The 49,592-nt window shown below is 52.7% G+C and carries 47 protein-coding genes; 14 read left to right on the top strand and 33 right to left on the bottom strand.

The genetic code is table 11. The annotated features are described in order from the left end of the window. From OGY33_RS08675 to OGY33_RS08685, 3 genes are all read left to right on the top strand, one after another. Positions 1-697: T6SS immunity protein Tli3 family protein (locus tag OGY33_RS08675; RefSeq protein WP_286571482.1), on the top strand; the 697-nt coding region annotated here is incomplete at its 5' end. 1 nt (position 698) lies between these two features. Next, entirely contained in the window at positions 699-959 is a 261-nt protein-coding gene (locus tag OGY33_RS08680; RefSeq protein WP_003826683.1) for a PAAR domain-containing protein, read from the top strand. Further along, positions 956-2,362: a KPHS_23130 family T6SS system protein gene (locus OGY33_RS08685; protein WP_191238929.1), complete on the top strand. Its 1,407-nt coding sequence runs from the start codon at positions 956-958 to the stop codon at positions 2,360-2,362. Before OGY33_RS08680 ends, OGY33_RS08685 begins: the two co-directional genes overlap by 4 nt. A 73-nt stretch (positions 2,363-2,435) precedes the next feature. Here the strand turns inward: OGY33_RS08685 and OGY33_RS08690 are convergent, their stop codons facing one another. From OGY33_RS08690 to OGY33_RS08700, 3 genes are all read right to left on the bottom strand, one after another. After that, on the bottom strand, positions 2,436-3,377 hold the full coding sequence (locus OGY33_RS08690) for an ABC transporter substrate-binding protein (protein ID WP_003826688.1): 942 nt from the start codon (positions 3,375-3,377) through the stop codon (positions 2,436-2,438). Positions 3,378-3,465: 88 nt separating this feature from the next. Further along, positions 3,466-4,461: an ABC transporter permease subunit gene (locus tag OGY33_RS08695; protein ID WP_008786947.1), complete on the bottom strand. Its 996-nt coding sequence runs from the start codon at positions 4,459-4,461 to the stop codon at positions 3,466-3,468. Continuing rightward, a complete protein-coding gene (locus tag OGY33_RS08700) occupies positions 4,454-5,977 on the bottom strand; it encodes a sugar ABC transporter ATP-binding protein (protein WP_003844755.1) in 1,524 nt (507 codons plus the stop codon). The genes OGY33_RS08695 and OGY33_RS08700 overlap by 8 nt, the downstream gene beginning before the upstream one ends. Positions 5,978-6,091: 114 nt before the next feature. On the opposite strand from OGY33_RS08700, the gene OGY33_RS08705 reads away from it, so the two are divergent. The 4 genes from OGY33_RS08705 to OGY33_RS08720 all read left to right on the top strand — a co-directional run bounded on the left by OGY33_RS08705 (position 6,092) and on the right by OGY33_RS08720 (position 9,575). Further along, complete coding sequence (locus tag OGY33_RS08705) at positions 6,092-8,356, top strand: hybrid sensor histidine kinase/response regulator (protein WP_191238928.1); 2,265 nt, start codon at positions 6,092-6,094, stop codon at positions 8,354-8,356. 69 nt (positions 8,357-8,425) lie between these two features. After that, entirely contained in the window at positions 8,426-8,755 is a 330-nt protein-coding gene (yjdP, locus tag OGY33_RS08710) for a DDRRRQL repeat protein YjdP (RefSeq protein ID WP_003031807.1), read from the top strand. A 155-nt stretch (positions 8,756-8,910) separates the two neighbouring features. Beyond that, positions 8,911-9,213 (top strand): type II toxin-antitoxin system RelE/ParE family toxin, encoded by a 303-nt coding sequence (locus OGY33_RS08715; protein WP_032942116.1) that lies wholly within the window; start codon positions 8,911-8,913, stop codon positions 9,211-9,213. A 20-nt stretch (positions 9,214-9,233) separates the two neighbouring features. Beyond that, positions 9,234-9,575: a HigA family addiction module antitoxin gene (locus OGY33_RS08720; RefSeq protein ID WP_008786950.1), complete on the top strand. Its 342-nt coding sequence runs from the start codon at positions 9,234-9,236 to the stop codon at positions 9,573-9,575. 52 nt (positions 9,576-9,627) lie between these two features. On the opposite strand, the gene phnP is transcribed toward OGY33_RS08720, so the two are convergent. The 17 genes from phnP to OGY33_RS08805 all read right to left on the bottom strand — a co-directional run bounded on the left by phnP (position 9,628) and on the right by OGY33_RS08805 (position 22,054). Then, positions 9,628-10,386, bottom strand: a complete 759-nt coding sequence (phnP, locus tag OGY33_RS08725) for a phosphonate metabolism protein PhnP (RefSeq protein ID WP_191238927.1) — start codon at positions 10,384-10,386, stop codon at positions 9,628-9,630. A gap of 8 nt (positions 10,387-10,394) precedes the next feature. Then, the gene (gene phnO / locus OGY33_RS08730) at positions 10,395-10,829 is read right to left on the bottom strand and encodes an aminoalkylphosphonate N-acetyltransferase (RefSeq protein WP_048215113.1); all 435 of its coding nucleotides are present in this window, start codon (positions 10,827-10,829) and stop codon (positions 10,395-10,397) included. After that, a complete protein-coding gene (phnN, locus tag OGY33_RS08735; RefSeq protein ID WP_008786953.1) occupies positions 10,816-11,370 on the bottom strand; it encodes a ribose 1,5-bisphosphokinase in 555 nt (184 codons plus the stop codon). The genes phnO and phnN overlap by 14 nt, the downstream gene beginning before the upstream one ends. Positions 11,371-11,372: 2 nt before the next feature. Beyond that, complete coding sequence (gene phnM / locus OGY33_RS08740) at positions 11,373-12,509, bottom strand: alpha-D-ribose 1-methylphosphonate 5-triphosphate diphosphatase (protein WP_103015272.1); 1,137 nt, start codon at positions 12,507-12,509, stop codon at positions 11,373-11,375. Then, on the bottom strand, positions 12,506-13,192 hold the full coding sequence (phnL, locus tag OGY33_RS08745; protein ID WP_003826708.1) for a phosphonate C-P lyase system protein PhnL: 687 nt from the start codon (positions 13,190-13,192) through the stop codon (positions 12,506-12,508). The genes phnM and phnL overlap by 4 nt, the downstream gene beginning before the upstream one ends. Beyond that, a complete protein-coding gene (locus OGY33_RS08750) occupies positions 13,173-13,787 on the bottom strand; it encodes a hypothetical protein (protein WP_191238926.1) in 615 nt (204 codons plus the stop codon). The genes phnL and OGY33_RS08750 overlap by 20 nt, the downstream gene beginning before the upstream one ends. 16 nt (positions 13,788-13,803) lie before the next feature. Continuing rightward, positions 13,804-14,562, bottom strand: coding sequence for a phosphonate C-P lyase system protein PhnK (gene phnK, locus OGY33_RS08755; RefSeq protein ID WP_038636380.1), 759 nt, complete (start codon positions 14,560-14,562; stop codon positions 13,804-13,806). Then, positions 14,559-15,350 carry an alpha-D-ribose 1-methylphosphonate 5-phosphate C-P-lyase PhnJ gene (phnJ, locus tag OGY33_RS08760; protein ID WP_049259807.1) on the bottom strand — a complete coding sequence of 264 codons (792 nt, stop codon included), beginning with the start codon at positions 15,348-15,350 and terminating at the stop codon, positions 14,559-14,561. The genes phnK and phnJ overlap by 4 nt, the downstream gene beginning before the upstream one ends. A 46-nt stretch (positions 15,351-15,396) precedes the next feature. After that, complete coding sequence (locus tag OGY33_RS08765; protein WP_191238925.1) at positions 15,397-16,464, bottom strand: carbon-phosphorus lyase complex subunit; 1,068 nt, start codon at positions 16,462-16,464, stop codon at positions 15,397-15,399. Beyond that, entirely contained in the window at positions 16,464-17,060 is a 597-nt protein-coding gene (gene phnH, locus OGY33_RS08770) for a phosphonate C-P lyase system protein PhnH (RefSeq protein WP_008786957.1), read from the bottom strand. The genes OGY33_RS08765 and phnH overlap by 1 nt, the downstream gene beginning before the upstream one ends. Then, complete coding sequence (phnG, locus tag OGY33_RS08775) at positions 17,057-17,509, bottom strand: phosphonate C-P lyase system protein PhnG (protein WP_008786958.1); 453 nt, start codon at positions 17,507-17,509, stop codon at positions 17,057-17,059. The genes phnH and phnG overlap by 4 nt, the downstream gene beginning before the upstream one ends. Continuing rightward, positions 17,510-18,235: a phosphonate metabolism transcriptional regulator PhnF gene (gene phnF, locus OGY33_RS08780; RefSeq protein ID WP_020996086.1), complete on the bottom strand. Its 726-nt coding sequence runs from the start codon at positions 18,233-18,235 to the stop codon at positions 17,510-17,512. It lies immediately after the preceding gene. A 20-nt stretch (positions 18,236-18,255) separates the two neighbouring features. Continuing rightward, positions 18,256-19,035, bottom strand: a complete 780-nt coding sequence (phnE, locus tag OGY33_RS08785) for a phosphonate ABC transporter, permease protein PhnE (protein WP_016155398.1) — start codon at positions 19,033-19,035, stop codon at positions 18,256-18,258. Between the two features lie 133 nt (positions 19,036-19,168). Beyond that, on the bottom strand, positions 19,169-20,185 hold the full coding sequence (phnD, locus tag OGY33_RS08790) for a phosphonate ABC transporter substrate-binding protein (RefSeq protein WP_008786961.1): 1,017 nt from the start codon (positions 20,183-20,185) through the stop codon (positions 19,169-19,171). Positions 20,186-20,208: 23 nt separating this feature from the next. Further along, positions 20,209-20,997 carry a phosphonate ABC transporter ATP-binding protein gene (gene phnC, locus OGY33_RS08795; RefSeq protein ID WP_048215106.1) on the bottom strand — a complete coding sequence of 263 codons (789 nt, stop codon included), beginning with the start codon at positions 20,995-20,997 and terminating at the stop codon, positions 20,209-20,211. Positions 20,998-21,129: 132 nt separating this feature from the next. Continuing rightward, positions 21,130-21,579 (bottom strand): VOC family metalloprotein YjdN, encoded by a 450-nt coding sequence (gene yjdN / locus OGY33_RS08800; protein WP_048215105.1) that lies wholly within the window; start codon positions 21,577-21,579, stop codon positions 21,130-21,132. Between the two features lie 139 nt (positions 21,580-21,718). Continuing rightward, positions 21,719-22,054: a zinc ribbon domain-containing protein YjdM gene (locus OGY33_RS08805; RefSeq protein ID WP_003031835.1), complete on the bottom strand. Its 336-nt coding sequence runs from the start codon at positions 22,052-22,054 to the stop codon at positions 21,719-21,721. A gap of 541 nt (positions 22,055-22,595) precedes the next feature. Here OGY33_RS08805 and crfC point away from each other — a divergent pair. Next, entirely contained in the window at positions 22,596-24,953 is a 2,358-nt protein-coding gene (crfC, locus tag OGY33_RS08810) for a clamp-binding protein CrfC (RefSeq protein WP_103015276.1), read from the top strand. Then, complete coding sequence (locus tag OGY33_RS08815; RefSeq protein WP_048227455.1) at positions 24,950-25,843, top strand: diguanylate cyclase regulator RdcB family protein; 894 nt, start codon at positions 24,950-24,952, stop codon at positions 25,841-25,843. The genes crfC and OGY33_RS08815 overlap by 4 nt, the downstream gene beginning before the upstream one ends. Before the next feature lie 30 nt (positions 25,844-25,873). On the opposite strand, the gene kdgT is transcribed toward OGY33_RS08815, so the two are convergent. Next, a complete protein-coding gene (gene kdgT, locus OGY33_RS08820) occupies positions 25,874-26,872 on the bottom strand; it encodes a 2-keto-3-deoxygluconate transporter (RefSeq protein WP_003826735.1) in 999 nt (332 codons plus the stop codon). Positions 26,873-27,571: 699 nt separating this feature from the next. Here kdgT and proP point away from each other — a divergent pair. Together proP and pmrR are read left to right on the top strand one after the other, a co-directional pair. Continuing rightward, entirely contained in the window at positions 27,572-29,074 is a 1,503-nt protein-coding gene (proP, locus tag OGY33_RS08825; RefSeq protein WP_003826737.1) for a glycine betaine/L-proline transporter ProP, read from the top strand. A 254-nt stretch (positions 29,075-29,328) separates the two neighbouring features. After that, the gene (pmrR, locus tag OGY33_RS08830) at positions 29,329-29,418 is read left to right on the top strand and encodes an LpxT activity modulator PmrR (RefSeq protein WP_003826741.1); all 90 of its coding nucleotides are present in this window, start codon (positions 29,329-29,331) and stop codon (positions 29,416-29,418) included. On the opposite strand, the gene pmrB is transcribed toward pmrR, so the two are convergent. From pmrB to melR, 7 genes are all read right to left on the bottom strand, one after another. Continuing rightward, positions 29,412-30,485, bottom strand: coding sequence for a two-component system sensor histidine kinase PmrB (gene pmrB / locus OGY33_RS08835; protein WP_103015279.1), 1,074 nt, complete (start codon positions 30,483-30,485; stop codon positions 29,412-29,414). The two genes, pmrR and pmrB, sit on opposite strands and share 7 nt — an antisense overlap. Positions 30,486-30,494: 9 nt before the next feature. Further along, positions 30,495-31,163 carry a two-component system response regulator PmrA gene (gene pmrA, locus OGY33_RS08840; RefSeq protein ID WP_008786966.1) on the bottom strand — a complete coding sequence of 223 codons (669 nt, stop codon included), beginning with the start codon at positions 31,161-31,163 and terminating at the stop codon, positions 30,495-30,497. A 4-nt stretch (positions 31,164-31,167) separates the two neighbouring features. After that, positions 31,168-32,805 (bottom strand): phosphoethanolamine transferase EptA, encoded by a 1,638-nt coding sequence (eptA, locus tag OGY33_RS08845; RefSeq protein WP_048215101.1) that lies wholly within the window; start codon positions 32,803-32,805, stop codon positions 31,168-31,170. Positions 32,806-32,951: 146 nt separating this feature from the next. After that, a complete protein-coding gene (gene adiC / locus OGY33_RS08850; RefSeq protein WP_003031853.1) occupies positions 32,952-34,289 on the bottom strand; it encodes an arginine/agmatine antiporter in 1,338 nt (445 codons plus the stop codon). Positions 34,290-34,416: 127 nt separating this feature from the next. Then, on the bottom strand, positions 34,417-35,178 hold the full coding sequence (locus OGY33_RS08855) for an AraC family transcriptional regulator (RefSeq protein ID WP_008786968.1): 762 nt from the start codon (positions 35,176-35,178) through the stop codon (positions 34,417-34,419). A 314-nt stretch (positions 35,179-35,492) separates the two neighbouring features. Further along, positions 35,493-37,760: an arginine decarboxylase gene (adiA, locus tag OGY33_RS08860; protein ID WP_191239035.1), complete on the bottom strand. Its 2,268-nt coding sequence runs from the start codon at positions 37,758-37,760 to the stop codon at positions 35,493-35,495. A 237-nt stretch (positions 37,761-37,997) separates the two neighbouring features. Next, the gene (gene melR / locus OGY33_RS08865) at positions 37,998-38,930 is read right to left on the bottom strand and encodes a transcriptional regulator MelR (RefSeq protein ID WP_003826756.1); all 933 of its coding nucleotides are present in this window, start codon (positions 38,928-38,930) and stop codon (positions 37,998-38,000) included. 269 nt (positions 38,931-39,199) lie between these two features. Here melR and melA point away from each other — a divergent pair, with 269 nt between their 5' ends. From melA to OGY33_RS08880, 3 genes are all read left to right on the top strand, one after another. Continuing rightward, a complete protein-coding gene (gene melA, locus OGY33_RS08870) occupies positions 39,200-40,555 on the top strand; it encodes an alpha-galactosidase (protein ID WP_008786970.1) in 1,356 nt (451 codons plus the stop codon). A gap of 92 nt (positions 40,556-40,647) precedes the next feature. After that, complete coding sequence (gene melB / locus OGY33_RS08875; RefSeq protein ID WP_032942138.1) at positions 40,648-42,078, top strand: melibiose:sodium transporter MelB; 1,431 nt, start codon at positions 40,648-40,650, stop codon at positions 42,076-42,078. 2 nt (positions 42,079-42,080) lie between these two features. After that, positions 42,081-42,335, top strand: coding sequence for a SemiSWEET transporter (locus tag OGY33_RS08880; RefSeq protein ID WP_032942140.1), 255 nt, complete (start codon positions 42,081-42,083; stop codon positions 42,333-42,335). 20 nt (positions 42,336-42,355) lie between these two features. On the opposite strand, the gene OGY33_RS08885 is transcribed toward OGY33_RS08880, so the two are convergent. The 5 genes from OGY33_RS08885 to OGY33_RS08905 all read right to left on the bottom strand — a co-directional run bounded on the left by OGY33_RS08885 (position 42,356) and on the right by OGY33_RS08905 (position 49,275). Next, on the bottom strand, positions 42,356-42,979 hold the full coding sequence (locus OGY33_RS08885; protein WP_191238924.1) for a DUF2238 domain-containing protein: 624 nt from the start codon (positions 42,977-42,979) through the stop codon (positions 42,356-42,358). 147 nt (positions 42,980-43,126) lie between these two features. Next, the gene (gene fumA, locus OGY33_RS08890; protein WP_008786974.1) at positions 43,127-44,773 is read right to left on the bottom strand and encodes a class I fumarate hydratase FumA; all 1,647 of its coding nucleotides are present in this window, start codon (positions 44,771-44,773) and stop codon (positions 43,127-43,129) included. Between the two features lie 96 nt (positions 44,774-44,869). Continuing rightward, the gene (gene dcuB / locus OGY33_RS08895) at positions 44,870-46,210 is read right to left on the bottom strand and encodes an anaerobic C4-dicarboxylate transporter DcuB (RefSeq protein ID WP_003031873.1); all 1,341 of its coding nucleotides are present in this window, start codon (positions 46,208-46,210) and stop codon (positions 44,870-44,872) included. Positions 46,211-46,927: 717 nt separating this feature from the next. Then, positions 46,928-47,647, bottom strand: a complete 720-nt coding sequence (gene dcuR, locus OGY33_RS08900) for a two-component system response regulator DcuR (RefSeq protein ID WP_008786975.1) — start codon at positions 47,645-47,647, stop codon at positions 46,928-46,930. Further along, positions 47,644-49,275: a sensor histidine kinase gene (locus OGY33_RS08905; protein WP_003826772.1), complete on the bottom strand. Its 1,632-nt coding sequence runs from the start codon at positions 49,273-49,275 to the stop codon at positions 47,644-47,646. Before OGY33_RS08905 ends, dcuR begins: the two co-directional genes overlap by 4 nt. Between the last annotated feature and the right edge of the window lie 317 nt (positions 49,276-49,592).

Consider the following 49,592-nt stretch of genomic DNA (forward strand, 5'->3'; position numbering starts at 1 on the left):
ACCCTCACAGGTAATTTACCGGTTTGATGATAATCGCTACCTGGAGTTGATCGGTTATGATTGTGAAGGATATGTTGTTTACCATGACATAAAAAGAAAGATCCACAAATCAATTTATGGCAATCCAATCTATAGGGTATTCTCGGGTGAGTTTATCCATCCCTCAGAACAGTACATACTTGTGCCTGAGTGGGAGCCAGGGGCATATAAAATATCTAAAGATTACGGACAAACGTGGCAGGTCGCAAAATATATGGCCTCTTTCCCGGCGCTGGAGAGAAACTCAGATGGTATTATGCGCGACTATCCTGAAGGAAAAGAAATAAAAAGAGTGGTGGTGGTCAATAACCAGGCGTTTATTTCCACTGCACAAGGACATTTATATATGAGTTCATACCCTTTTGACGACCCGCGTCTGGCGCCGGGTGGTCCGGGTATAGATTATCAATACTTTGATGACACCTATTATCTCTACAGACCAGGCAAGCATAAATCCGGTGGCAAGTATGTGGACGGTCATACCAGTCCTGAGTTTCCAGGGCGCGCCTGGGGAACGGTGGTGTTTATGAAAGCATCTTTAGCCCATTTAACGGAAGGTTATAAGGCTAACTATCAAAACCTGCCGGACAAAGAGCCGGAGGTGGTGGGCTATAAGGGCTGGACCCGGATGCACTGCGATATGGATGCAGGGAAATAATATGAAAGGTGTAATCAGGCTAAACGATCCGCTGGAAAATGGCGGATATGTCAATAAAGCTTCTGGTAGCAAGTTTATGGGAATTCCTGTCGCTTTACAGGGGGATACTGTGGTTTGTATTCTGCACAAAGGTACCTTCCCAATACTTGATTTTGAGCCAACCTGGACAATGGACGGCAAAGGCGTCGTTGTGGATGGCTGTAGGGCCGCATGTGGTTGTGCAATTAAAACCACACTGCCAACGGCGGGGACAAGCAAATGAGGAAATGGAAGATACCAAGCAAGAATCCCTATGAAGAACCAGAAAAATTCCCGCTTAATATTATGCTGATCATTAGCTGTGCTATCTTTCTGTTTTTTATAACGTACAATATATTCAGCTGGTTGCAGGACAAGAAAGTCCCTGATGATCTGATATGGAATGCAATAGGTATCCCGTCGCTAATAGTGTTAGCAATCTGGTGTGTGGTGGTAATCACTTACGGTGTTATATCTTTTCCATGTTACTATGCGGGTTATCTTGAGAAGTATGGTATGAACCAGTGGAAAAACTGGGCAATACGGGCATTGCCTCTTTTAGACTATTCATCCATTCTCCCGGTGCCTGAACTGGCATTAAAAATTCAGAAACTAGAGGGTGAAGCGCCAGCAGGTTCTGCAACGCCGTTACGCATTGATATTGAAGTTGACTCAATGGATGACACCAGAGTTGATAAAGTACTAAGGCAGTTGATAGAGCCCCTCAAATGTTCTCTTGTCAGGGATTATCGGCCTTTTACTACCTGGCTGTACGTTAAGGGAGCGGATGACACTATCGGCAATAGTTTCAAGGCGGTGCTGGCAAGTCTGAGCATCCCCAAAGATAAGGTCGGAAAAATTAATATTCTTCACAAATGTCCTGATTATTTTTTAATAAATGAGTGGGTTGATTTAAATATTTCTGAAAATAACCTGATTATTACCGTTGAATTGCATGATGAAAATAATGCTGATTTTTTTGAAAGTGCTAACGCCTTTATTTTTACCAATACACAACTGCTTAAAGATAAAGACACACCTTTATATTTATTACGCATGATGGACAGTACCCCTTACTATCTTGATGAAATCGTAAGTACATATCTTTCTGCACAGCAAGTTGATGTTAGTAAAATTAAAAAACTATGGTTCAACTCACTGGATAAGCAGTCAAAATTCGTATTGTTTAGTGGGATAGAAAACGCAAAAACGAGCATTTTGGCCGATAGTCGATATGAACTGGAGGCCGTCACTGGGCGAAGCACAGAGGTTCAGCGCTGGGTTGTATTAGCGTTGGCTGCGGATGCTGCAAAATATGGTCAAGGCCATCAGTTATTCGCCAGTACATCCGCAGATACTATTCAATCCGGCATAATAGCTGCTAAATATCCAGGATCGTGTCCGGCACTTGATAAGCTGGATTTCCATGATTATTGGAGAGTCATAAAATTGTGCGCAATTATTTTATGGTGTATGGGATTTGTAAGTCTCGTACCACTGGAACTGTTCCAAAGTCACCCCTGGTATACGTTTACACCTTTAGTTATTGGTATTCCGGTTATTTACACGGCGGTTATGATTTTTTCTTTTATGTTGAGTCATAATATAGAGGAGGAAATGGATATTTATTACTCTCAGTTTTTATGAGGTAAGCGCCCTGACGGGCGCTCTTGCTTCTTTGACTCTCTTTGTGACAGGAGAGCATTAGTCGGTTCAGGATTTATTTAACTGTCCAACCCTTATAACTGCCGACGTTGTTTTTATCGATCATCGTCACCGGGATCAGCACGGGTTCTTTCGGAGCGGGTTTCCCCTGCAATATGTCATAGCCGATTTCGACCGCTTTGGCAGCCATCACCTGCGGATCTTGTGCCGGAGTCGCCACAAATAGTGAGTTTTCGCGCTTCAGCGCTTCTTCACCGTCCGGGGATCCATCTACGCCGACAATAAAGAATTCGCTACGCTGCGCCTGTTTTGCCGCCAGATCGGCACCGATCGCCGTCGGATCGTTAATGGCGAATACGCCGTCGATCTTCGGATTCGCCGCCAGCAGCGCGGTCATGATCTCCAGCCCGCCTTCACGACTGCCTTTGGCGTTTTGGTTATGCGACAGCACCTTGATGTCAGGGTGGCGTTTAAACTCAGTCTGGCAGCCTTCCACGCGGTTCTGGACGGCGGAAACTGGCGGCCCGTTGATGATGACGACGTTGCCTTTGCCTTTCAGGCGGTCGGTAATGTATTTACAGGCCATTTCACCTGCCTGGGTGTTATCGGAGGTAATGGTCGCGTCTGCGCCTTCCGCCGCCACGTCAACGGCAACCACCACGATCCCGGCGTCTTTCGCGCGTTTTACCGCCGGGCCGATGCCTTTGGAGTCGGCAGCGTTAAGGATAATCATGTCGACTTTGGCGGCAATAAAGTTGTCGATCTGCGACACCTGTTGCCCCAGATCGTAGCCGCTGGAAACCAGCGTTACTTTAACGCTATCACCTGCCAGCTTGCGTGCTTCCAGCTCCGCGCCTTTGGTGATCTGCACGAAGAACGGGTTGGCCAGATCGCCCACCGTAACGCCGATCGATTTCAGTTCTTTTGCCTGCACAAACGGAGCTGCAGCAAGCAGGGCGCCAGCACAGAGCGCGGTTACTAATGGCTTCAAACGCATACTCGTTTCCTCACGTAGGGTATTGTTGTTATACGCCTGATGGCGCTGCGCTTATCAGGCCTACGAATGAGCAGGCCAGTAAGCTTGTCTATGCACTTTGATGGTGTCGGGTACGGTATTTGTCGATCAGCACCGCTATGATGATCACCGCCCCTTTGATCACCAGTTGCCAGAAATAGGAGACGCCCATCAGCGTCATGCCGTTATTGAGCGTGGCGATTATCAACGCCCCCACCAGCGTGCCGGTGATGGTGCCGATCCCGCCAACAAAGCTGGTGCCGCCGAGGATCACCGCCGCGATGGCGTCCAGCTCGTAACCCATACCTAAGTTGCCGTTGGCGCTATACAGCCGCGAGGCGCTCATCACCCCGCCAAGACCTGAGAGCAAACCGCTCATGCCGTAGACGAACAGCAGCACCAGCCACACTTTGATCCCGGTTAAACGTGCGGCCTGCATATTGCCGCCGACCGCGTAGATATGAACGCCGAGCGTGGTGCGGCGCAGAATGAACCAGCACACCACCACCACCGCCAGCGCAATGACCACCAGCCACGGAACCGGGCCGAGATAGTTGTTACCGATCCACTCAAAGCTGATATTGGAGTTAATCACCGTTGTACCGTCGGCCAGCAGATAGGCCGCACCGCGCAGCGCCGTATAGGTTCCAAGCGTGACGATAAACGGCGGTAGTCCGGCAAAAGCGACCAGCGCGCCGTTAAACAATCCCAGCACCAGACCGAGCATCAGCGCCGCCGGAATCGATAGCATGGCAAGCTCAGGAATAAGAGAAACGACCATGGCTGCGACAGCGGTGGTACCGAGAATCGAGCCAACCGAGAGGTCGATCCCGCCGGTCAAAATAATGAAGGTCATGCCAGCCGCCAGCACGATGTTGATCGAGGCCTGACGGGTAATATTCAGCAGGTTACTTTCGGTAAAAAAGTTAGGCGCGATAAAGCCAAATACCGCCACAATCAGGATAAGAATCGGTAAGATGCCGACCGTTTGCATCAGATCGCTCATCAGCATTTTTTTTGCGGAGGCGGATTTCGCCACCTGCTGGGGAGTGGTTGGATTATTCATGGGGCACCGCCTGATGGTGGGAGTCGTTCACGCCGGTTGCCAGCGTCATAATATTTTCCTGGGTAATACTTTGTCCGTTCAGCTCGCCGGCAATGCTGCCTTCCCGCATGACGTACACGCGATCGCTCATACCGACGACTTCCGGCAGTTCGCTGGAGATCATCAGGATCGCTACGCCTTTGCGCGCCATATCGTTCATGATCCGGTAGATCTCGCTTTTGGCACCGACGTCCACGCCGCGCGTGGGTTCATCGAGGATCAAAATACGTGGGCCGATCGCGACCCAGCGTGAAATCAGCAGTTTTTGCTGATTACCGCCGGACAGCCCGCCCGCGCGTACCTGTGCGTGCGGCACGCGGATGTTGAGCAGCTTGATGGCGTCATCGGAAATAGCCTGCGCCTTTTTGCGATCGAGCATGCCCCAGTTGGCGTCACGCTCCAGCGTTGCCATGGTGATGTTTTCTGCCGCTGCCAGCTCTAAAAATAATCCCTGTTCTTTGCGGTTTTCCGTCAGAAAGCCAATGCCGTGGTCAATCGCCTCGCGGGGGGAGTGGATCACTACCGGTTCACCGTCTACTTCAATCATGCCGCCGATGGCTTTACGCACGCCAAAAATAAGCTGAGCCAGTTCAGAACGCCCGGCACCGACTAACCCGGCCAGGCCGACGATCTCCCCGGAGCGCACCAGCAAGCTGCACGGCTGGACTTTATGGCCGTCGGTCAGGTGATGAACATTGAGGCGTGCTTTACCTAAGGGAATGTCGCGCTCTTTGTTGAACAGATCGCTCAACGGACGGCCCACCATCATGCGTACCAGCTCCGAGGCGTTGAGCTTGTCGCGGGTCAGGCTGCCAACATATTGCCCGTCACGCAGGACGCTGACGCGGTCCGAAAGTTCGTACACTTCCGCCATGCGATGGCTGATGTAGATAATCGCCATCCCCTCATCGCGCAGGCGCATGATCAGTTCAAACAGGCGGTGGGTTTCACGTGAGGAGAGGGCGGCGGTGGGTTCATCCATTACCAGAATGCGGCTGTTACGGTGCAGGGCGCGGGCAATTTCCACCTGCTGCTGTTCGGCGATGGTCAACGTCATCACACGGTCGCTGGCCTTAAACTGGGCGCCGAGTCGGTCGATGACTTTCTGCGACTGCATCACCATCTCTTTACGCTGGACCAGCCCGCCGCGCGACAGCTCGCTGCCAAGAAAGATATTTTCCGCTACCGTCAGGTTCGGCGCGAGCTGCATCTCCTGATAAATCAGCGTGATGCCTGCGCTAAGCGCATCTTTAGGACCGCGAATATGGAACGGCTGACCGTCAATCAGGATCTCACCGCTGGTGGCGGTATAGGCGCCCGCGAGGATCTTCATCAGGGTGCTCTTCCCCGCGCCATTCTCGCCCATCAGGGCATGAATCTCGCCCGGCCAGACCGTTAAATCGACCCCTTTCAGCGCGTAAAATTTGCCAAACGCTTTAGCAATGTTGCGCATCTCCAGAACTGGTGTCCTGCTCATGGCGGATCTCCTGTGGGGTGGCCGATATCAGCAGTCCATCACAGGAATGTAAATGCAAAATGTCAGAAGCCGTTCATATTTGTCATATTGCGATTTTTCTTCACGGAGCGTGATATGCCGCAACCGGGACGTCACTTTTTCGCCAGTGCGCGCGGACGATTGCTGTTCTTCAATCTGCTGGTGGTGGCTGTCACGCTGATGGTGAGCGGCGTGGCGGTGCTGGGTTTTCAGCATGCCAGTCAGATTCAGGAGCAGGTGCAGCAGCAAACCGTTGACGACATGACCGGCAGCATGAACCTGGCGCGGGATACGGCGAATGTGGCGACAGCGGCGGTGCGGCTGTCGCAGGTGGTCGGGGCGCTGGAATACAAAGGGGAAGCGGAGCGGCTGCAGGAGACGCAAAGGGCGCTGAAGCAGTCGCTGGAACAACTGGCTACCGCGCCGCTGGCACAGCAAGATCCGGTGCTGGTCGAGCGTATTATCCAGCGCAGTAATGAACTACAAAGAAGCGTAGAAGGGATGTTGCAGCGCGGGCAGCGGCGACACCTGGAGCGTAACGCGTTGCTCAGTTCGCTGTATCAAAATCAAAGCTATTTACGTCATCTGCAAAAGTTGACCGGCGCGCAGGATGATGCGCTGCTGGGGCAGATGGACCGCTTAATTGTTGCTGCCATCGACACGCCCACGCCGCGTTCGGTGGTGAAACAACTGGATGCGGTGATGCCTGCGCTTCCCTTGCGCCATGCTAGTCCGCTGATTAGCGGTATCCTCAACGACTTCAACCAGGAGCTGCATAAGCTGGAGCCGCTCTCTTACGCGCTGGAGCAGAGCGATTTGGCCATCAACTGGTATATGTTTCATATCAAAGCGCTGGTGGCGATCCTCAACAGCGATATCAATCAGTATGCCTCGCAGGTGGCGCTGATCTCAGAGCAGCGGGTGGCGCAAAGCCATCAGGAACTGCAATCCGGCGCGTTGTTTATTTTAGTGTTTGCGCTGCTGGCGGTGGTGATCACCGGTTTTGCCGGGTGGTATATCTACCGTAATCTCGGTTCCAACCTGACGGCCATTTCACGGGCGATGACCCGGCTGGCGCACGGTGAATCAGACGTCAGCGTCCCGGCCCTGCAGCGTCGCGATGAGCTGGGCGAGCTGGCCCGCGCTTTTAGCGTCTTTGCCCGTAACACCGCGTCGCTGGAGCACACAACCCGACTGCTAAAAGAAAAAACCAGCCAGATGGAAATCGATCGCACCGAACGTCAGGGGCTGGAAGAAGCGCTGTTGCACAGCCAAAAGCTGAAGGCGGTGGGGCAACTGACGGGTGGATTAGCACATGATTTCAATAACCTGCTGGCGGTTATTATTGGCAGTCTGGATCTGGTGAATCCGGAGTCGCCCGATGCGCCACGGGTCAATCGGGCGCTAAAAGCCGCCGAGCGTGGGGCGTTGCTTACCCAGCGACTGCTGGCCTTTTCGCGCAAACAGTCGTTGCACCCTCATGCGGTGGAGCTGAAAACGCTGCTGGAAAATCTGGGCGAACTGATGCGCCACTCTCTTCCGGCCACGTTGACGCTGGAGATTGAAGCCCAGTCTCCCGCCTGGCCCGCGTGGATTGACGTCAGCCAACTGGAAAACGCTATTATCAATCTGGTGATGAACGCCCGTGACGCCATGGACGGGCAGGCGGGCACGATTAAAATCCGTACCTGGAATCAGCGGGTCACGCGCAGCGATGGGCGCAAGCAGGATATGGTGATGCTGGAGGTTGCCGACCAGGGGAGCGGGATGTCACAGGAGGTGAAAGCCCAGGTCTTCGAGCCGTTTTTCACCACCAAACAGACCGGTAGCGGCAGCGGACTGGGGCTGTCGATGGTTTACGGTTTTGTGCGCCAGTCCGGAGGTCGGGTGGAGATTGAAAGCGCTCCCGGGCAGGGAACGACGGTCAGGCTACAACTGCCTCGCGCCGTTGTGCCGGTGCAGGCTCAGGCAGAACCGGTGGCGGTACATGCGGCGAACAGCGGTGAAAAACTGGTGTTGGTGCTTGAAGATGAAGCCGATGTACGCCAGACGTTGTGCGAGCAGTTACACCTGCTGGGCTACCTGACGTTAGAGGCCGCCAACGGCGAACAGGCGATGCATATGCTGGCGGCTTCATCCGAGATTGATATTTTAATCAGCGACTTAATGCTACCAGGAGGGTTGAGCGGCGTGGATGTGGTGAATCATGCGCTGGCACATTATCCGCAGTTGTCCATCCTGCTGATTAGCGGTCAGGATTTACGTCCGGCGCATAACCCAGCGTTGCCGGATGTGGCGCTATTGCGTAAGCCTTTTACTCGGGGAGAGCTGGCGCAGGCGCTGCGGCATTCGCGTAATTGAGATTCCTCCGCTACCCGCGCAAATACGCTTTGATTACCGTGGGGCGAGTTTCTTGATGAGGCTGGTTTTATGCAACGCTCCGCGACATTCCTTCTTTTTAGTTTGCTAATGCTGACCACCGTATCGGCACAGGCGGATATTATCGATGACGCCATTGGTAATATTCAGCAGGCGATTAACGACGCATACAAACCGGACAACGGGCGGGATTATGATGACTCCCGTGATGAAAGCTGGCAGCGCCAGATGAGTGACGACCGGCGCAGGCAATATGACAATCGCCGCCGCCAGTTTGAAGATCGACGTCGCCAACTGGATGACCGCCAGCGCCAGCTCGATCAAGAACGGCGTCAGTTAGAAGACGAAGAACGCAGAATGGAAGAAGATTACGATCGTTAGCGGTAACGATTAAATTTATGGGTATTTTATCTTTCTGGCAGGGATTTACCTGCTCGCCCAACAGCTCACCATTTTATGTTAATGAATGCACTTGAGCACAGTGCATGCATGCACTACAATCTCTCTATGCTTATGGAAAAGGTGCTGGCAATGGAATGTCTAAATCATTAAATATCAGAAATTTTCGGGATACATGGCTTGAAGATTTTTTTGAACGGGCGACATCGCACAGAAAAATACCTGCGGATATTCACACTGCATTAGCCAGAAAGCTGGATATCATTAATGCGGCTGTTTCGCATCGGGATTTGCGCTCGCCACCCGGTAACAGATATGAAGAGTTAACCGGAAAATTACAGGAATATTCTTCAATCAGAGTAAACAAGCAGTACCGATTAATATTTAAATGGATTAATGGTAAGGCCGAAGATGTGTACTTAGATCCACACATCTATTAGAGAAAACGTAAGGTAACGATATGAAACAGGCATCCAGAAAACCAACGACTGTGGGTGATATCCTGCAATATGAATACCTGGAACCGCTTGATCTGAAAATCAACGATCTGGCTGAAATTCTGCATGTTCACCGCAATACAGTGAGCGCACTGGTCAACAATAATCGCAAATTAACAACGGATATGGCGTTTCGTTTGGCAAAAGCGTTCGATACCTCCGTTGATTTCTGGCGTAACCTACAGGCGGCGGTTGACCTGTGGGAAGTTGAAAATGACATGCGGGCGCAAGAAGAACTGAACCGGATTGTTTCAGTTAAAGATTTTATTGCGCAGCGAGATGTCGGCGCAAAAAAAGTCGCTTAATCATCTGTTTGTAGGCCGGATAAGATGTTTTCATCGCATCCGGCAAATTTCCTTACTCCAGCACAATCTCCATTCCGTCATATCCTGCCTCAAACCCTACTGGTAGCGGATGTTCCATCATCCACAGATCAAACTGATGGCTGATATGCGTCAGGATCACCCGTGGGCAGCGGATAACTTCGTTTAAGGCGATAACGGTGTTTAAATCACAATGATTGCGCGGTGGCTCGGCGCGCGGGGCATGGCTGCAGTCGATGATAATCACCTGAGGCTGGTTATTGTGGAGAAACTTCAACGTCTTGTCGGGAAGTACGGCGGTATCGGAGAGCCACGCCACGCGGCTATGTGCGGTCTCCAGCAGATAACCAAACGTCAGCTTTGAATGGTTGAGCGGTAGCGGCGTTACCTGCAATCCTTGCAGGTCGAACACCACGAACGGTGCCACGGTATGGCTAAAATCGAGGATGCCGGGATGCTTAAACAGATCGTCGCAACCCTGTTCATCCGGCGGACCGTACACCGGGATAGTCGCCCCCACACCCCAGCGCAACGGAAACAGCCCTTGCACATGATCCATATGATAGTGGGTCAGTAGAAACTGCTGGAAGCTGCCCGCCGGCCAGTCGTCCATCAGATGTGGGAGCCCCGCGTCCAGCAGCGTCACCGTATTATTGAACTTGACCACCCCGCTACAAGGGCGTCGACGGTATTGTGCCTGTAAGCGTGCTCGTTGGCAGGCCGCACAGTCGCAGCCATATGTCGGCACCAGCTGCGCGCCGCCCGTTCCCGTCAGCGTAATGGTCAGACCCATGGCTCCCCCTACAACGGTTTAGTGAAGCGAAAATGGCTCTGGGTATAGCCTTCGCGCTGATAAAAACGGTGAGCGTTAAGGCGTTGAGTGCTGGTGGAAAGCTCGGTCATCTCTGCACCCGCTTCGCGCGCGGTGGCTTCGGCCCAGGCCAGTAACTGACTGCCTACCGTTAATCCTCGCGCCTGCGGCATCACCACCAGTTCCTGTATTTCGCCAATCCAGTTAGCGTGGTGCAGATGAAACTGCAGGTGCAGACCGATCAAGCCGACGACCTGTCCGTCGAGCAGCGCCAGTTGGTAGTGCATATTGGGATCTTGCAGATTTGCGGCGTATCCGGCACTAAAGGCCTGCAGGTCGAATTGACCCTGTTTCAACTCACAGATGAGCGCATAAACCGCATCGGTATCGTATAGCGTTGCGCGGCGTAATTCACAGACAGACATGTTTCTTCTCCTTGCGTCCCATCAGTGTGAGTAGTGTATCGACAGACTGTAGCAAACTTCCATCGTTGTTCAGGACGTGGCAGTCATACGGGGCGTAGCGGGCTGCGCGCTCAAGACGGGCGGCGATTTCCGTTTCGCTCTCCCGTCCACGAGCCTGCAAGCGCTGGCGTAAAATCGCCGGAGAAACCTGTAAGCAAATGGGGAGTAAAGATGTGCCGTAACGGGCCTGCGCCTGGGGCAGATGCGCCCGTGAGCCGTTGACCACCACATCAAAACCGGCGTGTAGCCAGAGGTCAATCTCCACACCAACGCCGTAGTAGAAGCCATTGGCGTGCCAGCTCAGTGCCAGCAGGTTCTGCCCGGCGCGGGTAAAAAATTCTTGTTCGCTCAGCGCAATATGATTTTCATTCCCGGCGTTGGCGGCGCGGGTGATGTAACGGTGCGCCACCAGCAGTTGCGCCGGTTCCTGCTGGCGGAGTTCGGCCAGCAGACTGTCCTTACCGGAGCCGGATGGCCCCATCAGCCAGATCAGTTTACCCATAGTCAGAATACCCTTTTGCCCTGACGCCAGACGTGGTCGATATGGATGTTGCCGCCTTTGCGGTGTGCCAGCACCAGATCCGCGCGTTTGCCTTCGGCTACAACGCCACGATCGTCGAGATTTAATGCCCGCGCCGGATTGCGGGTCACCATGTGAATGGCCTGCGGCAGGGTAAAGCGGTTGGCGTCGTCATCCGCCACGCGAAATGCCGCGTCGAGCAGGCTGGCGGGGTAGTAATCGGAAGAAAGAATATCCAGTAGCCCCAGCTCAGCCAGCTTATGCGCCGCCACATTGCCGGAATGAGATCCTCCGCGCACGATGTTCGGCGCGCCCATCAGCACGTTCATACCATGCTGGCGCGAGGCTTCAGCCGCTTCGAAGGTGGTGGGAAATTCGGCGATCACGCTGCCAAGCTGGTGCGATTCCAGCACATGATCATGGGTGGCATCATCATGGCTCGCCAGCGCAATCTGGCGCTCACGACACATCTGGGCAATCGCCGCGCGATTGGGCTGTGACCAACGCGCCGCCAGCGCTAACTGTTCTTCTTCATAGCGGGCCATCTGCTCGTCGGTGAGCGAATACTTGCCTTGATAATACTCGCGGTACTTCTCGCGATTGGCGAACTGACGCTGGCCTGGCGAGTGATCCATCAGCGACACCAGCGTTACCGGCTCGCGGCTGACCAGTTTTTCAAACAGCGGCAGGGTAGTGTGATGCGGCAGCTCACAGCGCAGGTGCAGGCGATGCTCGGCGCGATTGACCCCGCGCTTTTGCGTCTCTTCGACTGCATTGATCATCTTCTCCAGATTTTCCAGACGGTCGCCGCCGTCGCGTACATCGCCAATTGCCACCGCGTCCAGCACGGTGGTAATGCCGCTGGCGACCATTAGCGCGTCGTGACTGCTCATCGCCGAGTGGGCAGGCCAGTCTACCTTCGGGCGCGGGGTGAAAAATTTGTCGAGATTATCGGTATGCAGCTCGATAAGCCCTGGTAACAACCAGCCGCCTTCGCCGTCCAGCGCCTCAGGTAGGCTGCTCGGACTTTCTGCAAAGGTGCGAATGACCCCGCCCTCGATTTCCAGCGATCCTTGCACCACTTCATCTTCCAGTACCAGCTTTACATTATTGATAATCATGCTGTTGTTCCCATCAGATGCAGACGATCCGCTACGCGGTCGCGCACGGTTTGATCGTGAAAAATGCCGACAATGGCTGCGCCGCGGGCTTTCGCTTCTTCAATCAATGCAACGACGGCGGCGCTGTTTTTGGCGTCCAGCGAGGCGGTAGGCTCATCGAGCAGCAGAATTGGGTAATCGACGATAAACCCGCGGGCGATGTTGACGCGCTGCTGTTCGCCGCCGGAAAAGGTCGACGGCGCCAGGTGCCACAATCGCTCCGGCACGTTCAGGCGGGTAAGCAGGTTAGCTGCTTTGGCTGCACACTCCTCACGGGAGACCCCCAGATCCAGCAGCGGTTGCATCACCACGTCCAGCGCGGAAATCCTCGGGATCACGCGCAGGAACTGGCTCACCCAGCCGATGGTTGAACGGCGAACCTCCAGTACTTTGCGCGCCGGGGCCTGCACCAGATCGACCCATTCATCGCTGTGGCGGATGTGGATGTGTCCTTCATCCGGCAGGTAGTTGGCGTACAGCGAACGCAGCAATGTGGATTTGCCGCTGCCCGAGTGACCGTGCAGCACCACGCATTCGCCGCTTTTAACGTCCAGAGTGGCGTTTTGCAACACCGGCAGACGCACACCGTTTTGCTGATGCAGGACAAAGGTTTTACTGACATTTTCAACGCGGATCGCGTTCATTTTTAGCCTCTTTAGACATTTTTGCGTTCAATTGCCTGATGGCGCTTCGCTTATCAGGCCTACAACCAATGCCGCTCCGTAGGCCGGATAAGGCGCAGCCGCCATCCGGCACAAGCGATGCCGCCCCGTAGGCCGGATAAGGCATAGCCGCCATCCGGCACAAGCGATGCCACTCCGTAGGCCGGATAAGGCATAGCCACCATCCGGCACAAGCGATGCCGCTCCGTAGGCCGGATAAGACGTAGCCGCCATCCGGCACAAGCGATGCCGCTCCGTAGGCCGGATAAGGCGTAGCCGCCATCCGGCACAAGCGATGCCACTCCGTAGGCCGGATAAGGCATAGCCACCATCCGGCAGAAGCGATACCGCTCCGTAGGCTGGATAAGGCGCAGCCGCCATCCGGCACAAGCGATACCGCTCCGTAGGCCGGATAAGGCGCAGCCGCCATCCGGCACAAGCGATGCCGCTCCGTAGGCCGGATAAGGCATAGCCGCCATCCGGCACAAGCGATACCGCTCCGTAGGTCGGATAAGGCATAGCCGCCATCCGGCACAAGCGATGCCGCTCCGTAGGCCGGATAAGGCGCAGCCGCCATCCGGCACAACAAAAAATCAGTTCTGCAACACCGACGACACCAGAAGCTGGGTATACGGATGATGCGGATCGTCGAGCACGCGGTCGGTTAACCCACTTTCCACCACCTGACCTTGCTTCATCACCAGCAAACGGTCGGCCAACAGGCGCGCGACGCCCAAATCGTGGGTGACAATCACTACCGCCAGATCCAGTTCCACCACCAGGCCGCGCAGCAGGTCCAGCAGTTTGGCCTGTACGGAAACGTCCAGCCCGCCGGTAGGTTCGTCCATAAACACCAGTTTGGGATGGGTGACGAGGTTGCGGGCAATCTGCAGGCGTTGCTGCATGCCGCCAGAAAAGGTGGTGGGCAGATCGTCGATACGCGAGGCAGGGATCTCCACCTCCTCCAGCCAACGCTGCGCGGTGGCGCGAATGTCGCCATAGTGGCGCGCGCCGGTGGCCATCAGGCGTTCGCCGATGTTGCCGCCTGCGGAAACCTGACGGCGCAGGCCATCCAGCGGATGCTGATGCACCACGCCCCACTCGGTGCGCAGCAGACGGCGGCGGTCGGCTTCGTTCATGTCGTACAACGAACGGTTCTGATACAAAATTTCACCGTTCTGTGGCGTCAGACGTGAAGAGATTGATTTCAGCAGCGTGGTTTTGCCGGAACCGGACTCGCCGACGATGCCCAGCACTTCGCCTGGCCACAGGTCAAAAGAGACATCGCTGAAGCCTTTGCCCGGCGCGTAGAGATGGGTCAGGTTGTTGACTGAAAGCAGCGGTTGCGTCATTTGCTGAGGGCCTCGCTCTGTTGGCGGCAGTAGTCGGTGTCGGAGCAGACAAACATGCGTTTGCCGGTGTCATCGAGCACCACTTCATCGAGATAGCTGTGGGTTGAGCCGCAGATGGCGCAAGGCTCATCCCAGCTCTGCACGGTAAACGGGTGATCGTCGAAATCGAGGCTTTCCACGCGGGTGTAAGGTGGAACGGCATAGATACGCTTTTCGCGGCCAGCGCCAAACAGTTGCAGGGCCGGCATCATGTCCATCTTTGGATTGTCGAATTTCGGGATGGGCGACGGGTCCATGACGTAGCGGTCATTGACCTTCACCGGATAGGCGTAAGTGGTGGCGATATGGCCGAAGCGGGCGATATCTTCATACAGTTTCACCTGCATGATGCCGTACTCTTCCAGCGCGTGCATGGTGCGAGTTTCCGTTTCACGCGGTTCGATAAAGCGCAGCGGCTCAGGGATCGGTACCTGGAAGATGATTATCTGATCTTCCACCAGCGGCGTTTCCGGGATGCGGTGGCGGGTCTGGATCAGCGTCGCATCTTCCGTACGCTCAGTGGTATTCACCCCGGTCACACGCTTGAAGAAATTACGAATCGACACGGCGTTAGTGGTGTCGTCTGCGCCCTGGTCAATCACCTTCAGTACGTCCGGCTCGCCAATCACGCTGGCGGTAAGCTGAATACCGCCGGTTCCCCAGCCGTAGGGCATCGGCATTTCACGTCCGCCAAACGGGACCTGGTAACCGGGGATTGCCACCGCTTTCAGAATTGCGCGGCGGATCATGCGTTTGGTCTGCTCATCAAGATAGGCAAAGTTGTAGCCGGAGAGGTTAGTGGTCACGGGTGGCCTCCTGTTGCAGGCGTTTGAGCAGTTCCAATTCGGCCTGGAAATCGACGTAATGGGGAAGTTTGAGGTGTGAAACAAAACCCGCCGCCTCGACGTTATCCGCATGCGCCAGCACGAACTCTTCGTCCTGCGCCGGTCCTGTGACCGTTTCATCGTATTCGGCTGCCTGTAGGGCGCGGTCCACCAGCGCCATCGCCATCGCTTTACGTTCGCTCATACCGAACACCAGCCCGTAGCCGCGGGTAAAATGGGGAGATTCGTTTTCTGGTGCGACAAACCCGTTCACCATTTCGCATTCGGTCATCAGCAGTTCGCCGACGTTCACCGCAAATCCCAGCTCTTCCGGTACGGTTTCCAGTGCCACATAGCCGCTGCGGATTTCGGCGGCAAACGGGTGGTTGCGCCCGTAGCCGCGCTGGGTGGAGTAGGCCAGCGCCAGCAGATAGCCCTCATCACCGCGCATCAGCTGTTGCAGACGTGAAGCACGTGAGCAGGGGTAAACCGGCGGTGTGCGGGTGATGTCGTCGGGTGCGTCGCCATTGTCTTCTTCGCGTTTTGCCAGCCCCTGCTTTGCCAGCAGGGAAAAGACGTGCGGGGAGGCATCCTGCGTGCTATCCGCGCTGCGCAGAGGCGGCGTTTCGCCATTGGCCAGCAAGGTAAAATCCAGCAGGCGATGGGTGTAGTCATAGGTTGGACCCAACAGTTGCCCGCCGGGAATATCTTTGTAGACCGCCGAGATTCGGCGCTCAAGGCGCATTTCTGCGCTGTTAACCGGTTCACTGACCGCCACTTTTGCCAGCGTAGTGCGGTAGGCGCGGAGCAAGAAGATGGCTTCGACGTTATCGCCGCTGGCCTGCTTCAGCGCCAGTGCCGCCAGTTCGCGGTCGGCGATGCCGCCTTCGGTCATCACCCGGTCAACGGCCAGGTTCATCTGCTGTTCGATTTGCGCCACGCTCAGTTCAGCAATGGTTTCATCGCCCCGGCGTCGGTTTTCCTGTAGGGCGTGGGCGTTGGCTATCGCCTTTTCGCCCCCTTTGACGGCGACGTACATCAGCACACCTCCACATGGGTGGTTCGCGGAATAGCCAGCAGGCGTTCGCCGCAGGTGAGGATCAAATCGACCCCCAGTGGGAACGGGTGCGGGCGTTCGGTGAGTTCGTGAATCAGGCATTCCGGCAGCTGTGGCGCGATCATGCGCTCTTCGGCGATGCCCGCGCCGGTCAGACGCAGCATGCGTCCGCCGCTTAAGCCAGAGACCTGCACAATCAGCGTGGCGCTGGTCTCTGGCGCGACGGCTGAACCGGCGGAGAGGGCGTTAAGCTGTTCGCTGCTGATGCGCTCGTCGGCGACGGCAAAGGCCGCCAGCTGCGGCTGATCCACCAGCGGCGCGTTGGTATGAAAACGCAGGTTCTGGCGGGCAATATCGTTATCCATCGACGGTGCCAGCCAGACCGGCGTGTCGCCATCGACCAGGGTCAGCAGCACGCTGGTGGTCGCCAGACCCAGCGGCTGCCAGCCGTGTTTCAGTTGATGCAGGGCGACGATTACGCCCGGCTCGCTCATGGCTTTCAGCAGGCGACGAAAGCTCTGCTGAGCATCCTGAACGGGTAAATTAAAAGCGGTCAGAAGTGCTGTAGATCGTGTCATGCGTTATCTCCGCGTACCAGCGTGAAGAAGTCGACCCGGCTGGCGTTGACTTCGGCACGGCGTGCGTTAATCAGCGCATCGCGTTCCGCTTCCAGCGGGGCAATTAAGGTTTCCATTAGGTTCTGGAAATGCGTTTGTTCCTGCAGCAGTGCGTCAATCACCGCGCACTGCTCGGCATGTTGTTTATTGCGTCCCAGCAGGTAGCTGTAACCCAGCGTGCCGCTCTTCAGGCGTACCACTGCGCGGGTAAGCGTGGTGTCGCCAGCAAAGAAGCGGTTGCCGGTACCGCCCATACGGGCCTGGATCTGCATCAGTCCGCTTTCCGGAGCGCGGATAAGTTCATAGTCCGGCGTTAGTTTGAGCGCGGTGATGCGGGCGTTCAGGGCATCGGCATTGCTGTAAGCCAGCGCGCGCATCCAGCGCTGGCGGGTGGCGGTATCGAAATGCATTCAGTGCTCCATAGTGAATTCGATCATGTCGGCGCGGGTCAGGCTGACGGAGTATTCCGCCGCGTGTTCTTCGCCTTCACGGTGGTTCAGGGTGCGCACGCACAGCAGCGGCGCCATATTGGGGATTTCCAGTACCTTGCTCTCTTTGGCCTGCGCGCGGCGGGCGCTGATGCGCGTTTGCGTGCGTAGCAGCGTCAGACCGGACTGTTCGCGCAGGTAGTCATGCAGTGAACCGCTGTTGAAGCCTTGCAGCAGCGGCCACAGCGAGAGGTCGGAAAAATAGTGGTCGATCTGGCACAGTGCGATGCCGTTAACCCGGCGCAGGGTGCGCAGGTGAATCACGTTATCGCCCTCGTTTATGCTGAGCGCATCGGCAATGTGGCTGGAGGCCGGACGCAGCACCGCCAGCAGTTTTTCGCTGGTGGGATGGCTGCCCTGGTCCAGCAGATTCTGACTAAAGCGCGCCTGGGCATTAAGCGGGTAATCGAACGGGCGCATCAGCACCAGCACGCCGACGCCCTGCCGACGCTGAACCCAACCGCGTTCAACCAACTGGTCAATGGCGCGGCGCAGGGTGTGGCGGTTTACCTCGTAGCGCGCGGCAAGCTGATGCTCGGCGGGCAGATAGTCACCGCAGCGATAATGTTGACGTAGCTCCTGCTCAAGTCTCGCGGCAATTTCCTGATAACGCGTTGGATAACTGGTCGGATGTGTAGACAAGTGCATAGCAATCAATGCCTCGCTAATCAGATAAAGTGCTTACGCAAACGCTGGGAAAGGAAATCCAACAGGCTGACGGTGACGATGATTAACACCATCAGGGCGCAGGTTTGCTGGAACTGAAAGCCGCGAATCGCTTCCCATAAGGTCACGCCAATACCGCCTGCACCCACCATTCCGACCACCGTGGCCGAGCGAACGTTGGATTCAAAGCGATACAGCGAGTAAGAGATAAGCAGCGGCATGACCTGTGGCAGAACGCCGTACAGAATCTCTTCAATTTTGTTGGCACCGGTGGCGCGAATGCCTTCTACCGGACCTGGCTCAATAGCTTCTACCGCTTCGGAAAGCAGCTTGGAGAGCACCCCGGTAGTGTGGATAAACAGCGCCATCACCCCGGCGAATGGGCCTAACCCGACGGCGACCACGAACAGCATGGCGAAGACCATTTCATTGATGGCGCGGCAGGCGTCCATCAGGCGACGCATCGGCTGGTAAATCCACCACGGCACGAGGTTATCGGCGCACATCAGGCCGAAGGGAATTGATAGCACAACGGCAAGGGCAGTCCCCCAGACGGCAATTTGCAGGGTGACGGCCATTTCACCGAGATAGTCCTGCCACTGGCTGAAGTCCGGCGGGAAGAAGTCGGCGGCGAAGGTCGCCATATTGCCGGAATCCTGGATCAGCGTGAGCGGGGCCATTTCGGCACCTTTCCACGAGACCACCAGCACGGCGAGAAGAATGGCCCAGCTCAGCAGCGAGAACCAGCTACGTTTGGGCGGGGCGACGGTGATGGTTTGCATGTTTAGCTCCTGGGTGTCGATGTTTCGGGTCTGTTGTAGGCCGGATAAGGTGCTGGCACCGCCATCCGGCATGGAATCCCTTGCATTGCCTGATGGCGCTGCGCTTATCAGGCCTACAATTTGGTCACCAGGTTTACTGCACCGCTTTGGTGACGCTGGTCATAGCGCCCAGTGCGGCGGTCAGACGGTCAAGGTCATCGAGCTGCGCTTTCAATGCCGAGGTTTTGCTGGTTTTCTCTTCCTCGTTCAGCCCTTTGTTGTCCTTCACACCCTGCATCTCTTTAAACAGTGCCAGCTGGCGAATCGGCACCAGTTGCAGATCGCTGGAGGCGCGGAACGGTGCCCATCCCAGGCGTTCCAGTACGGTTTTTTGTTCCGGCGTTTTGCCGTAATTCATAAAGAAGTCGTACACCTTGTCCTTGGTGGTTTCTGAGAGGTTTTTACGCCAGACGATCGGATCGCCCGGGATCAGCGGCGACTTCCAGATCACCTTCAGTTCTTTCAGTTTTTCCGGCGCGGAAGTTTTCAGCTTGTCGAGGTTTTCGGTGTTGTTGGTGGCGACATCGACCTGCTTGTTGGCGACGGCCAGCGCGTTGGTTTCGTGTCCGGCGTTAACGGTGCGTTTGAAGTCGCTGGCGGAGATGTTGTTTTTGGCGAAGACGTAGTAACCGGGGACGAGGAAGCCTGACGTTGAGTTGGGATCGCCGTTGCCGAAGGTCAGATCCTTACGTTTGGCGATCAGATCGTTCAGGTTATTGATCGGACTGTCTTTGTTAACGATCAACACGCTCCAGTAACCTGGGGATCCGTCGGCGGCGACGGTCTGGGCAAACACTTGCCCATTAGCGCGATCCACCGCTTCCATTGCCGAGAGGTTGCCGTACCAGGCGATATCAACTTTGTTAAAGCGCATTCCCTGGATGATCCCGGCGTAGTCCGGGGCGAAGAAGGCGTTCACTTTCACGCCCAGTGATTTTTCCATGTCCTTCAGGAACGGTTCCCACTGCGGTTTCAGGTTTTGCTGTGATTCGGTCGAAATAATGCCAAAGTTCAGCGCTTTTTCCTGTTCTTCGGCATGGGCCGGGGTGAGCAGTGTGCTGAGACTAAACATGCTGGTGAAAGCCAGCGCGGCAACGGTCTTATAGCTCATTTCCATTCCTCATTGTGGGGATGTCAGGCAGCCTGCGCGTTCTGTTCGACGCGGTTCATGCTGCGGTAGAGATGGTCAAAACGATCGTTATCAAAATGCTGGCTGCTGCCATCAAAGAAGACGTTGCCCTGGCGCAGCGCGACGATGCGTTCGCAGTAGCGCAGGGCGTAATCCACCTGATGCAGCGTGACGACCACGGTGATGCCGTCGGTCTGGTTTATCTCGCGTAGGGTGTCCATCACGATCCGTGCGGATTCCGGGTCCAGCGAAGCAATCGGCTCGTCGGCGAGGATCACTTTGGCCTGCTGCATCAGTGCGCGGGCGATTGCGACACGCTGCTGTTGCCCACCCGAAAGTGTGGAAACGCGCTGGTATGCAAAGTGCGCCATGCCCACGCGGGTCAGCGCCTGTAATGCACGCTGTTTTTGTTCCTGGCTAAACCAGCTAAAACAGGTACGCCAGAACGGCGTGCTGCCGAGCGCGCCAATCAGGACGTTCTCCAGCACTGTCAGGCGGTTCACCAGATTGAACTGCTGGAAGATGTAGCCGGTGTGGGCGCGGCTTTTGCGGATATCGCGCGCCAGGCGGCCTTCATGTTGAACGGTGCGGCCCAGCAGCTCGACGCGGCTGCCGGGGGATTTATCACCGGTGATCAAACCGCTTAAATGACGTAAAAGGGTGGATTTGCCGGAGCCAGACGGCCCAAGCAGAGCCACCATCTCACCGGAACAGATGTTCAGATCAACCGCATTGAGCGCCTGATGTTGATTGAAGGACTTGGAGAGTTTCTCGACGCGAATAATCGTTTGCATGATGCGGCCTCCCTAAAAAAGTGGCCCCATCGTGGCGGATTAATGTGACGTTTTCGTTAAGGGATGGTTACTCGACGATGAAGAGTTGAGCGCTATTTGATGACAGTACGGGAGGGCTGGCCTCCCGTTGGATTACTCTGTAGGGGGTTGCTGTTGTTTGACGACGTTGATCATCCACGGCACGCCATACTGGTCGCTCACTTTACCGAAACCGTGGGCCCAGAAGGTTTCCTGCCAGTCCATTTCGATTTTTCCGTTTGCTGCCAGGTTATCAAACCAGCGTTTGCCTTCATCGACGTTTTGCGTGTCGAGCACCAGCGTGAAGCCAGAGTAGTGAGCATTTCCGTCCGGGGCGCTATCGCTCATCATGATGTCACTGCCCGCAACGCGCAGGTTGGCGTGGGCGATGGCGGTGTCGGGGAATTTCATGCCTGAAGGGCAACCATCTTCGCTTTCCTGCGCCGATTTGGGCATTTCACCGAAGTTGATTTTGTAGAGTAGCTCAGCGCCTAACGTTTTTTGATAGTAGGCGATAGCGTCAGCGCAGTTGCCTGCAAAGGAGATATAGGGACTTAACGGCATAATCTTTACCTCAGGTAAAAGAAGCCAATTAAGTGTAGTTAGCGTCTGCAAAAATAAACCAGGCGGGAAGTATGAGCTTCCCGCCTGGCAGATGAGCTGGTGTTGACCTGATTAGCGTCGCGCTATCAGGCAATTTGCATCAGTTCTTTTTCACAAACTCAGATTTCAGCTTCATTGGGCCAAAGCCATCGATTTTGCAATCGATGTTGTGGTCACCTTCAACCAGACGAATGTTTTTCACTTTGGTACCAATCTTCAGCATGGAAGAGCTACCTTTTACCTTCAGGTCTTTCACGACGGTCACGCTGTCGCCGTCAGCCAGCAGGTTGCCGTTGGCATCTTTAACGATCAGTTCGTCGCTGTCCTGCGCCGGTTCAGCATCGTTCCATTCGTGAGCGCATTCCGGGCAGATGAACATGCCGTTATCTTCGTAAGTGTATTCGGAGTTGCATTGCGGGCAGTGTGGTAATGACATGTGGATTTCCTCAAAAGTCAGCAGGGGCAAATGCGCCCAAAAAATGGCAGATTGCCGAAAAAGGCCGCAATTATACATAAAATCCCTGCATTTGTCGGGACTACTGCGCGATTACGCAAAATGATCTGCTGTAAAGACCCTCTGCTTTCACCTCAATGAAAGTATGGCGGAATATTTTTTAAGGGAAATTGCTACGCTTAGATATTTAAGATAAGGTGAGGCGAAATATCTGATATTCATAGGTATCATTGCTTAGAAATGCCTAAGTCATTGTGATTGAATATCATTGAACCCCTTAAATTTAGTAGGGGGATTCCGCTGGCATTTTTTAAAACTGAACTACGCTGTCTATCTTTCTTACTTATTTTCATAAGTGAGAGGCATCGGGCCAGCGGTTATACACCAAATTTATTTTAATAATATCAATTGGTTGTTTTGATTTTAATTATTTCTATACGTAATTATAAAAGCCAAAAAATCTATAAATAAAACGATTGGGCTAAATAAAAGTAATGCTATTTGCGTTAAGGAAAAATTTTCCATGCACACACAGACAATTTATGAATTAAGTCAGGAAGCGGAACGCTTGCTGATGCTCTCGCTTGAACATCTCAGGCAATTGCAAAAATTGCCCGTGACCTCGTTGGATGATGTCGCGCTAAAACAAGGAGAGCATAGCAGTCAGGTTGTTCAGCCCCTGCATTTCAGCGCGCGTGGCATGGATGTCCAGCAAGCAACGCTCAATAATGAGCTGCGCAAGATTACGCGTCTGGAAATGGTACTGGCGATTGTTGGCACGATGAAAGCGGGAAAATCGACGACGATTAACGCGATTGTGGGGACAGAGGTGTTACCTAATCGTAATCGCCCCATGACGGCGTTACCAACGCTAATACGCCATACGCCGGGGCAGAAAGAGCCGGTGCTGCATTTTTCACATGTCGCGCCGATCGATGCCTTAATGAAGGTTTTGCAGCAGCGCGTGCGCGAGTGCGATCGCCTGCGTCTTACGCAGACCCTGGAAATTGACAAGGATATGAATGTCCTGCTGCAACATATTGAAAATGGTGTGGCATTTGAACGGTATTATCTTGGCGCACAGCCTATTTTCCATTGCCTTAAAAGCCTGAACGACCTGGTGCGCCTGTCAAAAGCATTGGACGTTGATTTTCCTTTTGCCGCCTATGCCGCGATTGAGCATATTCCGGTTATTGAAGTTGAGTTTGTCCATTTGGCCGGACAGGCAAGCTACCCAGGGCAATTAACGCTGCTGGATACGCCGGGGCCGAACGAGGCAGGACAACCGCACTTACAAAAAATGCTCAATGAACAGCTGGTGCGGGCCTCTGCGGTGCTGGCGGTGTTGGATTACACCCAACTGAAATCGATTTCCGATGAGGAAGTGCGTCAGGCGATTATGGCGGTCGGCAAGTCAGTACCGCTGTATGCGCTGGTGAACAAGTTCGATCAGAAAGACCGCAACAGTGATGATGAAGAACAGGTGCGGGCGTTGATTTCCGGCACGTTGATGCAAGGCGGAATTGCCCCTGAAAGAATTTATCCGGTCTCCTCAATGTGGGGCTATCTGGCGAACAGGGCACGTCATGAGCTGACGACGCGCGGGCGACTGCCGGATCATCAGGAGCAACGTTGGGTGCAGGATTTTGCCGAAGCGGCGCTTGGCAGACGCTGGCGCACCACCGATCTTGACGATACGGAACACATCCGCCATGCCGCCGACCTGTTGTGGGAAGACTCGCTGTTTGAACAGCCGATCCAGAAAGTGATCCACGCCGCTTATGCTAATGCTTCGTTGTATGCGCTTCGCTCTGCGTCACATAAGTTATTGAACTATGCACAAAGCGTGCACGAATATCTGGAATTTCGCGCCCACGGGTTAACGGTCGCCTATGACAAACTGCGGCTGAACATCACGCATATTGAAGAGGATATGCAGCAGTTAGAAGTGAGCCAGGGGCGGGTGAGCGATGAAGTCAGCCATGAAGTAGAACTGGCGCTGGAGGCTGCCGCTGCCTATCTCAGTGAGCAACAGACTGAGATTCTTTGCGGTATCAATACGTTCTTTGTCAAAGATAACGTCCTGATGATGTCACAACACGGTCTGGGGAATGCTGTGAATACGGCAGAAATGGCCGGAGAGATGTTGGTGCTGCATGATGAAGGGCAGGCGAAAATTGTGTTAGATAAAATTCGCTCATCCTGTGAGGGGGTATTGCTGGCGGCGCAGGAAAGCATCAGCCGGGACTTAGCCCTGCGTTTTGAACAGCTTGAGTCGACTCTCTCCCGGGCGCTAAATGACGCGATGCGGCCAATTGAGCAAAGGGTGAAAGAGGAGCTAAACCACGCCGGTTTTCGTGCGCGGATCCGTTTTCCAGCGTTCCATACGGCGATGTTTAATTTCAATACCCGCCAATTGTTTAACGAGGCCATTGAGCAGGATATTCCGGCAGAAAATGCGCCGTCTACTGGCGGTGTGGTGCGTGACACTTTCTCTCGTTGGCTAAATCAACCCAACTGGGGATGGAATGATTACGTCGAAACAAAAACGCGTTATCTCATTGATATGGGCGCATTGCATAAAAACCTTGTGCAGTACGTCTCCCAGTTTTGCCAACAAATTCGTAAAGCTTTAGCTGCTCAGGTCGATATCTCCGTTACGGCTGGCATGGCCACATTTTTTGCTGATTTCTCTCTGTGCCTGGCGCAATTGCAGGCGAGTCTGAGTGAGAGCCTGACGCTACGCCAACAAAATGAATCGGCGGTGAATGCAATGAATGAGCAATTGCAGCAGCGCATTACGATTGCGGCATGGCTTTATGAAGATTCCCGATTGCTGCGTGACGATATCAATACCCTTTTTGCAACCGAGCACACATGACTAACGTTTTACTGGAAGGCCCCGGGAGGACGCTGGAGTGTGTCTACCCGAAGTTTATGGTCGATCTGGTTCAGGGAGATGAAACCAAACGTTCCGGCGGTTTTCTGCAACAGCAGAAGCGGCTGCGTGCGCGTCTGACGCAGGAAGTGTTATCCCAAACGCAACTGCGTGCGTGGGTGATGGCGGGAGTGTCCAGCGAGCATCTGGTGATGCGCCTTAAGCTGGTGGAGAAGCTGGCAGGCATGATTGACCCGGGTCATCTGGCGCTAGTACGGATCGCCGAAGGGCTGATGTTTTTGCAACAAACAGAACACCCGCGTGGGCTTTCAACCCCCGGTCTTTTACAGCAAATAAATTCACTGACTGACTGGTTTACCCAACGCGCGGCGTATAAAGAGAAGGCGCTGACCCAGCGCGGCCTCACGGTTCAGGCGGGCGAGCATAGCGAACAAATTTTTACCCGCTGGCGGGCTGGCGCGTATGACGGCTGGTCGTTACCAGGACGCTGTTTTGTCGCGCTGGAGGAGCTACGTTGGGGAGCTTTTGGTGATGCCTGCCGGTTAGCGAATGCCGATGTGGTGTTAATGCTAAAAGATAACCTGCGAACCATGGCGGCTCAGGCATTGGCGGACAGCGTGAATGCAGCGCCCGCTACGCGTCATTATTATCATCATTGGCTCAGCACGCCAGCTGTCGGCGGATCGGGCGAGTATAACGATATGCTGAGCTGGCTGGGGAGCTGGTGCGATGCGCAACGTCATCCGGTAAGCTGGTCGGTGACGCAGCGTTGGCAAAATGTGGCGCTGGGAATGCCGCGATTGTGTTCGGCAAAGCGGCTGGTCGATGCGATGGTTGAGGAGATTTTTGCACCGACCCTGCTCGTCAATTGAGCAGGGCTGGTGAGTAGGATAAAGGCAGGTTTAGTGGTGCAGAGAGTCTGCCGGGGTGGCCACCGCTTCGTTGGCGACCAGGTTTTTATTAAAACGTTTGGCGTACAGCGCGGTGATAATCGGCACCAGAATGGCGGTGACAATTACGCTGGCGGCAACCAGCGCCGTAGCGGATGCGGCAACCGGTTCGAACGCCGGGTTAATCTGGGCGATAATCACCGGGTTTGCTACCGCAGCACCTGCTGCTGAAGAGGCTGCGACGCCTGCCGTACCGTTCCCGCCACCAATAACACGGTCAGCAATAATCAGCGGGATACCGGTGATGACGATAACCGCGACACCCAGCAGGATACCCAGCAGACCAGTATCAACGATCACGCTCAGGTTAATAGTGTTACCCAACGCGAAGCCGAAGAACGGGATCAACACCGGTGTGGCTTTGCTGAAGAAAGAACGCAGGTCGTGATCCAGGTTGCCCAACGTAAAGCCAATCAGGAACGGTAATACCGCGCCGATGAAATGGTGTGGCTCGAAGGAGGCCAGACCCGCAGAGCCGAGGATCACCATGGTCATTAACGGACCGGATTCCAGAGACATCAACACAAATGCGCCGGACTCTTCTTTGGTGCCGTACTGGTTCATCAGGCTGGCGTACAAACCACCGTTGGTCATGTCCATTGCGGAGACAATTGCCAAAACTGAGAGGCCTGCAAAGAACCCGGTTTGAATACCGGTATCAGGAATAAATGAAGCAGCAATCATTGCCACTACCCAAGCCACGGCTATTTTGGTTATTACCAGCGTACCGGACTTGCGTAATACCGTACCGGTTGCCCGCAAATCGATAGATGCGCCGATACAAAAAAACCACACTGCCAGAATCGGTACCGTTCCGCTGATCATTCCTTTGGTAAACGAACCGAAATACGCACCGGTATCCGGAGCTAACGTATTTAACACTGCGCCTAATAACAGAGGAATCAACATCATTCCGCCGGGGATGCGTTCAATCGTGGCTTTAATTTTCATAAACGTCCTCATGTCTTGTCGCTGCTAAAACTCGCGCAAGAGGGTAAAAATTAATAAATTCAAATGGTTACTGGTATCTCTTAACAAAGAAAATCGCTATCTCTTTGTTTTATAAAATCTAACGCGGCATACGTTGAGCGTGTTGCTGCTCCCAGGGATATTGCGTCTGGAATTAGTTTGCATTCATGGGAACATTGATTCAATCAAAATAAAACGATGTTTTAGTTATCTTCATCACATATTCCGCGCAAAAGTTTCCGGTCGCTCTGATTATTAAAAAAGCTGTGATCTTTTTGTGAAGGGATTAGGTGGTTTTTTTGCTAGCAGAATAATAGTGACCGCTGTGATTGTTGGTGCAATAAAGCGATTTATTCTTGTATTTAATTGTCAGTAAATCGCAAGCATTACATGTAAAAAAGCTGACTAAGAATGACCTAATTTACGCATGTTGACGAAATGAAAAACTATATGTGAAGTTGATCACAAATTTAAACGCTGTTAGGGTAAAGAGGTCATTAACCGCCCAATCAGGCGTCAACAGGTTCGGTTGTACTGTGCGTTTCTCGTCAGTGTAAGTAAACCTGCTACGCTTGTTACAGGGAATGCGCCTGTGCATTCCCCGCTCGGTGATGACCCTGACGCATGGGCGTTAGGGGACTCGAACTGGAGCGTGACAGGGCTAAGTCTATGAGGACGAGTATGCTAAAAAGGAAAAAAATAAAACCGATAACGCTGCGCGACGTTACCATCATTGATGACGGTAAATTGCGAAAAGCCATTACCGCAGCGTCGTTAGGTAATGCGATGGAGTGGTTCGATTTTGGTGTTTATGGATTTGTTGCTTACGCATTAGGTAAAGTGTTCTTCCCGGGGGCTGACCCCAGCGTGCAGATGGTTGCTGCACTCGCCACCTTCTCTGTTCCCTTTCTGATTCGACCGCTTGGCGGATTGTTCTTCGGTATGCTCGGCGATAAATACGGTCGTCAGAAGATACTCGCTATCACCATCGTGATCATGTCGATCAGTACATTCTGTATCGGTCTTATTCCCTCTTATGCCTCAATTGGTATCTGGGCACCGATTCTGCTGTTGCTGTGTAAGATGGCGCAGGGGTTCTCGGTCGGCGGAGAGTATACCGGGGCATCGATTTTTGTCGCAGAGTACTCGCCAGACCGTAAGCGCGGATTTATGGGCAGTTGGCTGGACTTCGGCTCGATTGCCGGGTTTGTGCTGGGCGCGGGCGTGGTGGTCCTGATCTCAACTATCGTCGGCGAGGATAACTTCCTTGAGTGGGGCTGGCGTATTCCGTTCTTCCTGGCGCTACCGTTAGGGCTGATTGGTTTGTACCTGCGCCATGCGCTGGAAGAGACGCCGGCGTTCCAGCAGCACGTGGATAAACTGGAGCAGGGCGATCGTCAGGGTCTGCAGGAAGGTCCTAAGGTCTCGTTTAAAGAGATTGCGACTAAGCACTGGCGCAGCCTGTTGGCATGTGTTGGTCTGGTGATTGCCACCAACGTCACCTACTACATGCTGCTCACCTATATGCCGAGCTATCTGTCGCATAACCTGCATTACTCTGAAGACCACGGCGTGTTGATTATTATTGCCATCATGATTGGTATGCTGTTTGTGCAGCCGATTATGGGGTTGCTCAGCGACCGTTTCGGGCGTCGTCCGTTTGTGATCATGGGCAGTATTGCGCTGTTTGTGCTGGCGATTCCGGCATTTATTCTGATTAACAGTAACGTTATCGGCCTGATTTTCGCCGGGTTGCTGATGTTGGCGGTGATCCTCAACTGCTTTACCGGGGTGATGGCGTCAACGTTACCGGCGATGTTCCCGACGCATATTCGCTACAGTGCGCTGGCCGCCGCGTTTAATATCTCGGTATTAATCGCCGGTCTGACTCCGACATTGGCCGCATGGCTGGTGGAAAGCTCGCAGAATCTGATGATGCCCGCTTATTATCTGATGGTGATTGCGGTAGTAGGTTTGATTACCGGCGTGACCATGAAAGAGACGGCTAATCAGCCGCTGAAAGGCGCGACACCTGCTGCTTCGGATATTCAGGAAGCGAAAGAGATCCTCGGCGAACACTACGATAACATTGAACAGAAAATCGAAGATATCGATCAGGAAATTGCTGAGCTACAGGTTAAGCGCACGCGTCTGGTGCAGCAGCATCCGCGTATTGAAGAGTAACGGTGTTATTGCCTGATGGCACTACGTTTATCAGGCCTACGGGCAGCATTGTACTCAGTAGGCCGGATAAGGCTCTAGCCGCCATCCGGCGCATGGCCAGGGCATTCGTGTTATTGCCTGATGGCACTACGTTTATCAGGCCTACGGGCAGCATTGTACTCAGTAGGCCGGATAAGGTGTCTTATGATATCAACTTAAGGTTGGCTTAATCTGTGTCAGGCAAACTCTCCTCCATAGTTTCGGAGGAGAGTGTCATGAAAACCCGTATTTATGAAAGTTTGACCACCGTGTGCAGCGTGCTGATCGTCAGCAGCTTTTTGTATGTGTGGGTGAGCTCTTACTGATTTTTCGCCAATTCCACCCATGCGCGAGTGCCGCTGGCTCCCTGGCGATTTTGCAAATAGAAATGCCCGTGATGTAACTGGGTGATGCGACTGACAATGCTCAGCCCCAGCCCAATCCCACCAAAACGGCTGTCCATACGGACGAATGCTTTACTTAACTCCCCGCATTTACTTTCATCAATGCCCGGCCCTTCATCTTCGACGGCCAGGACGGCATCATGCTCGGTGTTCAGGCTAATCGTAATATGGGTGCCTTCCGGGCTGTAACGATGCGCGTTTTCCACCAGATTTCGTAGCAGCATCCGCAACAGCGTAGCATCGCCACGCACGACAACGTCCGCCGCGCTTTGTGGCAGGAGCAGCGTCTGTTTACGTTGGTCCAGCATGGTGCTGAGTTCATCGTAGGAGGGTAGAATAACGTCCTCCAGCAGTTTGACATGCTGGTAGCTCCCGGCCGAAAACGACTGTCCGACGCGGGCGAGTTGCAGCAGCTGCGATACGCTGTCCATCATTTGATCAAGGCGGGCAATCAACGGCGTAACGTCGACCTTATGGGTTTTGGATAATAATTCCAGATGCAGGCGAACGCCTGACAGCGGTGTGCGCAGTTCGTGGGCGACATCGGCGGTAAATAAACGTTCGTTTTCAATAGTGCTGGTCAGCCGCGTTACCAGGTCATTGAGCGCTGAGACAACGGCCTGGATCTCAACGGTTGAGCTGTGAATTTCAATCGGGGCCAGGTTATCGGCTGCTCGTGCCTCTAACTCTTTTTGCAGATCGGCAAGGGGACGGGTAATACGTCGCACCGCCTGGTAGCAAATTAGCAGCGTCAGGCTGACCATAAAGATGCCGGGGACGATCAGGCTGGCGATAGCCTCGCGGATCTCATGCATGATGTGGCGATCGTTGTTACGGTTATCGCGCAGCGCCTGTTCGAATAACTGTATTTGCTCGGTACTTTCGTGCCACAACCAGAAGGTGCTAATGAGCTGAAAGACCAGCAGAATTAGACCGATCGTCAGTATTAACCGTTGGCGAAGAGGGAGAGGTCGTTTTAGATATTGCAGCAGCTTCACTTAGCTTTCCTCAGTGGCGACCAGCATATAGCCAAATCCCCTGACCGTGCGGATACGTGATTTCCCCACTTTATCGCGCAGATTATGGATGTGGACTTCCAGCGTATTGGTCGACGGTTCGTTATCCCAGCTGTAGATGTCGTTATACAGAATTTCCCGGTGAACAGGACTGCCTGCCTTGAGCATCAGACGCGACAGGAGCGCGTATTCTTTCGGCGTTAAGATAACCTCTTGTCCGTCCATCCACACCTGGCGACGACCGATATTCAGCGTCAGATTGCTGACAATTAATTCACTTTCACCCTGATTGTTGTGGCGACGCAGAAGTGCCCGGATGCGGGCGTGCAGTTCTTCCAGTGCGAACGGTTTGACCAGATAGTCATCGGCACCCACGTCCAGCCCGCTGACCCGGTCTTTGAGCGTGTCACGGGCGGTGAGGATCAGCACGGGGAGAGAGTATTTCTTCTGTCTGATGCGGGTCAGGAAGTGCAAGCCGTCTTCATCCGGCAAGCCCAGGTCCAGAACAACCAGACTGTAATGTCCGGTCTCCAGACACTGCTCGGCTGCACGGGCGGTTGACACGCCATCACAGGCGTAGCCTTCTGTTTGCGCAGCGAGTATCAGTCCCTGTAATAACAACGTATCGTCTTCAACAATCAGGATTTTCATTCGTTTAGCCTCCCCGGCAGGGTTGCAGAATATCATCTGCCGCCTGATATTTCTGTGTTTGCACGCCCGTTAATCCCAGCAGAGTTGAGAAGAGATTATCCTGCGAGAAGTCTTCTGAGCTTGCCCGTTTTTGCAAACATGTCTGAGAGACCTGATAGCGTTGCTGATAATCCTCGGAGAGCCACAGCAGCATCGGCACATGTTTTTGTGTATCTGGTGCAATCGAATACGGCAGGCCGTGCAAATAGACGCCATTTTCCCCTAAGGATTCGCCGTGATCGGAAAGATACACCAGGCTGGTGGTGAAATTATCCTGATGTTCTTTCAGTATATTGATCGCTTTATCAACAATATAGTCAACGTAAAGAATGGTGTTGTCGTAAGTATTGACCAACTGTTGCTGCGAACAGGTCTGGATTTCGTTGGTATCGCAGGTTGGCGTAAATTTCTTAAACTGCGCAGGATAGCGGTTGTAATAGGTCGGACCGTGGCTGCCGATGGTATGCAGCACAATCACGCCGTCGCCTTGCAGATTATTAATGTACTCTTCCAGCCCGTGGAACAGGACTTCATCGTAGCATTCACCGTCAATACACTGCCCTGGCAGGTTCAGCTTAGTCATATTCTGGTGTGGAACCCGGTCGCAAGCCCCTTTGCAGCCGCCGTCGTTATCGTTCCACAGAACGTTAATTCCCGCCCGCTGAATGATGTCGAGTACGCCTTCCTGATGCTGTGCCAGTTCTTCGTCGTAGTGCGCGCGTGGCATATCCGAGAACATGCAGGGTACTGATACTGCCGTTGCCGTTCCGCAGGATGTGGTGCGGGGGAAATAGACCACATCATCTTTTTCCAGCAGCGGGTTGGTCTGGCGCGAGTAGCCTGACAGCGAGAAGTTATCGCCGCGCGAGGTCTCGCCGAGAACCACAATCGTCAGGTTCTTACGCTTTTCTTTCACCATCAACGGATTGCGATGTGCATCCTCGCCAATGCGCACCAGCGGCAGGTGGGCCAGTCGCTGGTGTGAATACCAGGATGACGTTGCCACAATGCTGTTGGATGGACTGAGGGATTTCACCAGTTCTTTGTTGTTGCGAAACAGTGAGGCGTAATCTTTATAGAAGAACGCAGCGACCAGCACGATCAGCAGCGCGGAGATCAGAATGTTCGCGCCACGAAACAGTACGCTGCGCATAACTGGCGTGATCGGTTTAATTTTTACCCAGCAGGCAATGAGCGCGGCCAGAATGCCGCTCACCCCGAGTGTGATGAGCATTTGCGGCGTCAGCAAAGCAAAGGTTTCGGCGGGCGTAGTGTCCATCATATTGGCGATCATCGAGCGGTCGATGATGATGCCGTAGGTCATGATGAAATATTGGGCCGATGCACCAACCAGAATGAAAATGCACGCCACCAGGCGATTAAGCCACAGGAATGAGGCCAGCGTCAGCACGATGTTCATGACGCTGAACGCGACGACTGGCATTGATAAAAACACCAGCACGTTACGCACAGAGTCCAGAGGCAGGTCTTGCAGCACTTGTTTATAGAACGCAATGTTCAGGAAGGTCGCAAGATAAAATGAGATCAGCAGAAGCCAGCTGATTAGCCCGAGAGTGGGCCTTTTAAACAAGAGCTTTAACATTAAGGGGGTTCCATCGACTATGTGGCGCAAATCCTCTCAAAGTAAAATTAAGCCAACCTTAAGTTCTTAATGTTGATTTTTCGAAGAGCGGTAGGAGAACGTTGACCCGATGAACTTACGCCATCGGGCCACGACGATTGTTGGCGTTAGTTATTGTTTACCGGGGCATCCAGTGGATACGGGTTTTTATGGATCCGGTTGTAGTTCAGTGCGTACAGCGCGGTAATGATCATCAGCGTGACGAACGACCACATCACTTCTTTGGCGCCGGAACCGACAACCGCCCAGATGCAGTAGACAAAGGCGATAAAGGTCACCAGTAAGTACATCGGGCGTGCTTTACCAAAGTGGCCATGGCCGAGCAGCAGCAGCGCGGCGCAGGTGTACAGATACGGCACCAGGGTGAAGATAACGGAAACCGAAGAGACCAGACCAAACTCTTTTGCTGCGTTCGGCGACATGCTGCTGAACTGGAAGATGGTCATCAGGATGCCGACGATAATTAACCCGGCCACTGGCGTACCGGCTTTGTTCACGCGGGCAAAAATCGGTGGGAACAGGCCGTCATCGGCTGCGGCTTTGGCGGTTTGCCCGGCAAGCAGCGTCCAGCCGCCCAGAGAACCAAGACACCCGGCAGCAGCACAGAAGGAAACTATCGCCCCAGCGGTGTCACCCAGCGCCATACGTGCGGCATCACCGAACGGAGAGGCTGATACACGCAGCGCCGCGTTAGGGATCATACCCATGATTGCGGTGGTGGAGAGCACATAGCAAACAGCGGCAATCAGCACGCCGCCCATGGTAGCGATAGGTACGTTACGTTTGGGATTTTTAACCACGCCAGCCGCAACGGAGGCGCTTTCCACCCCGATAAATGACCACAAGGTGACGTTCAGAGTGCTTTGAATCGCGCCGAAGGTGTTCATCCCGCTGACGTTCCAGGCTGCCATATAGGTTTCACCGCGGAACCAGAACCAGCCGAAGACGGCAATCCCGACAATTGGCACCAGTGCCAGTACCGTTGCGACGGCCTGCACGCGGGTGATCATTTTCGGTCCGACAATGTTCAGTAATACGAAGATCCACAGCACTACGACGCAGGTCAGCGTCAGGACCAGCGGATCTTTTAAGATGGGGAAGAAGTAGCTCAGGTAACCGACGCCAATGACCACCATGGCGATGTTACCAATCCAGCAGGCCAGCCAGTACAGCACGTTGGTCTGGTAGCCCAAAAAAGGACCGAAGCAGCGGCGGGCGTAAGCATAAGAACCACCGGGACTGGAGTCTAAGGACGACATTTTGGCGTACACCATCGACAGTGCCAGAGCACCGATAATCGTGACCAACCATCCGTAGATTGCAATCCCGCCAGTTGACGCAAGGTTTGCGGGTAGCAGGAATACACCGGAACCCATAATATTCCCCGACACCATAAGGGTGACGGGGATTAAGCCCACTTTGTGAGCATCAGCATCCGTCGACATATTTTTTAACTCCTGATAAGGATAAATGACGCCTTATCATACCTCGTCAAAAGTCTGTTTAATGATGACGGAGCTGGGGTATCGCTAATGCTGATATTATTATGGCTTATCGCTAACTGATTAAAAATCAGGCGGCGGATGGCTCCCTATGTTGGCTAACATAATGCAGAGGCGTCATCCCATAGAACTCTTTGAATACGGAGATAAAGTATGAGGTACTGTTATATCCACACAGTTGAGAGACCTGAGAAATGTTTTTGCCGTCCATCAGTAATTGATTGACGGCATATCGCATGCGACATGTGGTAATTATTTGGCTGTAACTTGTATTTTCACTTTTGAGCTTTTTCTTTAACAAACTGGGACTCAGGCATAAGCAACTGGCAACCATGCTTAAATTCCAGTCTTTATGTATATCGCTCTCAATAATGTGATAAACGCTATCGCTGATACAGTTGCGTAGCATATACATGAGCAAAGAAATAAACTTTTTGCTGTCGAGAAAGCGTGATAACACCGTGAACAGTAGCGAGCGCGTACGCTCTCTTTCAGCTTCGTTCACTGTGTCCATTACGCTATGTTGGGCTGCCACCCTGAAGACATCCGGCGTCAGGCACGCGGCGGTCATCACTGGGCTGGCACTGCGTTGCCAGAGTGGGATCTGTGAAAGGTCTTTATTTAAAAAGCGCAGATAATCTTTAATGATATCGCGGCTGATATGTACGACCAATGCGTTATTAAGTGATGAGAAATCGATAATATTATTATCGCATGCCACCAGTGCCATATGATTAGCTTTTAAACTGATGGCTTCTTTACCGTTAATCCTTAACCAAACATCCTTCTCCGTTAATACAACAACACAAGCTTCTTTGCTGCAAAGCCTCATACCCAACTCCAGGAATATGAACATAAAACACCGTAGCTCAACATCAGATGAGCCAAATCGGCTAAATTGAAATTGTATGATGAAACCAGGACTGCAATAAAATAACGTGTCTGAAATTAATTACAATGTTTGGCGGGATTTTTCTTATGTACACATTTTTGTACGCAAGTGGAAAGGCGCTATTTGCGTATAAAAAAAGCGCGGGGTGGTCCCGCGCAAAAAGGTATGACAATGTTATTGTTTTGCAGCAATACTCAGGAATTACTCAAGCATGACATGTCTACCTTAAACATCGGACTATCTATAAAACGACATTATGCTTTCACGCACATAACGTGGTACACACCGTCAATAATTTCCGTTCCTTCGGTTTCATGTTCAAATCCAGGGAAGTGGTGGTCCCAGGACTGCAACGAACGTAGATAACTAATCTGCGGGCTATTGGCGTCGCCAAAGTTTTCCCCGGACAGCAGCATCGGAATTCCTGGTGGGTAAGGAATAACGGAATTCGCGGCTATACGACCCGGCAGATTTTCAATGGCCACCATCTCAACGTTATCGCTGACTATCGCGTTATAGGCTTCACGCGGGGTGATTTCAGCAACAGGCAGGCCGGAGTAGGCCGCGTTAAGACGTGCGCCTGGGTTGTTCTCTTTCAGCCAGGCGAACATGGTGTCGCCCAGATCGTGAATGCCCATGTTGGCGTAAGTGTCTGGATGTTCCTCAACCAGTTCTGGCATCACCTGTGCCAGCGGGGTATTGGCATCGTAATGGTGTTTGAAAGAGCACAACGTGTTGATCAGTGTGCCCCATTTCCCGCGGGTAATCCCCATGGAGAACAGGAACATAATCTGGAAATCGGTGGTACGGGTCGGCACGATGCCGTGACGGCCAAGCCAGGCGGTGACCAGTGCAGCCGGTACGCCGTTCTCTTCCAGTTCACCATCGTCGCCCATCCCCGGAGCCAGAATGCTGACTTTGATCGGGTCCAGCATGCTCCAGTTGTCCGGCAGGTCTTTAAATCCGTGCCAGGATTCACCCGGGCGCATTACCCAGCAGTTCTGGTCGGTGGTCAGGAGTTGGGTTGGCGCATCGGCAAAGTCATAGGTTTTGCCGGTCTGCGGATCGGTCACAATCTCTTTGTTCCACGGTTTGAAGAACCAGTCGCCTTCGGCGGTGAATTCTTTGTACAACCATGCCATGGCCTGACGGAAATCGACCGCTTCGTCGATCACTTCCTGGGTGAGCGACAGGCCGCTGTTACCGTCCATCATGGAGACCGCCACGTCGTTTGAGGCGCAGATGGCATACAGCGGAGAGGTAGTGGCGTGCATCATGTACGCCTGGTTAAAGCGGGAGAAGTTCACGGCCCCACGACCTTCACGAACGTGAATGTAAGATGCCTGAGAAAGCGCATTCAGCAGTTTGTGGGTCGAGTGGGTGGCAAAAACGGTAGGACCGTTATGATCGCCCGGCGCGCCACGCATGGCGTAGTGATCGGCGTAAATTGGGTTGAAGCGAGCATAGCCATACCAGGCCTCATCGAAGTGGATGCGATCGCTGGTTTGCGCGAGCAGGTCCTGGGCCTCTTTGGCGTTGTAGCAAACACCGTCGTAGGTACAGTTGGTCACAACGCTGTAAGACGGTTTTTGCCCGGCTTTACCTTTGGTCAGCGGGCTTTCGCTGATCTTTTTCTGCAATGTTTCAGGCTGCATTTCCTGCGGGTAGATAGGCCCGATAATGCCGTACCGGTTGCGGCTTGGCACCATGTACACCGGTTTTGCCCCGGTGAGGATAAGCCCCTGCTCGATGGATTTATGGCAGTTACGATCCAGCACCACGACGTCGTTGTCGGTCATACAAGCCTGCATGATGGTGCGGTTAGAGCCGGAAGTCCCGACCACTACGGACCAGGAGCGGTCAGCGCCAAACACGCGGGCGGCATATTTTTCGCTCTCGCCAAACGCGCCGGTATGATCCAGCAGCGAGCCGAGCGATGCGCGTTCAATACCCATGTCGCTACGGAATAAGTTTTCACCATAGTAATCATGGTAGAAACGACCGGCCGGCGTTTTGGTGAATCCGACGCCGCCCTGGTGACCCGGAGCTGCCCAGGAGTATTCATGGATGTCGCCGTACTTCATCAGCGCGCTGAACAGCGGTGGCAGAAGTTGTTGGCGGTAGCGGGTCATCGCCGCAACGGCGCGACCGGCGATAAAGTCTGCGGTATCTTCCAGAATCCAGGCGAATTCATCGACAAGCTCCAGCAGGTCGCGATCCAGCGATGCGGTGGCTTTTTCGCGATCGCCCAGCAGGAAAACGGGAACGTTTTGCTGGCGCTCGTGGAGCTTGCCGATCAATTGCCTGACGTTCAGGTGCTCGTCTTGTTGTTCCATTTGATAGCTGAACATCAGGCAATCAATGGCTTCATTGGCGGCGAGGATTGCGTAACCATCGTCGAATGAGGTGGACTTAATGACGGTAACATTTTGGCGGCTTAATGCGTCAGCCAGACGTTCGACAGCGCTACCGACCCAGGTGTCCTGATGCAGAAACTCACTTTCAACAATTAATACTTTCATCATCTTTTACCCGGTTGTGGAAAGGTTGCAATCTATGAATTGCAGACACACCGTATGAATGTGACGCAGGCAAGTATTATCCTGTCAAAATGGGCTGTAAAGCGGGTGAAAAATAGTCTGATTTGTGTTTAATTTGTTTTTAAACAGTAGGTTATGTTTGCTTGTTGGCGGTTTTTCACCGCCGTTTATCGACAGGGGGAATATTTTTTTGGCTGATACTGATATTGCCGAATGATATCAACCAGCGATTGTTTGCCGATGCTGCTGGCTTAGTTTGCGGTACTGCTGCGGCGACATGCCGACAAACTTGCTGAAGGTGTCATAAAAACGGCTGCTGGATCGGAATCCGGCGGTCAACGCAACGTCGAGAATGGTTTTATCGGTATCGCTAAGCAATGCGCGGACGTGATTAATCCGCATTGCCGTGATGTACTGCTTCAGGGTGAGTTGCATTACGCGTTGGAAAATCCCCATCGCGTAGTTGGCGTTGAGCTTCACGTGTTCCGCGACGTCGTTGATGGTGAGCGCCTGATCATAGTTGTCGGCAATAAAGCTCAGCATTTGGCTGACGTAAAACTGGGCGTGCCTCGACACGCTGTTTTTGTGGGTCCGCGAGGTTTTATTGACCAGGATAGGCTGCCAACCGGAAAGGCTAAACCGTTTGAGCATCAGACCAATTTCATCAATGGCGAGCTGGCGAATTTGTTCGTTCGGGTTGCTCAGTTCCTGTTGCCAGCGCTGAACCTCAAAGGTGCTCAACTGCTGCGACGCCAGCGATTTGATGACCATTCCATGGGTAACATGGTTGATCAGCTCGCGATCCAGCGGCCAGGAGAGGAAAAGGTGCATCGGTAAATTGAAGATAGCCATACTTTGGCAACTGCCCGGACGCGTGAGCTGATGCGGTGTACAGGCCCAGAATAGCGTGATGTGTCCCTGTTTTATCTGCACGACTTCGTTGTTGATAAGGTACTCGACGTCACCATCAAACGGAACATTGATCTCCACCTGCCCATGCCAGTGGCTGGCAGGCATAGCATGCGGTGAGCGCAACTCGATATCCATCCGTTGATATTCTGAGTACAGCGATAGCGGGCTGCGGGTTTGTTCTTCATCGCTACTGCACATGTGCGGATCGGGAGGGAGAGGCGATGTCGGTAATGTACTCATGGTTGCTCCATTTCCTGAATTATCAGAATCATGTCATTTAACACGTATTAAGGCTGAGAATCAGGACACAAATTGGACCGTTACCATTGAGCATAGCGACATTTTGCGGCCGCATACTCTGCTTTTTGGGTAATTTTGTCCCATAAACTCAGATCCAATAGGGCGCAGAGTGATGATCTGAGTTTATGGGAATGCTCAGCAGGGAAGTCGGAGGTTTTCATCTATGCGCTGTGCCACCATGACTGTGTTCACTAATGTTCTGGAGAGTCATGATGTCTGCACCCAAAATTACCTTTATCGGCGCCGGTTCCACGATTTTCGTCAAAAATATTCTTGGGGACGTCTTTCACCGCGATGCGCTTAAATCTGCGCATATCGCCTTGATGGATCTCGATCCTACGCGTCTGGAGGAGTCACACGTTGTTGTGCGCAAGTTGATGGATTCTGCGGGCGCGTCTGGACGAATCACCTGCTATACCGATCAAAAAGCAGCATTACAGGATGCTGATTTTGTGGTGGTCGCTTTCCAGATTGGCGGCTATGAACCTTGTACCGTCACCGATTTTACGGTGTGTAAACGCCATGGTCTGGAGCAGACGATTGCCGACACGCTGGGGCCGGGCGGTATTATGCGCGCGCTGCGCACCATCCCGCATTTATGGCAGATTTGTGAGGATATGACCGAAGTCTGTCCGCAGGCCACAATGCTTAACTACGTTAACCCGATGGCAATGAACACCTGGGCAATGTATGCGCGCTATCCGCATATTAAGCAGGTTGGGTTGTGTCATTCGGTGCAGGGGACGGCGGAGGAGTTGGCCCGCGATCTGAACATCGACCCTGCTTCTTTGCGCTATCGCAGTGCCGGGATCAACCATATGGCGTTTTATCTGGAGCTGGAGCGCAAAACGGCGGACGGTGCCTATGTGAATCTCTACCCGGAGCTGCTGGCGGCCTATGAATCCGGTCAGGCGCCGAAACCAAATATTCACGGAAATACCCGTTGCCAGAACATTGTGCGTTATGAAATGTTCAAAAAATTGGGGTATTTCGTCACCGAATCGTCGGAGCACTTCGCTGAATATACGCCGTGGTTTATCAAACCGGGACGTGAAGATCTGATTGAGCGCTATAAGGTGCCATTGGATGAATATCCGAAACGTTGTGTGGAACAGTTGGCGAACTGGAAAAAAGAGCTGGAAGAGTACAAAACGGCTGAGCGGATCGACATTAAACCGTCGCGCGAATATGCCAGCACTATCATGAACGCTATCTGGACCGGTGAACCGAGCGTCGTGTATGGCAACGTTCGCAATGACAATCTGATCGATAACCTGCCGCAAGGCTGCTGCGTTGAAGTCGCTTGTCTGGTCGATGCAAATGGTATTCAGCCAACGAAAGTCGGGACTCTCCCGTCACATTTGGCGGCCATGATGCAAACCAATATCAATGTTCAGACCCTGCTAACGGAAGCCATCTTGACGGAGAATCGCGATCGCGTTTATCACGCGGCGATGATGGATCCGCATACCGCCGCGGTACTGGGGATTGAAGAGATTTATGCTCTGGTGGACGACCTGATCGCGTCTCACGGCGACTGGCTGCCGGCCTGGCTGCACCGTTAATACACAATCACGCCGGGCATTGCATCCGGCGTTTAACCTCTGACGTTTCCTCTTACAGAAGGCGGGCGCTGGTAACAGCGACCCGATACCCTATGAGCATATCTCTGACAACAAAACTCAGTTATGGATTTGGAGCGTTTGGTAAGGATTTCGCCATCGGTATTGTGTACATGTACCTGATGTATTACTACACCGACGTAGTGGGATTATCGGTGGGGCTGGTCGGAACGTTGTTCCTGGCGGCAAGGATCTGGGATGCGGTAAACGATCCCATCATGGGCTGGATTGTGAACGCCACCCGATCGCGCTGGGGAAAATTTAAACCCTGGATCTTGCTCGGTACGCTGGCGAACTCATTGGTGCTGTTTTTGCTTTTTAGCGCACATCTTTTTGAGGGTACTGCGCAGGTCGTATTTGTTTGCGTGACGTATATATTATGGGGAATGACCTACACCATTATGGATATTCCATTCTGGTCACTGGTGCCAACCATTACGCTGGATAAACGCGAGCGTGAACAACTGGTGCCGTACCCCCGTTTCTTCGCCAGCCTTTCTGGGTTTGTTACCGCAGGCGTGACGCTGCCTTTTGTGAGCTATGTTGGCGGAGCAGATCGTGGTTTTGGTTTTCAGATGTTTACACTAATTCTCATCGCGTTCTTTATCGTTTCCACCGTTGTGACGCTACGGAATGTGCATGAGGTTTATTCGTCAGACAGTGAGGCCACGGCAGACAGCAGTCGTCTTGGGTTGAAAGCGATCGTTGGGCTCATCTATAAAAATGACCAGCTATCCTGCCTGTTAGGTATGGCACTGGCTTACAATATTGCATCTAATATCATTGCTGGCTTTGCCATTTACTATTTTACCTACGTGATTGGCGATGCAAGTCTCTTCCCGTACTACATGTCTTACGCAGGTGCGGCAAACTTGTTGACGCTGATTTTCTTTCCTCGGCTGGTAAACGCGTTGTCACGACGGATCTTGTGGGCTGGGGCATCGGTGTTGCCGGTGCTTAGCTGTAGCGTACTACTGGTGATGGCGCTGGCAGATTTCCATAATATCTTACTGATTGTTATAGCGGGTGTTTTACTGAATATTGGTTCTGCGCTTTTCTGGGTGTTGCAGGTCATTATGGTGGCGGATACCGTTGATTACGGCGAATACAAACTTAATGTTCGTTGTGAAAGTATCGCTTATTCGGTGCAGACAATGGTGGTAAAAGGTGGGTCAGCATTTGCCGCTTTCTTTATCGCGTTGATACTCGGAGTGATTAATTACGCGCCAAATGTCGCGCAGTCTGCCGAAACCATCGTTGGCATGCAGTTTATTATGATAGCGCTACCCGCACTCTTTTTTGTGGTGACCTTAGTCCTGTATTTCCGCTTTTATCGACTGAATGGCGACACCCTGCGCAGGATCCAGATCCATTTACTGGATAAGTATCGCAAGGTGCCGCAGCACCATGAGCAACCGGATATCCCGGCTATTGCGGTAGTGGCTCCAGGCGATGTGAAGGCATAGCGATGGAATGGCATTCGTTGATTGGGTATTTGGCGGCCAGCCTGACAACGCTCTCTTTCTTACCGCAAGCCATTAAGGTTATTACCACCCGCAACACGCAAGGCATCTCCGGTTTGATGTATGTGATGTTTGTGTGCGGGCTGGTTTTGTGGCTGATTTACGGATTATTGATTGAAGATACTGCCGTCAGCATGGCGAACTTTCTGACACTGTTGTTCGCCTTGCCGATTCTGGTTATCAAGTATCGCAGTAGGTAATGTAGATTGCCGGAGAAGCGTTAGCGCTCTCCGGCCGTTTTCAACTGCCGATTGTGCCAGCCCGCTAACGCGAGGACCGTTGTTAACGCACCGAGCAGGGCGCAGAACATGTCCGACTGGGTATCCCACGGGTCACCTTGCGTGCCAAGGAAGTCATCCGCACCTTGTCCCATTGCCAGCGCGGCCCACCATTCGATGAGTTCATACATTGCGCTAATCGCCAGTGCTACGCAGCAGACCAAAAATGCCAGCATCTTACGACCACGGACAATATTGCCGCGCACTAAAATCTCTCTTGCCGTCAGGGCTGGTACCAGCCCCTGGAAGAAGTGGCCCAGCTTGTCATAGGGGTTTCGACTGAGATCCAGCCATTCCTGAACCTGAAAACCGACGGGGACTTTGGCGTAGGTATACATCCCGCCTACCATCAGAATGATGGTGTGCAAGAAAATCAACGTATAAAGCAGCGGCGTCAATGGGTACTGCTTCATGGTAGCCAGCAACAGCGGGACGACAATAATGACTGGCGTGACTTCCATCAGCCAGGTGATTTTCTCAGAGGCAGAGATACCGGTGTAGATAAGAATCAGCGCCAGGATCAATGCACTGGTGCGCAAGATTGTGGGGTTCAGAGTGCGGAGCATTGCGAATTCACACGTAATGGAAAAGATCACTATTCCCTGTGAACGGCAAAAATTCAATACCAGTAAATGGGGGGATAAAGTTGGCCCGGGGGGATCGCTGGACTGACGCCAAAAATTTAGTGCCAGTCCAGTGCCGGGCCGAATGGGTTACTTCGCGCAGTTAGCGCATTGTTTGCTGACGATTTGCTGGAAGAAATCGTTGCCTTTGTCATCGACCAGAATGAAAGCCGGGAAATCTTCTACTTCGATTTTCCAGATAGCTTCCATACCCAGCTCCGGGTATTCCACGCATTCCAGATGCTTAATGCTCTGCTGCGCCAGTACCGCTGCTGGTCCACCGATGCTGCCCAAGTAGAAGCCGCCGTGTTTGTGGCAGGCGTCAGTCACCTGCTGGCTACGGTTACCTTTTGCCAGCATGATCATGCTGCCGCCGTGAGACTGCAACAGGTCAACGTAGGAGTCCATACGACCCGCGGTGGTTGGACCTAAAGAACCGGACGGGTAGCCTGCAGGGGTTTTGGCCGGACCCGCGTAGTAGATCGGATGATCTTTCACGTACTGCGGCAGACCTTCGCCGGACTCAATACGTTCTTTTAACTTCGCGTGGGCAATGTCACGACCAACAATGATAGTACCGCTCAGTGACAGACGAGTAGAAACCGGGTACTGAGAGAGCTGGGCGAGGATCTCTTTCATTGGGCGGTTAAGGTCAACTTTAACCACTTCGCCTTCGCCCGCCTGGCGCAGAGATTCCGGAATGTACTGACCTGGGTTATGTTCCAGTTTTTCAATCCAGATCCCTTCGCGGTTGATCTTGGCCTTGATGTTACGGTCTGCGGAGCAAGAAACGCCCATACCAACCGGGCAGGACGCGCCGTGGCGAGGAAGGCGGATCACGCGGATATCATGTGCGAAGTATTTCCCGCCGAACTGAGCACCAAGGCCGAGTTTCTGCGCTTCTTCCAGCAGTTCTTGTTCCAGTTGCAGATCGCGGAATGCCTGGCCGTGAGCATTGCCTTCAGTCGGCAGCGCGTCATAGTAGTGTGTGCTGGCCAGCTTCACCGTTTTGAGGGTGCTTTCCGCTGACGTACCACCAATAACGAATGCGATGTGATACGGCGGGCAAGCTGCGGTACCCAGCGTGCGCATTTTCTCAACCAGGAAGTTTTTCAGTTTGCCGGGAGTCAGCAGCGCTTTGGTTTCCTGATACAGATAGGTTTTGTTGGCTGAGCCGCCGCCTTTGGCCACGCACAGGAATTTGTATTCGTCACCGTCCACGCTGTACAGATCGATCTGTGCGGGCAGGTTGGTGCCGGTATTCACTTCTTTGTACATATCCAGCGCCGCATTTTGTGAGTAGCGCAGGTTATCTTCGATATAGGTATTAAATACGCCTTTGGAGAGCGCCGCTTCATCGCCGCCGCCGGTCCAAACACGCTGACCTTTTTTACCCATGATGATTGCCGTACCGGTGTCCTGGCAGGTTGGCAACACGCCTTTGGCGGCGATTTCGGAGTTTCTCAGGAACTGCAGCGCCACGTACTTATCGTTTTCGCTGGCTTCGGGATCATGGAGAATTGAGGCGACTTGCTGTTGGTGTTCTGGGCGGAGCATGAAGGAGGCATCGTGGAAGGCTTGCTGGGCCAGTAGTGTAAGTGCTTCAGGGGCTACTTTCAGGATTGTTTCGCCTTCAAACTCGCCGACGCTGACGTGATCGGATGTCAGCAGGTAGTACTCAGTTTTGTCTTCCCCCAGTGGGAAAGCCGCCTGGTAAGTGAATTCAACTTTTGACATTTGCTTCCAGCCTTTTCATTTTTCTCAGGAATTTTAAAATTCTCTGTGTCTTCATGGTGGCGTGCCGTACCAACGTGGACGGCACGCGAACTGTGATTACAGGAAACCGTACATTGCGGCGAAGATCCAACCAAAGACACAGGATACGCTTACGCCGATCAAGCCAGGCAGAATGAAGCTGTGGTTGATAACGAAGCGGCCGATGTGGGTGGTGCCGGAACGGTCAAACTGGATAGCAGCCAGATCGCTCGGGTAGGTCGGCAGAATGTAGTAACCGTAACATGCCGGAGCAGAAGCCACGATGTACGCGGGATCAACCCCGATTGCCAGCGCGACCGGAACAATCGCTGCCAGCGCCGCTGCCTGGGAGTTTACAAATTTGGATACCAGCAGCAGAACAATTGCATAGGCCCACGGATACTCTTTCACCATATTGCCCAGCACACCTTCGATTTCTGTCATGTGCGCGCCGAACATTGTTTCGGCCATCCAGGCAATACCGTACACCGCCACAATCGCGATCATACCGGAACGGAAGACTTCGTTTTTAGATATTGAAGCGGGATTGGTCTTCGTCAAGATAATAATCAGCGCACCGGTCAGCAGCATGAACATCTGGATAACCAGCACCATTGACAGCGGTTTGCCGCTAAAGGTAGGACGCAGCTCAGAGAACGCGCCAAGCACGGCAACAACGGCGATAGCAGCCAGGAAGATCCACATGGCCAGCCAGTTGCTTTTCGGCAGCTTTTTGTCTAACAGCGTGGCGGTATCGCCATACACATAGTTGTGGTTTTCAGGTACGGAAATGAACTTCTGGAACTCTTCATCTTTATCCAGATCCTTACCACGGAACCAACTGAAGATACCGATCGCCAGGATACCCAACAGGGTAGACGGGATGGTGATGCTGAGCAGGTCGAGGAATTCGAGATGCTTGCCTTCAAACGTTACGTTACCCAGCATTGCCACCAGTGACACCACGGCTACAGAAACCGGGCTGGCGATAATCCCCATCTGCGCGCCGATAGAACTCGCCGCCATCGGACGTTCCGGGCGAATATTGTTCTTAATGGCAACGTCATAAATGATTGGCAGGATGGTGTATACCACGTGCCCTGTACCGCAGAGAATCGTCAGGGTGCAGGTAACGAAAGGTGCGACGATGGAAACGTATTTTGGGTTACGGCGCAGCAGCTTTTCAGCGATTTGCAGCATAACGTCAAGGCCGCCGGAGGCTTGCAAGGTTGCCGATGCGGCCACCACGGCAATAATAACCAGCATGACATCTACAGGTGGTTTACCCGGCTGGAGATGGAAAACGAAAACCAGAATGACCAGGCCGATACCGCCTAATAAACCCAGCGCGATACCGCCCTTTCTGGCACCATAAAACAAACATATTAATATTATGAGAAGTTGTATACTAAATAACATTTTATTTACCCTCGCGAAAAACCCAGTCAATTTTTTGAAAAATGGATCTGTGCCACATTCTTTTTTGCCAGAATAAGCATCAAAAAATGGTCAGTATTCGATATGTCCGTATTTGCGATTAATGTTCAAATGTCTTGCTAGAATGTTTTTTTAAAGTTATGGCGATATTTAGTTTTTTTCTGTGGCTTTGATCAGAGGAGAGAATCCTCAGGCGATGGGAAGCAGAGCTGAACATGGAGAGCCGCGGTTGACGCTGTAATTTATCTGTTTTGCGTTTTCCGCTATTACATGAACCACCGACAGAATGAGTGAGTGGGTTATTTATGTGATCACGGTCACGCCATTTCATGATGTGATGAAGTTGGCGTGGGGATACTTTTATTTGCTCACAAAAATGTACGGTGTCCATGGTACGTAGCATGGTCTCCATTGCTACCAGTCTAGATTTTGTATGTCTGGTTAATTTCAGACTAATCCTTTATGGGTAAAAATACACACTCTGCGAGTTAGATAATACTTAATTAACTTTTGTTAGCGATTTTGAAATTAAAAACAGTGTGACGTTTGTCAATATTAAAATAATACATTTAACATGCCGGATACAAATATATTTGATCTAACGCAAATTTATAATTTTACAGTGCCAGATGGTGAAATTGGGATTTTTCATTATTTTAATAATTGTTACTTTCAAATAACAAATAATCCCAAGTGTATTTATTGGCAATATTGTTTAAGCAATGAGTAGTGTTCAGCCTGCACGCGATAACGATAAACAGGTCTGCCGGTCACGCCATAATGGATGCTGGTAAATAAGATGTGACAATTGACGAGCCAGATAAGGTATTTACGGCAAGAGACGCGCGAGATATTGACCTCGTTGGCCAGCTCATCCGTGGAGAACTCCTGATCCTGGTGCTCATCAATCCACTGACACAGCGTGCGTAACGTTTGTGGCGTTAACCCTTTAGGTAAGCGCCGTGCTTCCTGTTCATTGGAAGAGCTGCCGTGAATCAGCTGGTCAAGCTCAGACTGTTCATAATACTGATGCTTGTCCATCTCATTTTTCTTGTGCAGCCAGCCGGTGAGCGCTTCTTCAAACCGGGAAGCCTGGAAAGGTTTGATCAGGTAGTCAACAACACCGTAGTGAAGTGAATCTTTGATGGTGGTGGCATCAGCGGCGGAAGAGATGACGATGACATCACACTTGCAACCTTCGCTGTGCAGAACCGGTAGCAGGTCCAGACCGTTTTCTTTTTGCATATAAATATCTAGCAAAATCAGATCGATATGATGACCGCTATGAAAGATTATCTCTTTTGCTTTCTCCAGCGTGGAGGCTGTGCCGCAGCAGTGAAAACCGGAGAGTTGCGCGACATAACGGCGGTTTAATTCCGCTACCATTGCATCGTCATCGACAATTAAGACATTGATCATCTGCTGGCCCTCTCACCATTCCACGGTAACTGTACAAAAAATTGGGTGAAGATCCCAGGTTCAGACTCGACGGAAATATTACCGCCAACGTTTTCAACCTGTTGTTTAACAAGCGCTAAACCAACGCCCCGTTCGGTTCCTTTTGACGAAACGCCCTTCTCAAAGATGTGCTCAATGTTTTCGGGGGCAATCCCCGGACCATCGTCATTCACTTCGCAATGCAACCAGCCGTGTCGATAATGCAAGGATACGCTGATCTCACCACCAGGTTCTTGACCTAGCGCTTCCAGGGCGTTTTCAATCAGATTCCCCAGAACGGTAATCAGCACCGCCACCTGATCTTCGTTGCTATTTTCCGGTAACTGGCTTTCATTGCTAATGACCAGACTATGGCCTAAATCAGATGTGCGATTAATCTTACTGAGTAAAAATCCTGCGATCACCGGTGATTTTATTTTTCCTAACAGTGAGCCAATTTCTTCCTGATAATTGTTTGCGGTCTTCAGGATGTAATTTTCAAGCTGCTTATAACTTTTCAGATGCAATAATCCCAGAATCACGTGCAATTTATTCATGAATTCGTGGGATCGTTCACGAAGTGCGTCGGCATAGTTGACCATACCATCCAGACGTTGCATTAGTTTTCGGACTTCAGTCTTATCTCTGAATGTTGAAATGGCACCGATGATTTTACCGTTGCTGAGTACCGGGACCGTGTTAATTAAGAGTAGCCGATCCTTCACCATGATCTCTTCATCGCGGCGCGGCGTTCCGTCATGTAGTACCTGTGAAAAATCGACCACCTGTGACCACGCATGGCTGAGTGTGGAGAGCTGGGCATCATCTTGTGATTTGTGATAATCCAGCAGCTCCTGCGCAGCCTGGTTAATCAGGGTCACTTCACCGCATTCGTCAACGGCAATAACACCTTCCTTTATAGAGTGCAGCATCGCCTGGCGTTGTTCGAACAGATTGGAGATTTCATAAGGCTCCAGGCCAAACAGAATGCGCTTGAGGACTTTGACAAATACCCATGTACCGAGCAGTCCAACCAGTACGCCAAATAAGATTGACCAGATGATGCTGCCGCGGCTGTTATTGATCTGCTCAGTCACCCGGCTTAGCTCAAGGCCGATCGACACGACGCCAATCTGCCGGTGATGTTCGTCATAGATAGGAGTAAATACACGTAGAGCTTTAGCCAGGAATCCGCGATTAATGGCGACATTCTCTTTACCCTGCAGGGCCAGCAATATGTCATCACCTTTAAATGGCTGACCGATTCGCTGCGCTTCGGGATGGGAGTAACGAATGCTTTGCATATCAGTGACGACGATGAACAAAAAGTCGTTGCTCTTATTCACCGCCTGGGCAATCGCCTGAATGCCGCTTTCCTCGGGCTTTTTCATTAGTCCCTGGCGGATCTCCGGAGAGTTGGCTAGCGTTCGCGCGACCGCAAGCGCTTTACTCGCTAATGCATCGCGCGTCATGTTGCTGATCTGCGAGAAATAAATCAGATGAACGACAAGCAGCACGGAGAAGAGTACTGCACTAACCATGAGGATCACGGTGGTGCCAAGCTTCATCGGGCGTTTACGTATAGCAGTACGTTGCAGGGAGTATCTCATCACGGTCCTGAAATCACGGTTTGTGCGGGTATTATTGCCTGATGGGGTGCGTAATTCAAAGGTGGTAGGGATTATGGCGCTTAAGTTGTCAGTCCTTCTTCTTTATATAGCGTAGAGTGAATTTCTTTCTATATAGAGGTTTTCATACCGATTCTCTCCCTTTTTAGGGACGCTTACAGATAATTTCCTTACGATTGTGGATAACTCTGTGTGTAAATGGGTATAAAGCGGGGTTTTGCTGTGGAATGCAGCAGTCAGTCATTTTTCTGTCATTTAAGGGTTGCGGGCCGCAGGAAACTCCCTATAATGCGCCTCCA

The sequence above is a fragment of the Citrobacter sp. Cpo032 genome, assembly GCF_030332975.1.
In the GTDB taxonomy this organism is placed as follows: domain Bacteria; phylum Pseudomonadota; class Gammaproteobacteria; order Enterobacterales; family Enterobacteriaceae; genus Citrobacter; species Citrobacter portucalensis.

Excerpts from the sequence above, each read along its gene's own strand:
- phnE (WP_016155398.1), bottom strand. The coding sequence starts at position 19,035 with ATGCAAACCATCACCGTCGCCCCGCCCAAACGTAGCTGGTTCTCGCTG.
- melR (WP_003826756.1), bottom strand. The coding sequence starts at position 38,930 with ATGAGTACATTACCGACATCGCCTCTCCCTCCCGATCCGCACATGTGC.
- OGY33_RS08715 (WP_032942116.1), top strand. The coding sequence starts at position 8,911 with ATGTCTAAATCATTAAATATCAGAAATTTTCGGGATACATGGCTTGAA.
- OGY33_RS08855 (WP_008786968.1), bottom strand. The coding sequence starts at position 35,178 with ATGAGGCTTTGCAGCAAAGAAGCTTGTGTTGTTGTATTAACGGAGAAG.
- proP (WP_003826737.1), top strand. The coding sequence starts at position 27,572 with ATGCTAAAAAGGAAAAAAATAAAACCGATAACGCTGCGCGACGTTACC.
- dcuR (WP_008786975.1), bottom strand. The coding sequence starts at position 47,647 with ATGATCAATGTCTTAATTGTCGATGACGATGCAATGGTAGCGGAATTA.
- phnD (WP_008786961.1), bottom strand. The coding sequence starts at position 20,185 with ATGAGCTATAAGACCGTTGCCGCGCTGGCTTTCACCAGCATGTTTAGT.
- phnJ (WP_049259807.1), bottom strand. The coding sequence starts at position 15,350 with ATGATCCGCCGCGCAATTCTGAAAGCGGTGGCAATCCCCGGTTACCAG.
- pmrA (WP_008786966.1), bottom strand. The coding sequence starts at position 31,163 with ATGAAAATCCTGATTGTTGAAGACGATACGTTGTTATTACAGGGACTG.
- phnN (WP_008786953.1), bottom strand. The coding sequence starts at position 11,370 with ATGGGTAAACTGATCTGGCTGATGGGGCCATCCGGCTCCGGTAAGGAC.
- melB (WP_032942138.1), top strand. The coding sequence starts at position 40,648 with ATGAGCATATCTCTGACAACAAAACTCAGTTATGGATTTGGAGCGTTT.
- OGY33_RS08690 (WP_003826688.1), bottom strand. The coding sequence starts at position 3,377 with ATGCGTTTGAAGCCATTAGTAACCGCGCTCTGTGCTGGCGCCCTGCTT.
- OGY33_RS08765 (WP_191238925.1), bottom strand. The coding sequence starts at position 16,464 with ATGTACGTCGCCGTCAAAGGGGGCGAAAAGGCGATAGCCAACGCCCAC.
- phnF (WP_020996086.1), bottom strand. The coding sequence starts at position 18,235 with ATGCACTTGTCTACACATCCGACCAGTTATCCAACGCGTTATCAGGAA.
- dcuB (WP_003031873.1), bottom strand. The coding sequence starts at position 46,210 with ATGTTATTTAGTATACAACTTCTCATAATATTAATATGTTTGTTTTAT.
- phnO (WP_048215113.1), bottom strand. The coding sequence starts at position 10,829 with ATGTCTGTCTGTGAATTACGCCGCGCAACGCTATACGATACCGATGCG.
- yjdN (WP_048215105.1), bottom strand. The coding sequence starts at position 21,579 with ATGCCGTTAAGTCCCTATATCTCCTTTGCAGGCAACTGCGCTGACGCT.
- OGY33_RS08700 (WP_003844755.1), bottom strand. The coding sequence starts at position 5,977 with ATGAGCAGGACACCAGTTCTGGAGATGCGCAACATTGCTAAAGCGTTT.
- OGY33_RS08885 (WP_191238924.1), bottom strand. The coding sequence starts at position 42,979 with ATGCTCCGCACTCTGAACCCCACAATCTTGCGCACCAGTGCATTGATC.
- kdgT (WP_003826735.1), bottom strand. The coding sequence starts at position 26,872 with ATGAAAATTAAAGCCACGATTGAACGCATCCCCGGCGGAATGATGTTG.
- phnK (WP_038636380.1), bottom strand. The coding sequence starts at position 14,562 with ATGACGCAACCGCTGCTTTCAGTCAACAACCTGACCCATCTCTACGCG.
- adiC (WP_003031853.1), bottom strand. The coding sequence starts at position 34,289 with ATGTCGACGGATGCTGATGCTCACAAAGTGGGCTTAATCCCCGTCACC.
- phnC (WP_048215106.1), bottom strand. The coding sequence starts at position 20,997 with ATGCAAACGATTATTCGCGTCGAGAAACTCTCCAAGTCCTTCAATCAA.
- crfC (WP_103015276.1), top strand. The coding sequence starts at position 22,596 with ATGCACACACAGACAATTTATGAATTAAGTCAGGAAGCGGAACGCTTG.
- phnL (WP_003826708.1), bottom strand. The coding sequence starts at position 13,192 with ATGAACGCGATCCGCGTTGAAAATGTCAGTAAAACCTTTGTCCTGCAT.
- OGY33_RS08880 (WP_032942140.1), top strand. The coding sequence starts at position 42,081 with ATGGAATGGCATTCGTTGATTGGGTATTTGGCGGCCAGCCTGACAACG.
- melA (WP_008786970.1), top strand. The coding sequence starts at position 39,200 with ATGATGTCTGCACCCAAAATTACCTTTATCGGCGCCGGTTCCACGATT.
- yjdP (WP_003031807.1), top strand. The coding sequence starts at position 8,426 with ATGCAACGCTCCGCGACATTCCTTCTTTTTAGTTTGCTAATGCTGACC.
- phnG (WP_008786958.1), bottom strand. The coding sequence starts at position 17,509 with ATGCATTTCGATACCGCCACCCGCCAGCGCTGGATGCGCGCGCTGGCT.
- OGY33_RS08695 (WP_008786947.1), bottom strand. The coding sequence starts at position 4,461 with ATGAATAATCCAACCACTCCCCAGCAGGTGGCGAAATCCGCCTCCGCA.
- pmrR (WP_003826741.1), top strand. The coding sequence starts at position 29,329 with ATGAAAACCCGTATTTATGAAAGTTTGACCACCGTGTGCAGCGTGCTG.
- OGY33_RS08680 (WP_003826683.1), top strand. The coding sequence starts at position 699 with ATGAAAGGTGTAATCAGGCTAAACGATCCGCTGGAAAATGGCGGATAT.
- phnH (WP_008786957.1), bottom strand. The coding sequence starts at position 17,060 with ATGACACGATCTACAGCACTTCTGACCGCTTTTAATTTACCCGTTCAG.
- OGY33_RS08815 (WP_048227455.1), top strand. The coding sequence starts at position 24,950 with ATGACTAACGTTTTACTGGAAGGCCCCGGGAGGACGCTGGAGTGTGTC.
- OGY33_RS08685 (WP_191238929.1), top strand. The coding sequence starts at position 956 with ATGAGGAAATGGAAGATACCAAGCAAGAATCCCTATGAAGAACCAGAA.
- phnP (WP_191238927.1), bottom strand. The coding sequence starts at position 10,386 with ATGGGTCTGACCATTACGCTGACGGGAACGGGCGGCGCGCAGCTGGTG.
- fumA (WP_008786974.1), bottom strand. The coding sequence starts at position 44,773 with ATGTCAAAAGTTGAATTCACTTACCAGGCGGCTTTCCCACTGGGGGAA.
- OGY33_RS08705 (WP_191238928.1), top strand. The coding sequence starts at position 6,092 with ATGCCGCAACCGGGACGTCACTTTTTCGCCAGTGCGCGCGGACGATTG.
- OGY33_RS08750 (WP_191238926.1), bottom strand. The coding sequence starts at position 13,787 with ATGGCGGCTGCGCCTTATCCGGCCTACGGAGCGGCATCGCTTGTGCCG.
- OGY33_RS08905 (WP_003826772.1), bottom strand. The coding sequence starts at position 49,275 with ATGAGATACTCCCTGCAACGTACTGCTATACGTAAACGCCCGATGAAG.
- OGY33_RS08720 (WP_008786950.1), top strand. The coding sequence starts at position 9,234 with ATGAAACAGGCATCCAGAAAACCAACGACTGTGGGTGATATCCTGCAA.
- eptA (WP_048215101.1), bottom strand. The coding sequence starts at position 32,805 with ATGTTAAAGCTCTTGTTTAAAAGGCCCACTCTCGGGCTAATCAGCTGG.
- OGY33_RS08805 (WP_003031835.1), bottom strand. The coding sequence starts at position 22,054 with ATGTCATTACCACACTGCCCGCAATGCAACTCCGAATACACTTACGAA.
- adiA (WP_191239035.1), bottom strand. The coding sequence starts at position 37,760 with ATGAAAGTATTAATTGTTGAAAGTGAGTTTCTGCATCAGGACACCTGG.
- phnM (WP_103015272.1), bottom strand. The coding sequence starts at position 12,509 with ATGATTATCAATAATGTAAAGCTGGTACTGGAAGATGAAGTGGTGCAA.